The sequence below is a fragment of the Sulfitobacter sabulilitoris genome (genome assembly GCF_005887615.1).
GTDB lineage: Bacteria > Pseudomonadota > Alphaproteobacteria > Rhodobacterales > Rhodobacteraceae > Sulfitobacter_E > Sulfitobacter_E sabulilitoris.
Genome location: NZ_VANS01000003.1, coordinates 339,329 through 393,107 on the forward strand (window position 1 = coordinate 339,329; position 53,779 = coordinate 393,107).

Genomic DNA, 53,779 nt, shown 5'->3' on the forward strand with positions numbered 1-53,779 from the left:
GGCATGCAACTGACCGAATGGCCATCGCTCATGGCGGGCGATCACACGGTGCTGGAACCGGGCATGGTGCTGACGCTGGAGCCGGGTATCGCGGTGCCCGGCGGCACCCTGGTGCACGAGGAAAACATCGTCATCACCACTGGTGCAAGCCGCTTTCTGACCCCGCTGGCGAACCGCGAGATCCCGGTGATATGACCCGCTACCACTATACGCGCGATGCCGCCACCGGACCCGCGCTGGGCCTGATCGTGTTGCAGGTCGACGAAACCATTGAGACCGAATTCCGCCGGATGTTCCCGCCCGCCCAACGGCTCCATGTCAGCCGGGTGCCAAGCGGGGCCGAAGTGTCGCCCGACAGCCTGCAGGCGATGGCCGGACACCTGACGCAGGCCGCCGCGCTGTTCCCGCCCCCGGTAAGCTTTGCCGCCGTGGGCTATGGATGCACCTCCGGCACCGCGCAGATCGGGGCGGAGCAGGTCGCCGCGCTGGTCGGGCAGGGCGCGCGGACACAGGCGGTGACGCAGCCGGTCAGCGCGCTGATCGCTGCCTGTCGCGCATTGGGCCTGCGCCGGATCGGAATGCTGTCGCCCTATGTCGCGGCGGTCTCGGCGCGCCTGCGCGGCGTGCTGGATGCCGCGGGCGTCGCCACCCCTGTGTTCGGCAGTTTCGACGAGGCCGAGGAAGCCGCCGTCGCCCGGATCGATACAGGTTCAGTCGTCGCGGCGGCGCGCGATCTGGTCGGTCAGGGTGGGGTCGACGGGCTGTTCCTGTCTTGCACGAACCTGCGCACCCTGCCGCTGATCGACGGTCTCGAGGCCGAATTGGACCTGCCCGTGCTGTCAAGCAATCAGGTGCTGGCCTGGCACATGGCGCGGCTTGCGGATGTGCCCGTCTCAGGCCCCGGTCGTCTGTTCCAGACCCAGCCCTGAGACCGCGCGCAGCGCCTCCACGATCTCCTTTATCCCGGTGCCGTGCCGCAGGGCGGCAAAGAAGAACGGCAGCGCTCCGCGCATCTGCCGGGCATCGCGGGCCATCACCTCCAGCGACGCACCGACATGCGGCGCAAGGTCGGTCTTGTTGATGATCAGCAGGTCCGAGCGCGTGATCGCGGGGCCGCCCTTGCGGGGAATGTCCTCGCCCGCGGCCACGTCGATCACGTAAAGCGTCACATCGGCCAGTTCCGGGCTGAACGTGGCGCTCAGGTTGTCGCCGCCGCTCTCGATCAGGATCGCTTCGATCTCCGGATGGCGGGCGCGCATCTCGGCCACAGCGGCAAGGTTGATCGATGCATCCTCACGAATGGCAGTATGCGGGCAACCGCCGGTCTCGACCCCGATCACCCGGTCACGCGGCAGGATCTGCAACCGCATCAGCGCCTCGGCGTCTTCCTGGGTGTAGATGTCATTGGTGATCACGCCGATCGAATGATCGGGCGACAGTGCACGGGCCAGGGCAGCGGTCAGCGTTGTCTTGCCCGCGCCGACCGGGCCGCCGATCCCGATGCGCAGGGGGCCGTTCATCTGGGTCATGTGCGAAATACCTTCGAGCGTTGGGTTTCATGGCGCATCGCCGCGATATCGGCGGCAAAGCAAGCGGATGTCAGATCATCTAGCGGGGTGTCCATCGCCTCTGCGGCGGTCGTGCGGATCAGCGGTGCCAGGGCCGCCAGCAGGCGTTGCCCGTCGGTCTGGCCCAGCGGCACAAGGCGTACGGCGGCGGAAATCAGGTTGGCCGCAAAGGCATGAAGATACACCTCAACAGTGTCCGCCAGCGCAAGATCGCGGGCACGGGCGGCCCGGCCAACGGCCACCGGATAGGTCAGCCGCCCCAGATCGGTGCCCCAGATCGCATCGACCGTCCGGGCAAAGGCCTCGCCCTGTTGCGCGGTTTCCAGCAAGCGTTCCGACGACGCGGCAAATGCCCGCGCGCTGGCGTCGATCATCGGCACCGCGTCAGGTGCTGCGCGGAAGGCCGCGCAAAGCAGCACCGCATCGGCGCGCCCGCCGCCCTGCGCGATCAGGTCGGTCAGCCAAAGCCCCAGCGCATCGGCATCGCGCAGATCGCCCCGGTCGATGACCCATTCCAGCCCGTGCGAATACGCGAAGGCCCCGACCGGAAACCCCGGCGACAGCCACTGCATCAAGGTCAGCGTGTCAGTGGTCATGGTCATGCGCCGACGCGGGGCTGTGTACATGGCCATGATCGTGCCCCTGCGTCCGCCCGGGGCCATAGGCGCCACCTTCGGGCTTGAAGGGTTCTGTCACGCCCGTCACGTCGGCCCCCAGTTGGATCAGCATCTGTTCGATGACGCGATCGCGCTGGATCAGCAGGCGGTCGGCTTCGATCTGGCAAGGCGTATGCCGGTTGCCGATGTGCCACGCCAGCCGCACCAGATCGGATCCGCGCACCTGCGCCAACTGTTCGGGGGCGGCGACGATGGCGATCTCGGCCCCGTCTTCGGTGATCAGGACACCGCCATGATCCAGCGATGTCACCTGTGGCAGATCCACCAGGAGCCGGGCGCCATCTGGCAGCGTCAACACCTTGCGGCGCAGAAACCGCGCATCATAGCCAAGCGCGATTTCGGCCTGCGGCGCGCCATCTGCGTGCCCGTGATAGCGGCGCGCGGTCAACATGCGCGCACCGTCGCGGCGCGCGCTGCGGGGCCGGTTACGACCAGCGGCCGTTCACCATGATGTCGCGCGCGATATCGCGGCGCTTCATGCCGCGCGCGGACAGTTCCGCATCGCTGAGCCGCGCGACGGCCAGCGCCGGGGCAAGGTCGCGATGCGGCAAGAACGCCGACGCGATGCGGCGCAGAAAGGTGAACGTCGTTGCGGCCTGCGGCGTGTTTGTGGTGGTGGCACCCATGGGATCCCTCCGGGGCAATCGTTATCATTTCATTTCCTCCACTTAGGTAGTGCCGCGGTGCAGCGTCAGCCAGTATCGCAGGTGCATAACCGGGTTGCATCTGGCGCAAGGCGGGGCGGGCGGAAGCCATGGAAGCCACCCTCAAAACAGGAAATACCGCTGCGCCATCGGCAGCACGTCGGCGGGTTGGCAGGTCAGCAATTCACCGTCGGCGCGCACTTCGTAGGTTTCCGGGTCAACCTCGATCCGCGGCAGCGCGTCGTTCAGCACGAGATCGCGTTTGCCGATGCCGCGCGTGCCCTGCACGGCCACCACATCCTTGGCCAGTCCCAACTGCCCGCGGATGCCGTTGGCCTCCGCCGCCGCACTGACAAAGGTGACGGCCGACCGTTCGACCGCGCGCCCCATCGCCCCGAACATCGGGCGCGAATACACCGGCTGCGGCGTCGGGATCGATGCGTTGGGGTCGCCCATCTGCGCACAGACGATCATGCCGGCCATCAGAACCATGTCGGGCTTCACGCCGAAAAACGCCGGGGTCCAAAGCACAAGATCGGCGCGCTTGCCTTCCTCGACACTGCCGATCTCGCGGCTCATGCCATGTGCGATGGCAGGGTTGATGGTGTATTTCGCGATGTACCGGCGCACGCGGAAATTGTCGTTCTCGCCGGTCTCGTCGGGCAATCGCCCGCGCTGCTTGCGCATCTTGTCGGCGGTCTGCCACGTCCGGATCAGAACCTCGCCCACGCGGCCCATCGCCTGGCTGTCGCTGGCGATGATCGAAAACGCGCCCATGTCATGCAGGATATCCTCGGCGGCGATGGTCTCGCGCCGGATCCGGCTTTCGGCAAAGGCCACGTCCTCGGGTATGGATTTGTCGAGGTGATGGCAGACCATCAGCATGTCGAGATGCTCCTCGAGCGTATTGACCGTGAAGGGCCGCGTCGGGTTCGTCGAGGAGGGGATCACATGCGCCTCGCCGCAGATCCGGATGATGTCGGGCGCGTGACCGCCGCCGGCGCCTTCGGTATGAAAGGCATGGATCGTGCGGCCCTTCATGGCGGCGACCGTAGTCTCGACAAAACCGGATTCATTGAGCGTATCGGTGTGGATCATCACCTGCACGTCCATGTCGTCGGCCACCGACAGGCAGCAATCGATGGCACCGGGCGTGGTGCCCCAATCCTCGTGCAGCTTGAGCGCACAGGCCCCGCCATGCACCATCTCGATCAGCGCGCCGGGCTGCGACGCATTGCCCTTGCCCGACAGGCCGATGTTCATCGGCAACCCGTCGACCGCCTGCATCATGCGCGCGATATGCCAGGGGCCGGGCGTGCAGGTGGTGGCCAGCGTGCCATGCGCCGGTCCCGTGCCGCCGCCCAGCATGGTCGTGACGCCCGAATGCAGCGCGTCTTCCACCTGCTGCGGACAGATGAAGTGGATGTGACTGTCGAACCCGCCGGCGGTCAGGATGCGGCCCTCCCCGGCGATGGCCTCGGTGCCGGGGCCTATGATGATGTCCACGCCGGGCTGCGTGTCGGGGTTGCCCGCTTTGCCGATCTTGTGGATCCGCCCCGATCGCAGGCCCACATCCGCCTTGTAGATACCGCTGTGATCGACAATGAGCGCGTTGGTGATGACCGTATCGACCGCCCCCTCGGCGCGGGTGACCTGGGCCTGGCCCATGCCGTCGCGGATCACCTTGCCGCCGCCGAACTTCACTTCCTCACCATATACGGTCATGTCGCGTTCCACCTCGATGATCAAATCGGTATCGGCCAACCGCACGCGGTCGCCGGTGGTCGGGCCGAACATGGCGGCATAGTCTGGGCGGGATATTCGGGCGGCCATGGTCTAGCTCCTACGCGATCAAAACTGCATGTCCCGGCGGCGGCATCGCATCTGCCGCGCCGCTCTCGTCATCCGACGCCGAACCGGTTGTCCGCCCCCGTTCCGCAGTCTAAATGTCCGGGCGACAGCCACGCGCACCATCACAGATCCCCCATGACCTGCTGGTTGAAGCCGAACACGCGCCGCGCCCCGCCAAGCGCAATAAGCTGCACCTCGCGGCGCTGGCCCGGCTCGAACCGCACCGCCGTGCCCGCCGCAATATCAAGCCGCATCCCCCGCGCCGCCGCGCGATCGAAATCGAGCGCCGCGTTCGCCTCGCCGAAATGATAATGCGACCCGACCTGCACGGGCCGGTCGCCGGTGTTGGCGACCATCAGCGTGACCGCCTGTCTGCCCTCGTTCAGGATGATGTCACCCTCAGCCACAATTACCTCACCGGGGATCATCGCGCGTGGCTCCTGTCTTCTTTGGGTCAAAAATACTCAAGAAAACGACCGGACCGCCCCCGGCGCTACCGGATCGGGTCATGCACCGTCACCAGTTTCGTTCCATCGGGAAAGGTCGCCTCCACCTGCACGTCGCGGATCATCTCCGCCACGCCCTCCATGCACTGATCGCGGCGGATCACCTGTGCGCCCGCCTCCATCATTTCGGCCACGCTGCGCCCGTCGCGCGCACCTTCGACAACCGCGTCGGTGATCAGCGCGATCGCCTCGGGATGGTTGAGCTTCACGCCGCGCGCCAGCCTGCGGCGCGCCACGTCCGCGGCCATCGACACCAGCAGCTTGTCTTTTTCACGGGGGGTCAGTTGCATGACGTCAAAGTCTCCAGCAGCGGGGCAGGCGATGGGCGGTCAGACGGTCCAGCACGGGGAGCAGCGCGGCGCGCAGGTCGAACGCGTCGCGCGCCAGAAGGCGCAGAACCACAAGCGCTTCCTCCAGCAGGCTGACACCGCCCCGGTCGCCGATCAGGTCACGCAGCGCGCCGACATGCGCGCCCGCGTCCGGCGCGGCATAGACCAGGCTTGCCATCGCCCGCGCGCCATGCGCAACCGCCGGACGATCAAGCTCAGCACTCGCATCGCCCCGAAGGCGGATGCCATCGCGGTAAACCTCGCGCCCGGCGCGCGACACCGCGATCCGGTCGTCAAAGCGCAGATCGGCCAGGGTTTCGCCCATCGCCAGCCGCCCGAACACCACCGGCTCCACCATGACCAGCCGCGCCGTGGTGTGCAATTCGACCCGCAATCGCCGCGACAGCGCCGACCCGTCATACAGGATGGTTTCCTGCGGCAGCCAATGCAGGCAGGCGTCCGCACCGACCCGCAGCGTCGTGGTCAGATGCCCAGTCTGCCCCGGTTGCGCGCGGTACACGCGCTCGGCGGCCTGCGTGCTCAGGCTCAGGACACTGCCCGGCCCCGCGGTCGCGTCGATCCGAAAGCGATCGCCGCCGGTGATCCCGCCCGCGGTATTGATCACCGTGGCCTCCACCCGGTCCGCCGCGCGCGGGAACAAGAGCCTCAGCGCCCCCGCCTGGTGCAGCCCGTCCAGACGGGACGCGCCGCCGTGCAGCTTGCTCGACACTCGCGCGCGGCCAATGGCGCGGGGTTGGTCCAACGGGGTAGGCCGGGTCATCAGCATCGCGGTGCGGATCGCTTTCGCAGCAGGGAAATCTGTCGCTGTGATCGTTCCACGTCTGATCCCGCCTGACCAGATCGGAGCCGCCCCCGGACGGTGCAATGCCTGCCGGTTGCACAATTTTTGGGCGGCAGCGCAGGCCCGGGCGGTCGCGCAAGCCTAGGGGGGCGTCGACGCGCCGGGGCGGGGCCGGCGATACGGGCTGGCCTGCGGCCGCGCGGCCTTGTCCGCTTGCAGGGGGGGGGAGGCGATCTTCGAGCTTGACCCGAAATCCGCCATGCCATAATCACCAATCCGTCGAGCGGGCGTTGTGTAATGGTAAGACCTCAGCCTTCCAAGCTGATGATGCGGGTTCGATTCCCGCCGCCCGCTCCAGGCATTCCGCCCCGTTTCCTATCCCCGGTGACATCACGCCGCCGGCCTGTGCGGCAATGCAACGCTTGACCCTCGCCGCGCGGGGCGGCATGACACATTCCAGACATCGAAGGACCACGAATGGCCCGGCCCACGACGCCAGCGCCCACCGCACCGGGCAGCACCGAAGACCGCGAATCCTCCAGACAGATTGGAGCGTTGCGGGCGCTTTTGCCGTTCATGTGGCCGTACCGCCGCCTGATGGCCGCGGCGGTCCTGGCCTTGGTCAGTACCGCGATCATCTCGCTGGCGCTGCCGCTGGCCGTACGCCGGGTGGTGGATAACTTCGGCACCGAGAACGCCGCGATCCTGGATCAGTATTTTACCGCCGCCTTGGGCATCGCCGCGCTTCTGGCGATCGGCACCGGGCTGCGCTATGCGCTGGTCACGCGACTGGGCGAACGGGTGGTGGCCGACATCCGCAAGGCGGTCTTTGACCGGGTGATCGGCATGAGCCCGGCCTTCTACGAAACCATCATGACCGGAGAGGTGCTGAGCCGGATCACCACGGACACCACCCTGATCCTCAGTGTGATCGGATCGTCGGTGTCGATCGCGTTGCGCAACGTCCTGATCTTTCTTGGAGGGCTGGGGTTGATGCTGGTGACCTCGGCCAAGCTGACCGGGCTGGTGCTGCTGATCGTGCCCGCGGTGGTCGTGCCGATTCTCGTGCTGGGGCGGCGTTTGCGGGTGATCAGCCGTGAAAACCAAGACTGGATCGCGGCCAGTTCCGGCAATGCCTCTGAAAGCCTTGGCGCGGTGCAGACGGTGCAGGCCTTCACCCACGAGGCCGCCAGCCGCGCACAGTTCGCCCATGTGACCGAACTGTCGTTCGACGCGGCGCGCCGGCGTATCACCACGCGCGCCGCGATGACGGTGATCGTGATCTTCCTGGTGTTCACCGGCATCGTCGGCGTGCTGTGGATCGGGGCACGCGACGTGCGCGGCGGCGACATGAGCGCGGGCGCGCTGGTGCAATTCGTGATCTACGCGGTGATGGTCGCCGGCGCCGTGGCCGCCCTGTCGGAAATCTGGGGCGAATTGCAGCGCGCGGCGGGCGCCACCGAACGGCTTGTCGAGCTGTTGCAGACCCGCGACAGCGTTCGCGACCCCGACACCGAACGCGCCGCGGCCTTGCCCGATCCGGTCGTCGGGCGGATCTGTTTCGAGGATGTCAGTTTTTCCTATCCCTCGCGCCCGGCCGTACAGGCGCTGGATCACGTCGACCTGACGATCGAACCGGGCGAGACGGTGGCCTTTGTCGGCCCCTCGGGCGCCGGCAAGACGACGATCATCCAGTTGATCCTGAGGTTCTACGATCCCGCTTCGGGGCGGATCACGCTGGACGGTGTCGATCTGGCGGATCTGCACCGCGATGCGTTCCGCCGCGCGGTGGCGCTGGTCCCGCAGGACCCGGTGATCTTTGCCGCCAGCGCGCGCGACAACATCGGCTTTGGCCGCCCCGACGCCACGCTGGCCGAAATCGAGCAGGCCGCGCGCGCGGCGGCGGCGCATGAGTTCATCGCGGCGCTGCCCGATGGCTATGACAGCTACCTGGGCGAACGCGGCGTGATGCTGTCGGGCGGGCAAAAGCAGCGTATCGCGATCGCCCGCGCGATCCTGCGCAATGCGCCCGTGTTGCTGCTGGACGAGGCGACCAGCGCGCTGGATGCGGAAAGCGAACGCGCGGTGCAGGCGGCGGTGGACAGATTGAGCGCGGAACGCACGACGCTGATCGTGGCGCATCGGCTGGCCACCGTGAAAAAGGCGGACCGGATCGTGGTTCTGGACCAAGGCCGCATCGTCGCCACCGGGCCGCATGACCAGCTGGTCGCCGAAGGCGGGCTTTATGCGCGTCTGGCGCGGTTGCAGTTCACGGATGGCCTGGCCGCCGAATAGCGACCGGCCGCCGGGGCGCTGCCCCGGATCCCGAGGTATTTCGAACCAGAAAAAGCATGGCGGCAACGCGCTTTGGCTGCCGCTGCGTCATCGGCTCTGACGCAGCGTCGGAAGCCCGTGCTGCCGATCGTGCATCTTGCGCTGCGCGCCAATCCGCCGCATCCTGCCTGCCAAGGGAAAAACAGGCCCCAGAAGCGGGCGTTTGGGAGGACGACACATGACCTTTGCCGGTATGGATGACCGCAATGCAATCGAAGCGGAGATGCCGTGGGAGGAGCGTGACGTTCCCAAGACGCTCTACAGTCTGCTGACGGGCACCGCGACGAAGTTTCCCGGTCACAACGCGATCAGCTACCAGTTGTTTTCCGGCCCCAAGGACAAGGCCGAGACGCTGAGCTGGAAGCAGTTGCACGGCAAGGTCACGCAGACGGCCAACATGCTGCGCAGTCTGGGCGTCGGGCCGCAGGACGTGGTGGCCTATGTCCTGCCCAACTGCAACGAGACGGTCCTCACCCTGCTGGGCGGCGCCGTGGCGGGGATCGTGAACCCGATCAACCCGTTGCTGGAGGCCGAGCAGATCGGATCCATCCTGCGCGAGACCAAGGCCAAGGTCGTCGTCACCCTGCGCCCGTTTCCCAAGACGGACGTGGCCGACAAGACTGCCGAGGCGGTCAAGCTTGCCCCCAACGTGGAGACCGTTCTGGAGGTGGATCTGCTGCGCTACCTGACGCCGCCGAAGTCGTGGATCGTGCCGCTGGTGCGCCCCAAGCGCGCCGTGCAGAACCATGCCAAGTACTTGGATTTCAACACCGAGATCGCCAAGCACGCCACCAAGCTGGGGTTCGACGATCCGCAGGAAGACCGCGTCGCCTTCTATTTCCATACCGGCGGCACCACCGGCATGCCCAAGGTGGCGCAGCACAAGTATTCCGGAATGGTCTACAACGGCTGGATCGGTCATCGGCTGCTCTATACCGAAGACGACAACATCATGTGCCCGCTGCCACTGTTCCATGTCTTTGCGTGCCACGTGATCCTGATGGCCGCCGTGACCTCGGGCGCGCATGTGGTGTTTCCCACGCCGCAGGGCTATCGCGGCGAGGGCGTGTTCGACAATTTCTGGAAGCTGGTGGAGCGCTGGAAGATCACCTTCATCATCACGGTGCCCACGGCGATCTCGGCCAAGATGCAGCGGCCCATCGATGCCGATGTCAGCACGGTCAAGACCGCCTTTTCCGGCTCCGCTCCGCTGCCGCTCGAACTGTTCCGGCGGTTCGAGAAAGCCACCGGCGTCACGCTGGTCGAAGGCTACGGCCTGACCGAGGCGACCTGCCTCGTGTCGTGCAACCCGACCGATGGCGTCAAGAAGGTGGGCAGCATCGGCATTCCGTTCCCGCATACGTCGGTCAAGATCTACAAGGCCACCAACGACGGCCCGGTCGAGGCGGACGTGGACGAGGTCGGCGAGATCTGTATCTCGAACCCCGGCGTCTATGTCGGGCACACCTATACCGAGGCGGAGAAGAACAAGGATCTCTACTACGGCGACTACCTGCGCACAGGGGATCTGGGCCGGGTGGATGAGGACGGTTATCTGTGGATCACCGGCCGCGCCAAGGACCTGATCATTCGCGGCGGTCACAACATCGACCCCGCCGAGATCGAAGAGGCGCTGCTCCACCACGAGGCGGTGGCCTTTGCGGGCGCGATCGGCCAGCCGGACCGCCACGCGGGCGAGGTGCCCTGCGCCTTTGTCGAACTGGTCGAAGGGGCGAGCGTCACCGAAGAGGAGCTGCTGGAGTTCTGCAAGAGCCACGTTCAGGAACGCGCGGCCCAGCCCAAGCACATGACCATCATGGACGAGCTGCCCAAGACCGCCGTGGGCAAGATCTTCAAGCCCGACCTGCGCAAGCATGCCATCACCCGCGTCTATAACGCGACGCTGGAGGAGGCCGGGCTGGCCGCGCGCGTGGTGTCGGTGATCGACGACAAGAAACGCGGACTGGTGGCGCAGGTCGAATTGAACGGCGACAGCCAGGATCAGGTGGGCACCGTGTTGGGCGATTTCGTGCGACCCTGGGAAATCGCCAGCCAGGCTATCGCGGCGGAGTGATACCGGCCGACTACACACGGCTACTGGATGACGAAATGCAGGCCTATGTCGCCCGGTCGGAACGCTATTATCCGCCGGACGCCGTGGGCCTGTCGATCGCTGCACAACGCGACGTCTACGACGCCATGTGCGCGGCGTTCCGGCAAGAACGCCCGGCGGGCGTTCGGACCCGCGACGAGGACCACGGCGGCGTGCCCTGCCGCCGCTACGAGAGCGGTGGCGCCAGCGACGTGACGGTGATCTATTTCCACGGCGGTGGGTTTGTCGTCGGGGGCCTCGACAGCCACGACGATGTCTGCGCCGAAATCTGCGCCGCGACCGGCTACCGCGTGGTGGCCGTCGATTACGCTTTGGCGCCCGAGCATGTCTTTCCGGCCTGTTTCAACGATGCCTGGGCGGCTGCCGCGGCAATTGCGACCCATTGGCGCGACCGGATCGTGCTGGCGGGCGACAGCGCGGGCGGCAACCTCGCGGCGGCGGTGGCGCATCGCGCGCGGCGCGACATGCCGGGGCGGATCGCCGGACAGATGCTGATCTATCCCGGCCTGGGCGGCGATGACACGCGCGGCAGCTGCATCACCCACGCACAGGCCCCGCAACTGACGGTGGCCGATCTTGGCTTTTACAAGGCGATCCGCGCGGGCAGCAAGGATGCGCCCGATGGCGATCCGCGCTTTGCCCCGCTGCACGATGCCGATTTCACCGGCCTTCCGCCCAGCGTCGTGATCACCGCACAATGCGACCCGCTGTCCAGCGACGGGCAGGCGTACCGCGATGCGCTGCGTGCCGCGGGCGGGCAGGCGGCCTGGCTCGAGGAGCCGGGCCTGGTGCACGGCTACCTGCGGGCGCGGGTGATGTCTGCCCGGGCGCGCGACAGCTTCGACCGGATCGTTGCCGCGATCGCGGCGCTGGGGCGCGGCGACTGGCCCGCGCTGCCGGGCTGATCGCCGCGGCCTATCGCAGGAAAGCGGCGGCTTTCATCGTGTCCGGAACAGGCGCCCCAAGGCGTCCGAGGATGGTGGGTGCCAATTGCAGCTGGTCGATCACATCGTCCTGCCCCGGCCCTTCCGCCGGTCCGAAATAGTAAAGCGCAGCCTCCTGTTGCAGGGGGCTGCGCCCGCCGTGATGGCCGCGTTCGTCTTGACCATGATCCGCCGTCACGATCACCTCGTAACCCGCCGCCAGCCATTTCGGGATGAAGGGGGCAAGCATTTCGTCCATCACCGCGCAGGCATGGTCCATTTCCTGGCAATCATGGAAAAACCGGTGCCCCATGCTGTCCAACGTGCAGGTGTGCAGCATCCCGTAATTCAGCCCGAAGCGCTGGCACAGGTTGGTCAGCGAGGCAAAGAGATCCACGTCGGACGGCGTCATCTGGTTGATCAGCCCATAGCCCGTCATCGTGTGAAACCGTCCGTGGTTGATCGTCGCGCTGTCGGGCTCGTCATATTCGACATCGCGGACCAGGTCGAAAGGATGCCGGTTGAAGAATTCCGACCAGAAGGAATGCGCGACCGCCCCCGTCACGCCCCCGCCCGCGCGGACCTGGCTGAACACGTCGGGCTGGCTCAGGCGGAACACGTTGCCGTTGCCGGTGCAGCCATGCACCGCCGGCGCGACCCCTGTGTGGATCGAGGCATAGCACGAGGCCGAGATCGACGGCAGCACCGACCGGATCTTCCAGACCCGCGCGTCGCCGCTGTCCACCCAGCCCTCCAGGTTGCCGAACAGCCGCCGCCAGTTGCGCCAGGGAACGCCGTCGAGAATGATCAGCAGAAGTTTGCGGTCCATGTCCTGTCCTTTGTCTTCCAAATGGGAAAAATACCGCCGCCGGAGGCATTGAAGTTTTTCTGCCGTCCCTCCGGGCGATCCGGACAACGCCTGACGGGCCGCGGGCGGCGGTATTTTCCTTGATAGGGGCTAGTTGCCGGCGCTTTCCATGCGGCGGTGCTCGATCACCTCTTCCAGCCAGCCGAGTTTCATCTCGGGCACGGAACTGAGCAGCAGGTCGGTATAGGCGTCGAAGGGCGGCGAAAGGACCTGCGACTTGGTGCCATAGCGCACGACCTTGCCCTGGTACATCACCGCGATGCTGTCGGCGATGGCGCGCACCGTGGCAATGTCGTGGGTGATGAAAAGATAGGCCACGTCCTCGATCTTCTGCAGGTTGAGCAGCAGCTTGAGGATACCGTCCGCCACCAGCGGATCCAGCGCGCTCGTGACCTCGTCGCAGATGATCAGCTTGGGCTTGGCCGCCAGCGCGCGCGCGATGCACACACGTTGCTTCTGCCCCCCCGACAGCTCCGCCGGGTAGCGGTCCTGGAACCCGTCGCCCAGTTCGATCTCGTCCAGCAGCTCCTGGATGCGCTCCTGCTTGGCGCGGCCCCTCAGGCCGAAGTAGAATTCAAGCGGGCGGCCGATGATGGTGCCGACGGTCTGCCGGGGGTTCATCGCGGTGTCGGCCATCTGGTAGATCATCTGCAATTCGCGCAGATCGTCCAGCGGGCGCTTGGCCAGTTCGGGGTTCAACTCCCGCCCGTCGAAGGTGATCGTTCCGTCCGATTGCGGCAAGAGCCCGGTGATCACCCGCGCCAGCGTCGATTTGCCGGACCCGCTTTCGCCCACGATGGCCAGCGTCTGGCCGGGGTGCAGATCGACGTTCACATCGCTCAGCACGTCGAAATTGGTGCCGCGATAACGCGCGGTGATAGTCTCGACCCTGAGCATCGGCGTGTCGGTCGGCTTTTTCTCCTCGTGGCGGATCGACCGGACCGACACCAGCGCCTTGGTGTACTCTTGCTGCGGGGCATTGATGATCTGGTCGGTCGTGCCGTATTCCACCATCGACCCGCTTTGCAGCACCATGATGTGGTCGCTGACCTGTGCTACGACAGCCAGGTCATGCGTGATGTAAAGCGCGGCCACCCCGGTGTCGCGGATCGCGTCCTTGATCGCGGCCAGCACGTCGATCTGTGTGGTCACGTCCAGCGCTGTGGTGGGTTCGTCGAACACCACCAGATCGGGCTCCGGGCACAGCGCCAGCGCCGTCATGCAGCGTTGCAGCTGTCCGCCTGACACCTGGTGCGGATAGCGGCTTCCGATCGTCTCGGGATCGGGCAGGCCCAGCTTGCGAAACAGATCGACCGCGCGCTCCTCGGCTTGCCTGCGCGAAAACTTGCCCTGGAACACGGCGGCCTCCGTCACCTGCTCCATGATTTTCTTGGCGGGGTTGAAGGACGCCGCCGCCGACTGGCTGACATATGTCACCTCGGCCCCGCGCAGGCGGCGCTTGTCGCGCAGCGATGTTGAGATCACGTCGCGCCCGTTGACCCAGACCTCGCCGCCGGTGATCTCGACCCCGCCGCGGCCATAGGCCATCGCGGCCAGCCCGATGGTGGACTTGCCCGCGCCGGATTCCCCGATAAGGCCCAGCACCTTGCCTTTCTCCAGGTCGAAATCGACGCCATGCACGATCTCGATGTCATGCGGGCGCTCGCCCGGCGGGTACACGGTCGCCCCGATCTTGAGGCCTCTGACTTTCAGCAACGGCTCACTCATCCGCGGCCTCCTTTCAGGCTGGTCGTGCGCCCCAGCACCCAATCCGCCACCAGGTTGATCGAGATGCAGAGCGCGGCAATCGCATAGGCGGGGTAAAGCGCCGCCTGGATGCCGTAGTTGATGCCTTCCTTGTTCTCTTTCACAATGCCGCCCCAGTCGGCCTGCGGCGGTTGCACGCCAAGGCCAAGGAACGACAGGGTCGAGACGAACAGCACCATGAAGATGAACCGAAGGCCCATTTCCGCAACCAGCGGCGACAGGGCGTTGGGCAGGATTTCGCGAAAGATGATCCAGCCGATCTTTTCGCCGCGCAGGCGGGCCGCCTCGACATAGTCCATCACGGTCACATCGACGGCCACGGCGCGCGCCAGCCGGTAGACCCGCGTGCTGTCCAGCAGCCCCATAAGCAGGATCAGGATGGTGATCGTGGTGGGCATCACCGACAGCACCACCAGCGCAAAGATCAGCGAGGGGATCGACATCACCAGATCGACGAAGCGCGACAGCGTCTGGTCGATCCATCCGCCCGACACGGCGGCGAAAAAGCCCAGCACGGACCCGGTGACAAAGCTGATGACGGTGGCCACGGTTGCGATGAAGATGGTGGTGCGCCCGCCATAGATCATCCGGCTCAGCAGGTCGCGCCCGATACTGTCGGTGCCCAGCAGGTAGTCGTCCGAGGGCGGCTCCCACACGTCGCCCACGACCTCGGCCATGCCGTAGGGCGCGATCAGCGGGGCAAAGATCGCCATCAGGAAAAACACGGCCGTCAGGACCAGGCCGATCAGGGCGGCAATTGGGATATTCTTCATTTCGGATGCCTCAGCCGCGGATTGGCAAGGATCGACACGATATCCGCCACCAGATTGAGCCCGATGTAGACGGCCGCAAAGATCAGTCCGCAAGCCTGCACCACCGGCACGTCGCGTTTGGACACGTGATCGACGAGGTACTGGCCCATGCCCGGATAGGCAAAGACGACCTCGACCACGACGACGCCGACCACCAGGTAGGCGAGGTTCAGCATCACAACGTTGACGATGGGTGCGATGGCGTTGGGAAAGGCATGGCGAAAGATCACCGTCAGGCCCGACAGGCCCTTCAACTCGGCGGTTTCGATGTAGGAGGATTGCATCACGTTGAGGATCGCGGCCCGCGTCATGCGCATCATGTGCGCCAGCACCACAAGCACCAGCACCATGACCGGCAGCGCGATCGCGTCCAGCTTTTGCAGCAGGCTCATGTCGTCGTTGATGATCGCGACCGATGAGAACCAGCGCAGCTTGATCGCGATCCAGTACATCAGCAGATAGCCGATCATGAATTCCGGGATCGAGATCGAGGCGAGCGTCACCCCCGAGATCAGCTTGTCGGGCCAGCGGTCCTTGTAGCGGACGGCCAGAAGCCCGAGGAAAATGGCCAGCGGCACCGCGATGATCGCGGCCCAGAAGGCAAGGAAAAGCGTATTCTTCAGCCGGCCGCCAAGGCTTTCGGCGATGTCGCGGCCATTGGTCAGCGCCGTGCCCAGATCGCCCTGAACGATGCCGCCCAGCCAGGCGAAATACCGGGTTATCGCAGGATCGTTGAGCCCCAGCTCACGCCGCAGGTTGGCCAGTGCCTCTGGCGTCGCGGATTGACCGAGAATGGATTGGGCCACGTCGCCGGGCAGGATCGAAGTGCCCGCAAAGATCAGCGCCGACGCGGCAAGAAGCAGCAGGAAGCCCAGCGCAAGGCGCTGGGCAACCAGTATCAGGATGGGGTGCATGAACCTAAAGGACCCTTATGCGGTCTTCAGCCAGCACTTGATCGGTGCCTTGTTGTTCATCAGTTCCGAGTTGGGGTCTTCGGTCCAGCCGCCGACATCGGTGCTGACGCCATCGACGAAGTCGTTGAACATCGGCAGGATCAGGCCACCCTCGTCGCGCAGCATCCGGCCCATCTGGGAATAGATTTCCTTGCGTTTGGCGGTGTCCAGTTCGCCGCGCGCTTCCAGCAGCATCGCGTCGAATTCGGGCCGCTTCCAGCGCGTGTCGTTCCAGTCCGCGGTGGACAGATAGGCGGTGGAATACATCTGGTCCTGCACCGGACGCCCGCCCCAGTAGCTGGCGCAGAACGGCTGCTTGTTCCAGACCTCCGACCAGTAACCGTCGTTCGGCTCGCGCTTGATCTCGAGCGGGATACCGGCGGCCTGCGCGGACTGCTGGAACAGCGCCGCGGCATCGACCGCACCGGGAAACGCGCCGTCGGCGGTCCGCAGGATGATCGGGCTGCCGTCGTGACCGGACTTCTTGTAGTGCTCGGCGGCTTTTTCCACGTCGTAGGTGCGCTGCGGGATGCTGTCGTCGAACAGCGGATAGCTGGCGTTGATGGGCATGTCGTTGCCGATGCTGCCATAGCCGCGCAGGATCTTGTCGACCATTTCCTGACGGTTGATCGCATATTTCAGCGCCAGCCGCAGGTCGTTGTTGTCAAAGGGCGCCGTGTCGATGTGCATGATGAACACATAGTGACCCCGGCCCGACACGCTCTTGACCTCGATGTTGGGCGCGCGGCCCAGCAGGTCGGCGATCTTGGGATCGACGCGGTTGATCATGTGCACCTGGCCCGACTGCAACGCCGCGGTGCGCGCGGTGGCGTCGTTCAGCACGATCACCTCGTTGAATTCGGTGTGACCCCGGTTGCCCGCGTCCCAGAAGTTCTCGTTGCGCTTGAAGCCGTGGCGCACGCCCGGCTCGTCGAATTCCAGCGTATAGGGGCCGGTGCCGATGCCAGCGCCGGGGTTGTCCATGCCGCCGTCGGGCTGGATCATCAGGTGGTAGTCGGCCATCAGGTACGGCAGGTCGGCGTTGGGTGTGCTCAGCTCCACCACGAAATTGTCGCCATCGACCTTCATGCTCTCGATGCCGCGCATGATGCCCAGTGCGCCCGACTGGCTGTTCTCGTCCGAGTGGCGCTGCATGGTCTTGAGCACGTCTTCGGGGGTCATGGTCTTGCCGTTGTGGAATTCCACGCCCTTGCGGATCTTGAACATCCAGGTCTTCGCGTCCGCCGTCGCCTCGACGCTTTCGGCCATGCGGTTTTCCAGCGTCCCGTCGGGGGCCACTTCGACCAGCGTCTCGTACAGGTGGCGCAGGTTGTCCAACGGCACTTCGGAGGCGGTCAGCGCCGGGTCGAGCGTGTTGGTGCTTTCACCGCCCGAGGAGCCGATCTTGAGCGTGCCACCCTTGACCGGCGCCGCGTGTGCCGCGGCGCGTGCGGGCTGCGCCAGCATCGAGTTGGCGACAGCGGCGGTCACGCCAAGCGCGGCGGCCCGACCGACGAATTCGCGGCGTGTCATCGTGCCGGCGGTCACGCGGGCCTTAAGGTGGTTCAGTTGGTCGTTCATTGGTATCTCCCGGTTGGAATCATGCGTCTGGTGCGCAGTTTTTCTTGATTGATGAGTTAAGTTTGCGCATTTCCGCTTGTGTCGCAAGGGAAATACCCGGTTGACATGACAGACGCGTCACAGGTGATCGCGCGGAATTTCGTCCGACACATCGCGGGCATAGATCAACGTCCCGTTCTCCCAGGCTTCGATCCTCGCGCTCAGATAGAAGGTCGTCGCGTCCGACCACATGCCGCAGCGGGTTTCGGTGCACAGGGCGATGCCGTCGCGTTCAAGCGTGTCGGTCCAGTGGCACTGCCCGCGCGCGCTCAGCGGATCGTCGGGGTGAATGCTCCAGCGTTCGCGCGCGACGGACCCGCCGATCAGCCCGTGGTCGGCATCGCGGACCTTGCCGAAATCGTCCTCGATGATCAGGCTGACGGTCCCGGTGGTCAGATCGGTTTCCTGCCGCCGGGTGCTCGACCCCTCGCGCAGCGTCTCGACCGCCCAGGGCTCGGCGGTGGTGGGCGGCTCGAAAACGTGCTCCGGCCCGGTGGCGGTCTCGCGCAGCGGCAGATCGATCGCCCCCGCGCCTAGCGACACGCCCGCCGCCTCCGGCCCGGGCCAGATCAGCGGCCAATAGGCGGTGGAAATGGCGATGCGCAGGCGGTGCCCCCTGGGCACGCGATAGGCGACATGATCAAGCGCCAGCGCGATCTCCTCGCTCTGGCCCGGCGTCATCGGTTGCGGGTCGGCGGCGCTGCGGCGATGGCTGAGGTTCAGCACGCCATAGGTGATCCGGGTCGAGGCCCCATCGGGATGCACATGGCACAGCCGCACGGCGATCTGCGCCTGCGGGCGGTCGGCGGCCAGTGTCAGCGTCAGGCGCGGCGCGCCGACGATATCCATGTCCTGCGCCAGCGGCCCGGTGTCGAAGCAGGCCGACAGCGCATCGTCGCCGCGCTGGTCGCCGGGCATTTCCGGGCCCAGCCAGATCGCGCAGTATTCGCCCGCCGCCGCCCCGCAGTCCTGCGGCGAGGCCACGTGCCGCGCCAGCGGCCCGGACGTGTGGCCAAGCCCCGCATCCGTCAGATGCAGGCGTTGCGTCGGCAGGTGCGACGTGGCGCCCTGCATCTCCGCGATCCAGCGGCCGGGGCGCTGCGTGTACCAGGTGGCCGGGCGCACCCCGTCCATCAGGTAGGCGCGGTAATCGGGGTCGCGCTCTACGCCGGTATCAGCATCCTTGAGCCAGCGGTCCCACCAGCGCAGCGCCTCTTGCAGGAAACCGATGCGCGGTTCGGGCACGGCGAAATGCGGGTATTTGTGCACCCAGGGACCGACGATCCCCTTGGCGCCGGGCAGCGCCTCGACCAGTTGCGGCACCGCGTTCTTATAAGCATCGCCCCAGCCGCCGACGGCCAGCACCTTGGTCTTGATCGCGGAATAATCCTCGATCACCGAACCATGCCGCCAGTAGGCGTCGCGGCGCTGATGGCGCAGCCAGATCGAGGGCAGGAACGGCTCCGCGTCCAGCCGCTCCAGCCACATCTCGCGCCAGTCGTGCGGGCGCAGGGCGGGGTCGGGCGCACGGCTCGAGAAGCTCCACATCGTGGCGCCCCAGCCAAGGTTTTCGTTCAGCAGGCAGCCGCCCTTGTAGTGGATGTCGTCCGCGAACCTGTCCACGGTCGAGCACAGCGTGATCACCGCCTTCAGCGGATCGGGCGCCAGCGCCGCCACCTGCAGGCCGTTGAATCCGCCCCAGCTGATCCCCATCATGCCGACCCGGCCCGTGCACCACGGCTGCGCGGCCAGCCAGTCGATCACCTCGACCGCGTCGGACAGCTCTTGCGGGGTGTATTCGTCCTCCATCAGCCCTTCGCTGTCGCCGTTGCCGCGCATGTCGACGCGCACGCAGGCATAGCCGCGCGCGGCGAACCACGGATGGGTCAACGCGTCGCGCGCGCAGGTGCCGTCGCGTTTGCGGTAGGGCAGGTATTCCAGGATCACCGGCACCGGATCGTCGCCGGCGTCCGCGGGCTTCCAGACCCGCGCGGACAGGCGGCAGCCGTCGCCGAGAATGATGCCCATATCGGGGTCTTCGGTGATGTCGCGGAGCGTGTTCTGACCTGTGTTCATACGCGCGACGATCAAAGGCGCCGCGGCACTTGTCAACCGCCGCGATAGGCGATCAGCAGGTCCATGACATTGGTGCCCGTGGGCCCGCTGCGCAGCAGTGCGCCACGCGCGTCGAGCCAGGTGCCCGCGTCGGCCGCCGCCAGCGCCGCGTCGCCCGAGGTGTCCCACGTGCCGCCGTCGACGATGGCCCCCGCCGCATCGGTGGGCCCGTCGCTGCCATCCGTCCCCGCCACTAGGATCCGCAGATCGGACCGGCCCGCGATTTCACGCGCCAAAAGCAGCGCCAGCGCCTGGTTGCGCCCGCCGCGGCCGGGGCGATCCGGCAGGATCACTGTGGGCTCTCCGCCCAGCACCGTCAGGCCGGGGCCGCCCGTGATCAGGTCGGCGGCGATCCGGGGCGCAAGCGCGGTGATGTCGTCATAGAGCGTTTCAGCCGTGCGCGCGACATGCAGGCCCTGTGCCTGGCCCGCGGCGACGACCGCCTGCCGGGCAATGGCGTTGCTGGCCACGATGCGGGCGTCAAATGCGAACCGGGGCGCGTCGGGCGCGTCGCCCAGCCCCGAGCCGATGACGGCAAGGCTGTCGCCCTCGACATCCGAAATCGCGAGCGTGGTGACGCGCGCGCCGGCGAAGGCCGCCAGCAGCTTGCCGCCCTTGATACGGCTGAGGCCACGGCGCACGGTGTTCATGGTGGCGATGTCGGCCCCCGACCCCAGAAGCGCGCGGGTCCGCGCCGCCAGCGCGTCGAGCCCCATATCGTCCACCGGATATTCCGCCAGCGCAGAGGCGCCGCCCGACACCAGCATCAGCAGATGCGCGCTGCCACCGCCGCAGGCGCGCACGCGGTCGAGCAGGGCCCGCCCCGCGCGCAGGCTGGCTTCATCGGGCACCGGGTGGCCGGCCTCGATCACCTGCGCCTGCACCGGCGCGCCCGCCGCGTGGCCGTGTTTGGTCACGATCAGTGTGGGGGTCTCGGGAAACTCCGCGCAGGCAGCGCGCGCCATCGCGGTGGCGGCCTTGCCCACCGCCAGGATGAGATCGGGGCGCGGCACGGGGCGGACGCGCAGGGCGCGCGCCACGCTGGTCTCTCCCGAGACGGCATCGACGCCCGCCTGCCAGAGTGCGCGCAGATCCGGGTGCGCGGTCATCGCGCCGGGCCCCCGGCCTGGACAGGGTGGCAGGGGCGGGAGCCTCCGGCGGGGATATTTGGAAACAAGAGAAGCATCAGGGGTGCGCGCTGTCCAGCCAGATGGTGACGGGGCCGTCGTTGGTGAGCGTCACCGCCATGTCGGCGCCGAACCGGCCCTTGGCGGTGGGGATGCCGAGGGTCGAGAGATGATGGGCGAAGTGGTCGTAGAGCGCCTCGGCCCGGTCGGGTTTCGCAGCCCCCGAAAAGCCGGGGCGGTTGCCTCGCGCGGTGTCGGCGGCCAGGGTGAACTGGCTGACCACGAGGGCGCCGCCGCCGGTCTGGGCAAGGCTGAGGTTCATCTTGCCGCCCTCGTCCTTGAACAGGCGCAGCTTGGAGACCTTGAGGGCCAGCGCCTCTGCGGTGGCCTGCGTGTCGTCGGGCATGGCGCAGACCAGGATCAGCAGGCCGGGCCCGATCTGGCCCACCGTGTCGCCCCCGACCGCGACCTGGGCGTCGGTCACCCGTTGCAGCAGCGCGCGCATCAGGTGGCCCAGTCGATGATGTCGCCGGGGGCGGCGCGATCGGTGCGAAAGCCGTTGGCGGGATGGTCCGCATCGCCGTAGCCGAAGGAGATCGCGCAGAGCACCAGGCGATCATCGCCCAGACCGAAGTGGCGGCGCACGAGGTCGGAGTAGGAGGCCACCGCCGCCTGTGCCACCGTATCGACCCCGAGCGCCTTGGCCGCGAGGGTGAAAGCGGTGACGAAGCCGCCGCAATCCATCGCGCCGTAGGGGCCCAGTTCGGCCGGGCTGGTGACGATGGCGACATGCGGTGCGTCAAACAGCGCGAAGTTGCGCATCATCTGCGCGCCCGACCCCGCGCGGTCGCCTTTCTGCACGCCCACCGCATCGTAGAGCTGCCAGCCGCAGGCGCGCCGTCGCTCGGCATAGACGCCGGAGTAGCCGCTGGGGCCGTCGATGTCGAATTTCGGTGTCGCGGTCGCGACCTCGGCCTGAAGGGCGTCACGGAATCGGTCGGTGGCGGCGCCTTCGGTCACCGTGACCTGCCAGGGTTGCGCGTTGCACCACGACGGCACGTGCCGCGCGGTACGGACGATACGGTCTATCACATCGCGCGGCACGGGGTCGGGGCGAAAGGCGCGGCACGAATAGCGCGCCTTGAGGATGTCGGTCAGGGTGTCGATCTGGGTCATGGAAAGTGGGCCTTGGGGTTACTGGTTGAGAGCATAGACATAGCCGACCGCCGCCGCCAGCAGCCCGCCCAAAACGATGGCGATGGCGATCTTGACGGCGGACCAGGGGCGTTCGCCCTGCACCTTGCCGGTACGGCCGTTTACGACGAACCTGTATGTTTCGCCACGGTATTTGTACGCCGCCAGCCACACGGGCAACAGGATATGCTTGAACGTCACATCGCCCAGTTGCGTGTCGATTGCGTGCACGCGCTGGCGATCGCCGCCGATGTCAAATTTCACGTCCCGCTCGATCTGGCGGTCCATGATGTGGCGCGCCTCGACAAACCCCTCCTCGAGCGGCACGGCGTAGCCTTCGGCGCGAAACCCGGCGAGGTATTCCGGCGCGTAGGGTTCGAGTGCGGACAGATCCCACGGCTCGAGCGCGTCGGTGAACCGCTTGGGCAGGCTGCGCGAGGCCAGCACGAGCACGTCGTCGAAGAACCGCGCGACCCGGCCCGCTGCCGGTGTCCAGCGCACCTTGGCCACCCTTTGCAGCTGCGGCTTGCCGTCGCGCATCACGGTGCGGTTCTCGTAATAGACGATGCCGCGTTCACCCCTGTAGCGCGAGGTGGTATCGGCGTCGAAGGTCCAGTACGGGACGTAGATGCCCTGCATCCGCCGCCCCTTGCGGGCGTAGTCCTGCAAGCCGTTGGGCGCGAACCATAGACCGCCCAGCCAGTCGGTCATGGCGCTTCGGGCCTGTGTCTCGGACAGGGCAAAGGGCAGAACGCCGCGCGGCTTGATATGGCGGTGGGTGCCGGTATCGGCCACCACCGGGGTGGCGCAGAACGGGCATTCGGTGGCGTGCACGGCGGGATCGAATTCGACCTCTGCCGCGCAGTTGGGGCATCTGGAGACGCGGGTGACCTCCATCTCGGCCTGGGGCAGGGTGGCGTTCAGGGCCGCGTCGAAGTCAAGCTCTGTCAGCGGCGCGTGCCATGGGCCGGGTGTGGCCAGATCCTGGGTATTGCCGCAATGATCGCAGACCAGGCGCCCCTGGCCGGGGTCAAAGCGCAGGTCGGCGCCGCAGCTGTCGCAGGGAAAGCGGTGTTCGGTGCGCGGCGCGGGCGGGGGGGCGGTATCGGTCATCGCTCACGGCAGCCCATGCATCGCGCGCGGCGTCATCGCACCGCGCGCCGCGGCCAGTGCACACATCGCGGCACCGCACAGGCCAAACGCCAGCGCCACGCCGGTGCCTTGCACCCCGTCGGCCAGCAGCACCGCCAGCAGCACCGCGACCGACCAGTGCAGCGCGATCGTGGCGCGACGGCGGGTCATCGGAGCGGCAGGGACGGGCAGACGGCGCATGGGATCACAAAAACCGATGGAGCGCCTTGGGCGCCATGATCCGCAGCGCGTTGTCGCGCAGTTTCAGGTGTCGCCAGACGTGAAACCCGGCATGGGCGATGGCGATCACGCCCAGCAGGTAGAATTCATAAATATGCACAAGACCGATCAGGTCGTTGGCCTTTGGCATGTTGAGCGGCGGCGCCACCGGCACCACGCCGCCGGCCTTGAGCAGGCGCGCAGAGGTCAGGCCAAGCCCGAACCCGGTCAGCGCCACGCCGAACAGGCCCCAGATCAGCGCGACATGCAGCCAGCGATGCACCCGCCGCGCCCAGGGCGGCAGTTTCGGGCCGGGGCGGCTGGCCAATCCGCGGCGCATGTAATCGGCCGTCCACAGCAACGAAAACGTCACGAAGATCAGCCCGAGAACCGAATGAAACTGAAACGCGGCCGGCCCCAGCGGCACCACGTCCGAGGGGGTGACCAGCACAAACCAGATCAACAGCGGCACCATCGACCAATGCAATGCCTTGAGCGCGGTGCGGCGGCGTGGCAGGCGGTCGCGCAGCGAGGTTATCACGGTCTTCACGGGCATGGGCGCACGCTCCCTCAGACGCCGGGCGGAGGCGGGGGCGGCAGCACGGTGAAAAGCTGCGCCAGCTCCGCCACGTCCTCGGCCCGCATCCAGCCATCCTGACCCGGGGTCCAGACGAACGTGTCGCGGGTGATGTCGCCATCGGCGGCCATGCGGCCCAGCCGCGCCTTGGAAAAGGGGCCCGTCGTCGCGCCGTCCCTGGCGATGTGCCAGACGTGCTCGATGGGCGGGGGCGGGGGCGCGATCTGCGCCGGCGAAGGCGCGGGCGCCGTGGTCGCGGGGCGCGCGCCCCAGGGCCCCGATTGCGCCGCCGCGTGACCGATCTGCATGCCCAACCCCGCGCCCAGCCCGGCCTGGAGGGCCGCCGCACCGCCGCCGTCGCGGCCAAGCGCTTCGGCGGCCTGGAATTGCATGTACTCGCCAAGGTTCCCGATCACCCCCATCGACGATCGTTTGTCCAGCACCGCCTCGACCGCCGGCGGTAGCGAGATATTCTCGATGTAGAGTTCCGGCATGCTCAGTCCGTAGTCGGCCAGTTGCCCCGCGATTTCACCGCCGATGAGCTTGCCCAGCTCGCGGGTGTTTGCGGCCATGTCGAGCACCGGGATATTGGCCCGCGCCAGCGTGCGCGATACTTCCTGCACCAGGATGTTGCGGATCTGAAAGCTGATCTCGTCCATGGTGAATTCGCCGTCGGTGCCGACGATTTCGCGCAGGAATTTCGCCGGGTCGCTGACCCGGATGCTGTAGGTGCCGAAGGCACGCAGGCGCACCGGGCCGAATTCCGGGTCGCGCACGATGATGGGGTTCTTGGTGCCCCACTTGAGGTCGTTGAACCGGGTCGTGTTGACGAAATAGACCTCGGATTTGAAGGGACTTTTGAAACCGTGATCCCAGTGTTGCAGGGTCGTCATCACCGGCATGTTGTTGGTCTCGAGCATGTAGAGGCCCGGCGTGAACACATCGGCAAGCTGGCCTTCGTGCACAAAGACGGCGGCCTGCCCCTCGCGCACGGTCAGCTTGGCGCCGTACTTGATCTCGTGGCCCTCGCGCTCGAACCGCCAGACCATCGTGTCGCGGGTGTCGTCGGTCCAGTGGATGACGTCGATGAATTCGCCCGACAGGAAATCGAAAATGCCCATGTCAGTGGTCCTTTTTGTTGGGGTCCGGCCCGGTCACAGCGGGCCCGTGGTCAATTCGCGCGCCAGGATGCGGACGATCGGCGCGGCCTCCTGCGCGGTCATGCCGGGGCGCAGGCGCGGATCATACAGCATTTTCAGCAGCATTTCGTCATGTGTGGTCAGCAGCGCGAATTCGTCATCGTCATTGAAGATCGACGGCCGCGCGGCGGGGCTGTCATTGGCCAGCCCAAGGCCCTGCGCCAATTCCTCGTGAATGCAGCTGAGCCGCAGCAGATCGGGGTTTTCCGCGCGAATGACGGCGACGGCGGCGGTATAGGTGCTGGCGTCGGGCCCGGCGGCAAAGGCGGCCACGACGCAATAGGTGTCGCGGCGCAGGCTGCGCAGGGCGTTCAGGCTCTTGTCGCTGATCTCCGGGATCCGGCGCGGCACCTCTTCCAGGGCCGCGGCGCGATCGTCTTCGCCCGCGATGATGACCAGGAAATTCGGCTCTCCGGTGGTGGCGATCTGGTGACCGGTGGCGCGCGACAGGCGGTTGGCGTACTGGCGGACGTCGTAATCGTCGTTGTCGCGCTGCGAGGGGGGGATGCTGTCGCCGAAGATGATCTTCATCCGCACCGGCCCGGTCCAGCGGCGCAGCGGGCTTTGGCCGCCGCGCCCTTTGAAATCGCTGTCATATTCGTTGTAGAACACGATCTGTTCGAAATTCCGCGCCAGCATGTCGGCGGTAAAGGGCGTGTCGGGCCCGCCGCCGTCGCGCCGCAGCAGACCCTGCGACACCTGCGCGCGCTGGACCTCGTTGAGGTAGCTGCGCAACATCGCGCTCTTGATCGAGGTGGGCTGCGCGACCACCACCGGCTTGGCGATGCCCGCGGGCCGGGCCCGCGGCGTCAGCACCGGATCCACCGGCGGCAAGGCGCCGCAGGCCGCCAGTGTCGCGGCCGCGGCGCACAAGCCACCCAATACGCGGCCGCGTCTGATATTCGCTGTCAGGCGCCCCATGCCCGGATCAGCGCGGCACGGACGTGGCGGCGGTGTCGCCGGTCCCGGTCGCGCGCGCCTTGGCCGAGGCCAGCGTGTCGCGCAGCCTGGCTTCCATCTCGCGCAGTTCGGTCTCGGCGACGGCGCGTTTCGCCTTGCCCTCGTCCGCGATCTGCAGGCTTTCCTCGATCGTCCCGATCAGGTCCGCATTGGCCTGCTTGACCGCCTCTATGTCGAACACGCCGCGCTCCATCTCCTGGCGGATCATCTTGTTGCTGTCGCGCAGGTTCTTGGCGTTGGCGGTCAGCAACTCGTTGGTCAGGTCATTGGCCTCGCGCACCGCGCCCGCCGCTTCGGCCGAGCGTTGGATGGTCACGGCCTGCGCCAGTTGAGTCTCCCAAAGCGGGACGGTGTTGACCAGCGTCGAATTGATCTTGGTCACCAGCGACTTGTCGTTTTCCTGCACCAGGCGGATGGAGGGCAGCGACTGCATCGTGACCTGCCGGGTCAGCTTCAGGTCATGCACCCGACGCTCCAGATCGTCGCGCGCGGCGCGCAGGTCGCGCAACTGCTGGGCCACCATGACCTGCTTGTCCTCGGGGGCCTTCTCGACCTCGGCGGCCTTGGCGGGAATCGCCTTGGCATCGAGCTGCGCGAGCTTTTCCGTCCCGGCCGCGATATAAAGCGCCAGTTCGTCGTAGAATTGCAGCGTCTTTTCATAAAGCAGATCAAGCGACTTGATGTCCTTGAGCAGCGTATGTTCATGCCCCAGCAGATTGTCCGTGATCCGGTCGATCTGTCCCTGCACTTCCTCGAACTTGGCGGTGAACTTGGCAAAGGGCGCGGCGCGGCCCATCAGGCGTTCCCACCAGCTGCGTTCGCGGCGCACGTCCAGTTCGGACACCGAAAAGCCGCGGATCGTGGTCACGATGTCGCGCAGGCTGTCGCCGGCGGGGCCGACGTCCTTGTTGCGCACGTCCGCCAGCATGGCCTGGCTGATCTCCTGCAATTCGGCCTGGGCCGCGGATCCGAAGGACACGATGGAATTGGTGTCCTCCATGTCGATCTCGTCCATGCGGCGGGAAATCTCGGCCTTGAGCGGCGCGTCGGCGTCCTTGAGGGGCACGATGGCATTGGCATCCGCCGGTTCCGGCAGCAGCGTTCCTGTGACTTTCTCAACCTCTGCGAGGTCTTGTGCGGCTTGGGTGCGAACGGTGTCGGACATGGGTCAAGTTCCTTGGATGGCAATACGTGTCAAAGGCTGGGCGTCAGTCTAGGCGCACGCCCTCGCGCTGCAACCGGTCGCGCAGCACTTCTATCTCAATATTCAGGTCACTGCGATCGTCGAGCAGCAATTTCCGGGTGCGCGCGGTAAAGTTCCGGTCCAGATCGTCCAAAAGCGCGGCATAATCGCTTCGGGCCTGCGGGCTGCGGCTGCGGATATAGATGTCGGCGAACTTCACCGTCGCGTCACGCGCGCCCATCAGGTAGACGCCCAGGTACTTGCGCGCCGCCGTCAGGTCGCGGGGGTCTTCCTCCACCGTGCGGATCAGGTCGCGGGCGGTGGACTGGAACTGCGCCATGCGGGTGTCCAGCGCGCGATCGCCGACCGCCGCCAGCGCCTCGGACATGGCGGCGAGGTATTTCTCGGCGTCGTCGACAACCCGCGCCACGCGGTCGTGCTGAAAACCGTCGCGCCCCTCCATGCCCTTGCTGCGCAGGGGGTCGATGCCAAAGGCCGCAAGGTGCAGCGCCGCCGCCGCCACGCCATAGATCATCGGCGCGACCAGCCCCGGTTCCGTCTTGTAGGCGGCAATCGCGACCCCGACGCCGGTCAGCCCCGAGGCGATCATCTTGCGCGGCAGCGCGGGCCGGCGCGCGACCTTGCGCACGGCAAAGGCGGCTTCGGCCTGCAACCCGCCGCGCAGCAGCCAGGCGGCGCCCGTCAGCACCGCCGCCGATACAAGCCCCAAGGCCAGCCCGATCGCCCCATCGTCGAGTGAAGTCAGGGCCACGAGTGCTGCGGGAAGGAACAAGAGATTGGCCCGTGCGCCCACCGGATCGACCCGCGCGCCGGCAAAGGCACTGCGCCGCGGCGTGTCCTCGGGGGAGGAATCCGAGGGCGCGGCCCCATCGGGACTGTATTTCCCACCGTAGCGTTTGGCCATCGGCCTAGAGCCCCCCAAGCCAGCCGGTCGTCACACCCACCAACAGCAGCAAGAGCGCCAGATAGGCGATTTTCTGAAATCCCGTCGGCGTCATCGCTCCTCCCGTGCCGCTGGCAAAGATCGGACGCAGGGCCGCGCGCCCGGCATCATACGCGGTGACCCAGATTGATACCAGAACCGCGGAAATGGCAACGACCACGACCAGAAGCGCCAGAAATAGAAACAATCGCGTCATTCGCCCTCTCCCTGCGTGCAACATAGTTGCTCTGGGCGCGCTGTGCTAGGTCAGCGCGCCCAGATCGCCGCATCGGATCGGCCGGGCGGTGGCCGGCGATCAGCGCGCGCGGGGCGGCTTGCGCGGCCCGCGCGCCGGGGCGGGCCTGTCGCCCGGACCCGGTTTCGCCGGACGGGCGGAGGCCTTGGAGGAGGTGAAGGTCCTGGCGGGGGCCGCGCCTGTGCTCTCGGGGCGCTTGGGCGCGCCGGGTTTGCCCGCTTGCGATTTGGCCCCTCGCCGGGACCCGCTGTGCTTGACGCCGGCGGGTTTCTTCTTTTGCGCGGTGCCTTCGGGGTCGTCGCCCAGGCCAAGCTGGTCGCGCACCACCTTGCGGCGCAGTTCCTCGACCTCGCCGGGCTTGAGTTCGCCCAGTTGGAAAGGGCCATAGCTGATGCGGATCAGCCGGTTCACCGTCAACCCCACCTCGGCCAGCGCGCGGCGGATTTCGCGGTTCTTGCCTTCGCGCACGCCGATGGTCAGCCAGGCGTTGGCGCCCTGCTGGCGGTCCAGCGTCACGGTCATCGGCTGAAACGTCTCGCCATCCGCGACGACACCCCGGCGCAGCGGCTCCAGCATCTCGTCGGTGGGGCGGCCGTTGACGCGCACGCGGTAGCGCCGAAGCCATCCGGTGCTGGGCAGTTCCAGCCGCCGTTTCACGCCCCCGTCGTTGGTCAAAAGCAGCAACCCTTCGGAATTGATGTCGAGCCGGCCGATGCTCATCACGCGCGGCATGTCGTCGGGCAGGGCGTCGTAGATCGTGCCGCGTCCTTTTTCGTCGCGGTCCGTCGTCACCAGGTCCAGCGGCTTGTGATAGAGCCAGATGCGCGGCGGCTCCGGTTCGCCCACCTGCTTGCCATCGACCGTGATCCGGTCCGACGGCGTCACGTTGAGCGCGGGGCTGGTGATCTGCTTGCCGTTAACGCTGACGCGGCCGGCCTCGATCATGCGCTCGGCCTCGCGGCGGCTGGCGATGCCCGCGCGGCTGAGCACCTTGGCGATGCGGTCGCCGTCGGGGGTGTCGTTGGGCGTGCCGGTCGGAGTGTCGTTGGGTGTGTTGGCTGTCATGCGCCGCGTTTAGCCTGTTTCAATGGCTTGCGAAAGGGCACGCTTTGCCCGCATGTGGGGGCATGAATTTCCGATCCTACATGCAAGACGCGCTGGATGCCGCGCGCGCCGCCGGCAAGCGCGGCGAAGTGCCGGTGGGCGCGGTGGTGGTCGGCCCGGGCGGCGATGTCGTCGCCAAGGCAGGCAACCGCACCCGCGAGTTGAGCGATCCCACCGCCCATGCCGAGGTCCTGGCCATCCGCGCGGCCTGTGCGGCGCTGGGCAGCGAACGGTTGCCGGGCCATGATCTCTACGTGACGCTCGAGCCGTGCCCGATGTGCGCCGCGGTGATCTCCTTTGCGCGGATCGGGCGGCTGTATTATGGCGCGAGCGATCCGAAATCCGGCGGGGTCGCGCATGGCGCGCGGGTGTTTTCGCATCCGCAATGCCATCACGCGCCCGAAGTCTATGACGGTATCGCCGCCGCGGAGGGCGAGGCCCTGCTGCGGGGATTTTTCGCCTACAAGCGCGGCGGCGGCGGATCAGATCCCGAACAGTTCTGACGCGACCGCGGCGGGGGAGGAGGCGGAGGGCGCCTCGAGCCGGGCGATGGCGGGGGTCTGGCGCAGCCAGTCTTGGGTTTCGGCCAGCCGCACCATGAAATGCGCCAGATCCGCATGGCGGGTGCGGATCATGTCGCTGGGAATCACATCGGGCTGGACGACGTAATCGCCGGTTTCGACCCCCTCCATGAGCCATCCGGGCCGCACCGCCGTCCACAGGATCGCGGGATGATCGTGCAACTCGGCCTCCATCTCGGCCATCTGGTCGAACACCCGCGCGAGCCCCGCCATCGCGGGCAGCTTGAACCACAGGGGCCCGCGATTCGCCGTCGCGACGAAGCTTGCCGAGATGACGACTAGCCGGGCGACGCCCTCGGCCTCCATCGCCGCGCAGATCGCGCGGGTTCCCTGCGTGTAGAGCGGCGGTGGCGACAGCAGCGTCTTGGCGTCACGGCCCACGCCCAGACACGACAGGACGGCATCCGCACCCCTGACGTGGACACGCAGATCGTCGGTCAGCACATCGGCCGCGATACGGGTCACCTGCGGATCATCGGTGGGATAGGCGGGCAGGCTGTGATCCACGGCCCGCACCCTGTGGCCGCGCGCGCGGGCCTGCCGGACCGCCGCCTTGCCGGTGGCACCGGAGGCGCCGAAGATGACGAGCGTCAGCGGCTCGGGCGCGGGGGGGATGTCAGTGGTCACGGGCGCGGGCTCCTTTGCGGTGGTCCTGCCGGGTCAACGCAAGAGCCACGCGCCGTGTTCCGCCGCGACGACCGCGACCCTTGTCGCGCGCGCGCTTCAGAGGCTGATCGCTTTCATCACCTGCGGTTCGATCACATCGACGCCGGGCAGTCCGTCCACCAGCGTCTGCGCCGACTGTTCGAGCAGCGGAAAGGTCCGGTAATGGCAGGGGATCACGGTCTTGAAGTCGAAAAATCGCTTGGCGGCATAGACGGCCTCGGCCATGCCCATGGTGAAGTGGCCGCCCGCGCTGAGGATGCCGATGTCGGGTTTGTAGTAGTCCCCGATCCAGTCCATGTCGGCCATGATCCCGGTATCGCCCGAAACGTAGATGCAGTGCCCCTCGCCGCGCAGGATGAACCCGGTTTCCCGGCCAGCCGCGAGGTTGGGCGCCTGCTTGAGCGAATTGGAATGCATCGCGGGAACGATCGAGATCGCCAGCTTGCCCGCGCGGATCGTGCCGCCGATGTTGAAGCCCGTCGCCTCGAGCCCGTGTTCGTCGGCGAAATAGCCCATCAGTTCGACCATGCCCGCGACCGGTGCGCCGGTGGTCCTGGAGACGTGCACGATATCCGTGGCGTGATCGAAATGCCCATGCGTCAGCAGGATCTGCGTGGCGCCCGTCAACGCCGCGTCGTGCTGGTCCTCGGTCAGCATCGGGTTGCCGGTCAGCCAGGGGTCGATCAAGACCACCTGGTCTTCGATCTCGATCCGGAAACTGCCGTGTCCCAGCCAGATGATGTTCATTGTCCTTTTCCCCTGTTTTGGTCTTGTGATGTCCCAGACTAGCGCAGATCGCGCGCGTTGGAATGCCTCGGGCAGAGGTATTTTTCGCCAAAAGAAGCGGCAAGCCGGGGCAAAGCCGTCGGTTTGGCGGATTTGAGGAGGCGGGAGGCTTGCGAGCCACAGGCCGGAGCGGTAAACGGCGGGTCGAGGATACGAGGATATGCCCATGTCGATTGACGAAAGCACCGCCGCCCGGGTGGCGAAACTGGCCCGGATCAAGGTCGAGCCGCAGGCGCTGCCGGCGCTTGCCGCAGAGTTCAACACCATCCTCGGCTTTATCGAGCAGCTGTCGGAAGTGGATGTGGAGGGTGTGGAGCCGATGACCTCCGTGACGCCGCAGGTGTTGCGCCGACGCGCCGACGAGGTGACGGACGGCAACCAGCAAGACAAGATCCTGTCGAATGCGCCCGATGCGCGCGAAGGCTTTTTCGCGGTTCCGAAGGTGATGGAATGATGACCGATCTCAATTCGCTTGGCCTGTCGGGCGCGCGCGATGCGCTGCGCAAGGGCGACACGACCTCGAAGGAGCTGACCGAAGCCTGCCTGGCCGCGATCGAGGGGGCCGGTGCGCTCAATGCTTTCGTGCATCACACGCCGCAGATCGCGATGGACGCGGCGGCCGCGGCGGACGCGCGGATCGCGGGTGGCGATGCGCCCGCGATGTGCGGCCTGCCCATCGGCATCAAGGACCTGTTTTGCACAAGGGGCGTTCCCAGCCAGGCCGGCAGCCGGATCCTCGAGGGGTTCTTGCCCGAGTACGAATCAACGGTGAGCCAGAAGCTCGCCGATGCGGGCGCCGTGATGCTGGGCAAGCTCAACATGGACGAGTTCGCCATGGGCTCGTCGAACGAGACATCGGTTTACGGCAACGCGGTGAACCCCTGGCGACGCGGCAACGACGATGCGGCCCTGACCCCCGGCGGGTCGTCGGGCGGATCGGCGGCGGCCGTGGCGGCGGACCTGTGCCTTGCGGCCACGGGCACGGATACCGGCGGGTCGATCCGCCAGCCCGCGGCCTTTACCGGCACGGTGGGGATCAAGCCGACCTACGGGCGCTGTTCGCGCTGGGGCGTGGTGGCCTTTGCCTCCTCGCTCGACCAGGCGGGGCCGATGACCAAATCGGTGCGCGACGCGGCCATCATGCTTGAGGCGATGGCGGGGTTTGACCCCAAGGACAGCACCAGCGCCGAGCGCGCGGTGCCCGATTTCGAAGCGGCGATGACCGGTGACATCCGCGGCAAGACCATCGGCATTCCGCGGGAATACCGGATGGACGGGATGCCCGACGAGATCGAAGCGCTGTGGCAGGACGGCATCGCGATGATGAAGGACGCCGGCGCCAAGATCGTCGACATCAGCCTGCCGCACACCAAATACGCGCTGCCGGCCTATTACGTGATCGCGCCCGCCGAGGCCTCGTCGAACCTCGCGCGGTATGACGGTGTGCGCTATGGCCACCGCGCCAAGCTGCACCAGGGCGACGGCATCACCGAGATGTACGAAAAGACCCGCGCCGAGGGTTTCGGACCCGAGGTGCAGCGCCGGGTGATGATCGGCACCTACGTGTTGTCGGCGGGGTTCTACGACGCCTATTACAACCGCGCGCGCAAGGTGCGGACGCTGATCAAGCGCGATTTCGAGCAGGTGTTCGACCAGGGCATCGACGCGATCCTGACGCCCGCCACGCCCTCGGCGGCCTTCGGTCTGGGCGAGATGACGGATGCGGATCCGGTGGCGATGTATCTCAACGACGTGTTTACCGTGACGGTGAACCTTGCCGGTCTGCCGGGGATCTCGGTGCCCGCGGGGCTGGACAAGCAGGGGCTGCCGCTTGGCCTGCAACTGATCGGTCGCCCGTGGGAGGAAGCGGATCTGCTGTCTTCCGCTTATGCGCTGGAACAGGCGGCGGGCTTTGTGGCCAAACCGGGCAAATGGTGGTAGGCGCGCGGCACGATATGGATCCCAAGCACAGGCAGTTTGACCGATGATGACCCGTTTTGCCCTGACATTCTGCGCATTTGGCGTGCTCGCGGCCTGCCAGCCGGCCATCCCGGACAGCGGGGTGGGGTTTGACAATTCGGTGCTGGCGCAAAACCGCCGCGATGCCGCGCTGGGCGCCGGTGCGGCGATTCCGCAGGCGCCGTCGGTCGCCGAGAGCAGCCTTGCGTCCGCCGGGTTCGACGATGGCTCAGCCGAGGCGACGGCGGCGGAAACGGCGCGTGTTCTGGCCGCGACCCGGACGCCCGCCTCGGATACCGCGGCGGCCAATTCGGGGGTGGAGCCGGTGCAGGCCAGCCCCTCCAACCCGGCCCCACAGCAGTACGGCAGCGCCGGCATCTCGGACGAGAACAGCTTTGAGGCCGTTTCGGGCCGGGAGACCATCCAGAGCGACAAGGCCCGGATCGCCGCCAATCGGGCGCAATACGAGGTCATCGAGCCGGAGGCCCTGCCCAGCCGATCGGAGACGGGGCAGCCCAACATCGTGGCCTATGCCCTCAAAAGCCGTAATCCGCGCGGGCAGCAGATCTATCCGCGGCGCGGGTTCAACCTCGAATCCAAATCGGTGCGCAACTGCGCGCAGTTCGCCTCGCCCGATCAGGCGCAGATCGACTTTCTGGCGCGGGGCGGCCCTGAGCGGGACCGCAAGGCGCTCGATCCCGATGGCGACGGCTATGCCTGCGACTGGGATCCGACCCCCTTCCGGCGGGCGACCGAAGGCTGAGCGTCGTGCCGGCCGGCAGAGTGATCCGCCAGCGGCCCTCGCCGAATTTCGGTCCGCGCCGTGACGGGCTTTGCCCCAGCCTGATCGTGATCCACTACACCGCGATGGACAGTGCCGAGGCGGCCTGCGACCGGCTGTGCGATCCCGCGACGGAGGTCTCGGCGCATTACCTGGTCGCTGGCGACGGCGGTGTGACGCAGTTGGTGGATGAGGCGCAGCGCGCGTGGCACGCCGGGGCAGGGTCCTGGGCCGGGCAGGGCGACGTCAACTCGCGGTCCATCGGGATCGAGCTCGACAATCGCGGGACGCATCCCTTTGCCGCGCCCCAGATGGCCGCGCTCGAATGGCTTTTGCGGGGCATCATGGCGCGCTGGCGAATCCCGCCCGAGGGGGTGATCGGACATTCGGATATGGCGCCGGGCCGCAAGGCCGATCCCGGTCCGCGGTTCGATTGGGCGCGCCTTGCACGGCAGGGGCTTGCGGGCCACGCGGCCGGGCCAGCGGCCGCACCGGGCGAGATCACGGTCGATGCCTTTCACGCCGCTGCGCGCGACCTTGGCTTTCCCGCCGAAGTCGACACCCGGACGCTGCTAAGCGCCACGCGGCTGCGCTTTGCGCCCTGGCGCAGCGGGCCGTTGCAGCCTGCCGATTTCGCGCTCCACCACGGGCTGCGGCACGGCGCGCAGCCGGATACCGCCCCGTGACCGTCCGCCCCCGGCCCATTGGCGACAGACCCCCATTGACGTTGCGGCCATTAGGGCCCATTTGCATCGGTGCGCGGAAGGCTGGATGACCGCGGTCGCCGGGGCAACCCGAAGGTCGAGGAAAGTCCGGACTCCAGGAAGATACGGTGCCGGGTAACACCCGGGCGGGGCAACCCGACGGACAGCGCCACAGAAATGAAACCGCCGGTCGCGAAAGGTCGGGCAACCGAAACCACGCGGCAGGTAAGGGTGAAACGGTGGGGTAAGAGCCCACCGCGCCGCTGGCAACAGGGGCGGCACGGCAAGCCCCACCGGGAGCAATGCCAAATAGGGACCGCGCGCGCCGCCGCAAGGCGGGGCAGGGCCGCTTCTGCCCCAGCAGGTCCGGGTTGGCAGCTACAGCCGCGCAGGCAACTGCGCGGTCAGAGGAATGGTCATCGATGGGGGCAACCCCGGGACAGAATCCGGCTTACAGGCCTTCCGCGCGTTCATGGCCGTCCGGTGCGGTTTTCCTTCGAAGAAAACGGACCGGAATTTTCAGAAATTCCGGCTACAGGGGGCGAAGGCCGTCAAATTGCGGTTGACTCGGCACCACACATCACTAGAACCCAAAACTCAGGATTTCACGAGCCACCCCGGCGCGGGGTCATGCTTGTTTCAGGAGAAGTACCATGGCGAAGCCAACCACGATCAAGATCCGTCTGAACTCGTCCGCGGGCACAGGCCATTTCTACGTCACCAAAAAGAACGCGCGCACCATGACCGAAAAGATGGTCATCCGGAAATATGACCCCGTTGCGCGCAAGCATGTCGAATACAAGGAAGGCAAGATCAAGTAAGATCGCCTTCTGCCGCAGACACCGAAAGGCCGCGCATCACGCGCGGCCTTTTGCGTTTTGCCGCCACCCGAACACCCCGCGCAGGAGCAGACCCGCCCGATGCAGATACGCGCATCGACCCTTGCCGATCTGGCCGCCGTCGACGCCCTTCTGGCGCGGGTCTATCCGCGGCTGCTCAAGGCCGATTATCCGCCGTCGGTCCTGGTCACCGCACTGCCCCTCATCAGCCGCGCACAGCCCGCTTTGTTGCGCTGCGGCACCCACTACGTGGTCGAGGAGGAGGGCCGGATCCTTGGCGCAGGCGGCTGGACGCCAGACGCAGCGGACGGCGCCAGGGCGCATATCCGGCACCTTGTCGTGGATGACCGTGAGCAGCGCCGGGGCATTGCGCGCCGCATCGTCACGCGATGCGCCGCGCAGGCCCGCGCGGGGGGCGCTGCCGTGCTTGAATGCTGGTCCACCCGCACCGCCGTGCCCTTCTATGCCGCACTGGGATTCGAGACCTGCGGGCCCCTCAACGTGCCGTTGCGGGCGGGCATCGTCTTTCCCTCGGTGCGGATGATCCGTGCGCTCTGAACGGTGTCGGGTCGGCGGGCCACAAAAAAAACCGGCCCCCTTTCAGGAGCCGGCCACGAGACGTGTTGCGGGCTGTGCCGCTTATTCGCGATTGCCGAACAGTTGCAGCAGCATCATGAACATGTTGATGAAGTCCAGGTAGAGCCGCAGCGACCCCATGATCGCGGACTTGCCAAGCCACTCCGTGTCACCCTGACCGGCATGCGCCAGATACTCGTTCTTGATCTGCTGCGTGTCATAGGCGGTCAGACCGGCAAAGATCAGCACACCAAGAGCCGAGATCGCGAACATGATCGCGGGCGAGCCCAGGAAGATGTTGACGATCGATGCGACGATCAGGCCGACAACACCCATGATCAGGAAGCTGCCCCAGCCCGAGATGTCTTTTTTCGTGGTGTAGCCCCACAGCGACAGGCTGGCGAAGGCGATCGACGTGATCAGGAAGATCTGCGCGATCGAATAGCCGGTAAACACCAGGAAGATCGAGCTGATCGAGATGCCCATCACGGCTGCAAACACATAGAACAGCAACTGTGCGGTCGCCGCCGAAATGCGGTTGATGCCTGCACCAAGGCCGAACACGAAGGCCAGCGGCGCGAACATTACCACCCACTTGAGCGGCGACATATAAAGCGCCGCGCCAAGGCTGGTCAGGTATTTGTCGCTGCCGATCTGTGCCGCGGCCAGCGCGGGATCGGTCGTCACCGCAAGGCCGGAAATCGCCCAGGCGGCGGCAAAGGTGATCAGCATGCCCACGGACATCGTGCCGTAGACCTTGTTCATGTGGGCGCGCAGACCCTCGTCAATCTGGGCGGCGCGGGATCCGGCCGTTGTCCGGATTGTATTCACGTCTGCCATCTAGAACCTCCAATAGAAAACCAGTGCGCAGCAGACAAGCCTACTGCGCTCGAGTTGAATATCGGGGTCTCTCCGCGTCATTTCAAGGGTTTTCACTGCGCAAAGCGCCGCAGGCCGCCGAAAAGCGATTCCGGGCCCGTGCGCCGGACGCCAAAGCGGCGAAACGCTGCTGACAAATGCGTTTTTTGCAAACGATCACGCCGGTTTGCCACTGGCGGCGCGATGCCGCGCGGATCAGCGCGTCCAGGTCTGCGGCGCGTCCCAGAAGGGTCGGCTGGCTTCGGCCTTGGCCTGTGCGGCGGTCACGCCGATGTCATCGAGCGCCGTGGCGTCCAGACGGGCCAGCGCGCGGCGCGACCGCCACAGCGCCAGCCGCTGCGACAAGGACAGCGCAGGGACGGCAGGATGCACAAGGCGGGTGGGGCGGGCGAATAGGTCAAGCAGGGCCATGGGGCGTCTCCTATGGTGAGGTGTGATGCGTGATGCACTTTTCATCAAATTGCTTGATGTATATGGCGGTCTGTGATCTATTACAAAAACGAATATTTGTGACCTTTTACATTCCGGGTGGTGATATGCGAAATCTGGACGTGACGACGCTGCGCTCTTTCATGGCGGTTGCCGATTCCGGGGGCGTGACCCGCGCCGCCGGGTTCTTGCACCTGACGCAGTCGGCCGTGTCGATGCAACTCAAGCGGTTGGAGGAGACATTGGGCCTCGATCTGCTGGACCGGTCGGGGCGGGGCATCGCCCTGACTGCCAACGGCGAGCAGTTGCTGGTCTATGCCCGCCGTATGGTGGCCCTGAACGACGAGGTGATCGCCAAGTTGACCGATCAGGCCTACGAGGGCGAAATCACCCTCGGCGTGCCGCATGACATCGTCTATCCGTCGATTCCCCAGGTTCTCAAGCAATTCAACGCGGCGTTCCCGCGGGTGCGCGTGCATCTGGTGTCGTCCTACACACGGGCGCTGCGCGACCAGTTCGCGCGCGGCGAATGCGACCTGATCCTGACCACCGAAACCGACGCCGCCCCCGAGGCGGAAACACTGGCCCTGCGTCCGCTGTGCTGGATCGGCGCGCCGGGCGGCACCGCATGGCGGCAGCGTCCGTTGCGGCTGGCGTTTTGCCGCTATTGCACGTTCCGGCCCAAGGTGGTCGAGGCGCTGGAGGCCGCCGGAATCTCGTGGGACATGGCGGTCGAGACGGAATCAGACCGCACCGTCGAGGCCACGGTCAGCGCGGATCTGGCCGTGCACACGATGATCGAAGGCACCGAACCGCCACACCTTGAGCGGATCGACCACAACGGCGCCTTGCCGGATCTGCCGCTTCAGCACATCAACCTCTACGGCGCGCAGACCTCGCGCGGGGTGGTGACCGACACGTTGGCGGATTTCCTGCGCCGCGCCTTTGCGGGTGCCGGGGTCAGCCGGCTCAAGGCGGGCTGAGCACGCCGGCGTGGCGCGCGCAGGAGTCCCGCAATGCGTGCATTTTCACAAAGTTGACCAGGCCCCGCTCCGTATCGGCGGCAATTGGCCGACCGATGTCTTGCCGTGCCGCAGACGGGGATCATCGCGCGGGGTCGGGGTGCGCTACCGGACCCGGTCAGAGAATCACACGACCCCGCGCCCGGCGGCGCGCGGAGACCAACGCATTGAAAAACAATCCTAAGTTGATTCCGGTCCGGAAATGTGCGATCATCTAGAAATTGGTAAACGGACTCTCTGGATTGGTCGAACATGACACCGCCCGTTGATTTCATGGTTCTGTGATGACCTGCCTTCGCGCATGTCGCCCTGAGGTTGAAGCGCTTTGTTTTATTAGCGGTTGATCGATTCCATGGTTCCCGTACATTGGTCTTGGCCGCAAATTTCAGGGCTACAAAGAATTATCTGGCCGACCGATGACGCGTAATTTCACGCTGGCCATCACGGCACGACAAAAAGGAAACCGTATCATGGCCCATGAGGTGGATGTTCATGTTGGACAGCGCATTCGTCAGCGTCGATGGCTGATCGGCATGACCCAGCAAAAGCTTGCTGAGATGGTCGGGATCAAGTTCCAGCAGATTCAGAAGTACGAAACCGGGGCGAACCGGGTCAGCGCGTCGCGTCTTTGGGATATTGCCGATGCGCTTTCGGTGGATGTGGCGTTCTTTTTCGAGGGGTTGAAAGCCGAAGGCAAGGGGCCCGCGCCGTCGTCGGACCTGCCGATGGACACGATGGCCGACAAGGAGGCGATGGACCTCGTGCGGTCGTACTATGCCATTCCCGAACATCAGCGCCGACGCCTGTTCGAATTGGCCCGCGTTCTGAGCGACGTCGCCTAAAGACGCGGCGGTGCTCCCCGGCGTCGGCACCACTGCCGCGATGTGACTTGCGACGTTGTGCCGAACATGGCATGCGTCGTTATGTCCAGTCTCACACGACAATTTCCCCCCGATATCGACCGCGTGGCGCAGGCGATGGCCGATGCTGCCCGCGAGGCGATCCTGCCGTGGTTTCGCCACGCCACGCTTGCCGCCGACAACAAGCTCGACACCGGGTACGACCCCGTCACCCAAGCGGATCGCGCGGGTGAAAAAGCCATGCGCGCCGTGCTGGCGCGGTATCGGCCCGACGACGCGATCGTGGGCGAGGAATTCGGCCACAGCCCCGGCACCAGCGGCTACACCTGGGTGCTGGACCCGATCGACGGGACACGCGGCTTTGTGTCCGGCACACCGACGTGGGGGGTGCTGATCGCGTTGTCGGATGCGTCCGGGCCGGTCTATGGCATGATCGATCAGCCCTATATCGGCGAACGGTTCGTCGGGCATTCGGGGGCCGCGCATCTGACCGGCCCGCGCGGCCACGGCCCGATCACGACCCGCGCCGCCCGCGATCTGGGCGACGCGACCCTCTTCACCACATTCCCCGAGGTCGGCACGGCGGAGGATGGCCGCGCCTTTCACGCCGTCGCCGCCCGGGCGCGGCTGACCCGCTATGGCATGGATTGCTACGCCTATGCGCTGCTGGCGTCCGGCCAGATCGACCTGGTGATCGAGGCGGGACTGAACGCCTACGACATCCAGGCGCCCATCGCCCTGATCGAGGCCGCGGGCGGGATCGTGACGGATTGGCAGGGCGGCCCGGCGCATGAGGGCGGTCGCGCTATCGCCGCGGCAAACCGCCAGATCCATGCGCAGGCGCTGGCGTTGCTGCAATCCAGCCTGACATGACCGAAACCCTGATCCGCGGCGCGGACACCCTGCTGACGATGGACGACAGCCGCCGCGAACTGGCGGGCGCCGACGTGCTGATCCGCGATGGCGCGATCGCGGGCGTGGGCGCTGGGCTTGCCACCACCGGCGACGTGATCGACGCGGCGGGCTGCATCGTCACGCCGGGGCTGGTCAACACCCATCACCACCTCTTTCAATCGCTCACGCGCGCGGTGCCCGGCGGGCAGGACGCGCTCTTGTTCGGGTGGCTCAAGGCGCTCTACCCGATCTGGGCGCGGTTCACGCCCGATCATGTGCACACCTCGGCGCAGGTGGGATTGGCGGAACTCGCGTTGTCGGGGTGCAGCCTCAGCGCCGATCACCTCTATCTCTATCCCGGCGCTGTCCGGCTCGAGGACACGATTCACGCCGCCGCCGAACTGGGCCTGCGATTCCATCCGACGCGTGGCGCGATGAGCATCGGTGTCTCGAACGGCGGCCTGCCCCCGGATGCGCTCGTCGAATCCGAAACCGCGATCCTCGACGACTGCCTGCGCGTGATCGACGCGTTTCACGATCCCGCCGAGGGGGCGATGTGCCGCGTGGGTGTGGCACCCTGTTCGCCCTTTTCGGTCAGCCCCGATCTGATGCGCGACTCCGCCCTGCTGGCGCGGGACAAGGGGGTGATGATGCACACCCACTTGGCCGAAAACGACGAGGACGTCGCCTATTCGCTGGCGCAATTCGGCTGCCGTCCGGGGCAATACGCCGAAAGCCTGGGCTGGGTCGGGCGCGATGTCTGGCATGCCCATTGCGTCAAGCTGGCTCCGGATGAAATCGCGCTGTTTGCGGCGACGGGAACCGGCGTCGCGCATTGTCCCTGCTCCAACTGCCGCCTGGGCAGCGGGATTGCCCCGGTGCAGGCGATGCAGCGTGCTGGCGTGCGCGTCGGCCTTGGGGTCGATGGATCGGCCAGCAACGACGCGGGCAACCTGATGGCAGAGGCGCGCCAGGCGATGCTGCTGCAGCGCGTGGCGCTGGGGGCCGACGCGATGGGCGCGCGCGCCGCCCTCGAGCTTGCGACGCGGGGCGGGGCGGACCTGCTGGGGCGGCCCGACTGCGGCCGGATCAGCATCGGCGCACGCGGCGACATCGCGATCTGGGATGTGCGCGGCATCGAAAGCGCGGGCAGCTGGGATCCCGCGGCGCTGCTTCTGGCGGGCCCGACGACGGTGCGCGATCTGCTGGTGGAGGGACGGCGGATTGTCGCGGACGGACAGGTGGCCACCGTTGACATGGCCGCCCTGATTGCCCGACAAAATGCCATGGCGCGCGACCTTCGAACCACCCTGTGACCCGTCTTGCCCTGGCCTTGGCGCTCTGGGCCTGCCTGCCGGCGATGGCCGTGGCCGATCGCGCCGCCCTGTCCGCGGTGAACGGCTACCGTGCACAGCAGGGGCGCGCGCCGCTGTCCTATTCCACGGCGCTGGACCGTGCCGCACAGGCCCATGCCGACGACATGGCGCGGCGCGGGTATTTTTCGCATGACGGTGCGGACGGTTCGACCGTGGGCAGCCGTGTTGCGGCGCAGGGTTACGGCTGGTGCGTGGTGGCCGAAAACATCGCCAAGGGCCAGCGCGACCTTGCCGCTGTGATGCAGGCCTGGATCGCGTCGCCCGGCCATCGCCGCAACCTGCGCAACCGGGATGTCACGCAATTCGCGCTAGCCCAAGGGGCGGGGCGGGTTTGGGTCATGATCCTGGCGGCGCCGGGATGCTGAACGCGCCCCATACTCCGGGCCGGGTGCATCGCTGATCAGTCGGCGGCGTCCGCAGGCGTGTAGGTCACGATGGGCCATTCTTCCTGCCGCAACGCCGTCATGGCCAGCCACACGGTGCCGTCACCGAACCGCGCGCGGCACCATGGCCCGTCGGATGTGGACAGGCACTGGTTCACACGCACGTTGGTTCCGGCGGCGATGCTGCCAAGGATCGGGGCGTCGCGCCGCGGTTGCGCGCGGGCGTTCAACGTCGCCAGCGTCGTGACCTCGGCAAAGCCCGCGTCGGCGTCGATCTCGGGCAGGCCAAGATCGGATTGATCCGCGCAGTCCTGCGTGAAGCCAAGATAGAAACACCGATGCTTGCGCAATGCCGCCGCGATCTTGACGCTGTTGCCGTCGCCCTGCGCACGCTCGACCACAAGGCTGTCGCCGCTCTGACTGAAATCACCGGTCACGCGGAACTGGTTGCCGCCCAACACGGCGATCTCGCCACCCTCGGCGGCCAGAATGATGCGCCCTTCGTCGATCGACCACGTCGAAACGGTATCAAGCGGCATGGCGCAGCCGGCGGTGCTGGCGGTGGGGGCGCTGTCGGTCGCATCCGCGTTCAGGTTCAGTTTGCAGGTCTGGCTGCCATCGCGCATCGCGGCGTCAAAGACGTACCATTCGCCCGAAAACGCCTCGATGAAATCGCTTTCCGACTGGGCGAACGCAGGGGTGGAAACCGCGATCCCGGCACATAGAAACGCAAGCGCGCGCAATGATTTAGTCATGAATGTCGTCCTGTCTTGAAGTCAAAGAATTATTTCGTCGCGGGCATGACCGTGGTGCTTGCCGATCCGATTTCGACGCCCTGCGACACCAGCGTCAAGGTGACCGTCAGCGACAGATCCGGTTGTGCGGACAGTGTGGTGGTGGCGACGATATCCTCGCTGCCCGCAGTGACGGAAATATCGCGGCTCTGGCTGGTTCTTGTGCGCCCGGCGCTGTCGGATTTGTCGATTTCCAGTCTGGCCGTGACCTTGCCGGCGTCCATCCCCCGCACCCGGCCCGAGATTTCCAGCGCGCCGCCGGCGGGACGGATGTCGATATCTGCAAGGGCCAGGGGCGCCGCATCGGCAGGCGTGGCCGCCCCAAGGGCCGCCGCGGCAAACAGGCCGAGGATCGCGGAACGCGTCATCGGGCGGTCCTTCAGTTGCTGAACTGGTTGATAATCACAGTGCCGCCGTTCGATGCGACCGTCGGGGCGGCGGTGATGTTGCTGCCGGTCTGCGTCAGCGTGACATTCGTGTTGGCCCCGGTGACGACAAGGCCGGTGTTGTTGTTGTTCCCGGTCTGCACAAGGCGTCCGAACGCATCGGTGCCCGAAACCTCGACCGATCCGACGTTTCCGTTGCCGGTCTGTTCGAGAAGACCAGAGGCCCGGAGGCCATCGACGGTGATGCCGCCGCTGTTGGAAATTCCGGTCTGCGTGATGACCCCCGTCGCCAGCAAGCCACCCAGATCGACGTTGGCGCTGTTGCCGTTCTGGGGCAGGTACACCGAGGACGTCTGGTTCAGGGCGACCTGACCCTGAGACCCGCTGATCCGGATATCGGCGGCGTTGCCGGGCCCGGTCTGGGTTGCGGAGGTCGATGTCGACCCAAGGGCACCGGACACGATCGATCCGTCGGCGCGGGACTGGTCCACGAAAAGCGTGTTGCCGACCGCCCCGGCAAGGCTGCTGTCTTGCGTGATGAACAGTTTGTTTCCGTCCGCGAAACTGGCGCCGGCCATCAAAAGAACCGCTGCGCTGGCAAGAAACGTGAGACCGGATCGCTGAAGCATGTGACTATCCAAAATTGCTAAAATATTGGCGATTTTGTATCACATGCTCTGGCTTATGACTATCATATTGTTCTGGCCGGTCTGGCTGAACACGGCACGGTTGCCGTGGCCCGCCTGCGCCACGCTGGCTTGGTTGGACGTGCCGGTGATGCGGCCTTGCGCGATGTTCATCGACCCTGACTGGCGCACTGCAAACAGGTTGTCATTGCCAAAGACCGCGAGCGACACGGTCTGCGCGCGGCCCGATTGTTCGATCCGGCCGGGCGTCAGCGGGCCGAACCAATCGGTTGCCGACAGGGGCGCCTCGCGCAGGCCGCCATTGCGGTTGCCGGCGATGGTGATCGTGGCCACATGGCCCTGATCCGGCGTCTGCAGGATCGACAGAAGGTTATCCGTGCCGGTATCGACGATGCTGAGCAGGTTGGCGGGGTTGATCGCCGATGACGGGGCCACCGGCTCGGCCAGCGCCATTGGCGATGCCAGCGCCACCGCCAGCGTCATGGCCCATTTGGCCGCCTGAAGGGATTTGGGAAAATGATTGGTCATAAATGCCTCATTGGTCTTGCTCGGTCGTCATTGCGACAGATGAACAGTGACCCATGAAACAGGCGTATTGATGATGGCTTTGTGGCCATTCGCACCGGAACGCGGCACGATTGTGGCAACACGCCCTGCGGCGCGCATGAAAAAGGCGGCCCGCGGCCGCCTTCTGGTCAGGTGATCGTCAGGGCTGCTGTGCGTGGGTTAACCGACGGTTTCGCCGGTCACCGGCCCGACGGGCGGCAGCGGCGGCGCGGCTGGCTGCGGCGCGGACTGGCGCGGCGCCAACTGACGTTCCTGCACCGTCGACCGCGCGGCGCTGGACCGGCGAATCGGGCGCGTGTCAACCGTGCGGGCCGGGTTGGCGGTGTCGGGGCGCGGGATCGACCGGGCCGTGCTCGGGATGTTGCCCTGATATTTCTGCAACCGGTAGTTGGAGACATACTGGCTTCCGGCGGACGTGTTCTCGAACGACCAGATGCCAAGCTCGGTGCCTTCGGCGATCAGCGCCATCACCGCTTTTTCGATGGCCTGCTCCACCGCGACCTGGCGCGGCTCGTTGGTGGCGATACCGGCTTCGGCCTCAAGCAGTTCATCCAGCGCCACATAGCGGAAGATCGATCCGCGGTCGGCCACCGATGCGATGGGCTTGCGCACCACGACGCTGGCCAGCACCTCGCCGGAATCGGTGGAGATCGCGCGCAGCGACACGGTCACCATGTCCAGTTTCCACTTGCGATCGCCGCCGATGCCAAGGTAGCGCGCCCCGAAGCCGCCGGTCACGGTGTTGCTGTCATAGCCGATGATCCCGCCCTGCAAAATGATGCCCGAATGGTCCAGCGGCGCCAGCGCGTTGGGGTTCACATCCTGTTCGCCGCGATAGATCCGGCGCATTTCGGTGACGATCTGGCGTTCGCGGATCAACGATTCGAGGTTGGAGCGGTCAAGAACCGAAAACCACCGCCGCTCGCCCGCGTCCTGAAGCGCCTTGATCAGCATTGGCGCGCCACCCTGTGTGACCGCCCGCGACAACGACTGCACGTTGGTCGGCTCCTCGTACTGGCCGGTGAGGTCGGGGAAATCATAGACCGACACCGTCACGCGGCGCTGCGGCGCGGGAACCTCGCGCAGGGCGCGGTTTTGCGATGTGATCATGCTGAATTCGGCGCGATACTGGCTTTCGGTCAGATCGTTGATGTCGGCGCATGCACCCAGGCCCAGCATCAGGCTGCCTGCGGTGAACATTTTTAGAATACGGCCACTGAACATTTCTTACGTCCTTACAAATTCACGAAAATACCTGTCGTCACGATGCGGCGGCACTACGACCCTGTCGTGACCAATTGCGGCACGATGATTTCCGTGACCGTTCCGTCAAGCGAGTCGGTGATGAGCAACGTGATGCTTTCGAGGGTGCGGTTGAACTGCACCGTGGTGGTGCCGAACGTCACCAGCCCGGCCTCCTGCGGGGAGTTGCCAAAGATCGCGTCGGTGACCTGTCCTGCCAAGGCGGAGAGGAGCCGCCCTTCGAGCTGGCGCACGAAGAGGTCCGCGTCGGACGTGCCGGTCGCTTCGTCCTCGCCGCCGAAAAGCCCGCCGCCCGTGCCGTCGTTGGCATCGCGCGCGGTCGCGTCACGTTGTGCGTTGGCGATCGACAAAAGATGGCCGGAATTTAGCGGGTTGCCGCCAAAGGACGGATTGATGGGCGTATAGACGAGATCCTGCGCTCCGACGGGTCCGCTCAATACAAGGCACAACATCGCTCCGCCAAAATGCCTTGTTTTCAGGCCTGTGTAAAAATCAAACATATCATCCTCATCTGTGCCAGTCGCGTTTTCGCCCGTGAACTGTCGGCTTAAATTAGGTCCGTCTACAATGGATCGGGCCGCGAAAAATGCCGCAGCCGCCCGTCGGATAACATCAATTCCTTGAAACGCAAACGTCGGTAATCATTGAATAATGACCTGTTGCCCCTGCGCCACGCAGCCTTGTCGCCGGGTCAAACCCGGTCATTGTTTCCGATCCCGGCGTGAAAGCGGCTGAAATGTGAGCATCGTTTCACGCGTGAATTGAAACAAGGCTAAAATGTGGCAAAATCCGGCAAAACATTTGCCACCTGCGAATTGAATCAGTACCAGTCTAAGTGGGGGACTGTTTATTTCGGAATAATTACTCAGACATATCAAGATCGTAGTGATCCCCGGAATTGGGCGGTCGCACGGATGTCCCGGACGCGCGGTGTGCCCATCGCGTCGGGCGCGATTTACGTCGGACGACCATTCTGCCCTCGGGACCAAGATTTTCGGTCCGGTGATTTGAAATTGAATAATGAGGTCGATCATGTTTTTTCGCTCCATTGCACTGTCGTGCGCCGTTATCACAGCCTGTGGCGGCGCCGCGTCCATGGCGGCTGCGCAAAGTAGCATCGACAACGATGTCGTCATCGACCAGATCGGCCTCGACAACTCCGCCGTGCTGACCCAAAGCGGCCAGCGCAACTTTGCCGGTTCCGACGCGCTGCCGTTGGTCCAGGACGGAATCTACAACGACCTCGAAATCACGCAGCGCGGGCGCGACAACACGGTCGGTGTCACCGGGACGGGGCTGTTTCAATTCGGTCGCCTGAACAACCGCGACACCTTCAACACGATCGTCATCCTGCAGCAGTCCGACGAGAACCGGATCGGTTCGGTGCGGCAATCGTCGCTGGGGTCGGTCGTCAACGGGGCCAATTCCCTGTCGATCACGCAACAGTCCGGCGACCGCAACAGCGTCCGGTCGGTGCGCCAGATCCAGGAGGCCGGGCAGGCGCCGCAGCAGATTTCGGTGGTGCAGACCGGGCGCGACAACGTCATCGACAGGATCGAGCAACGGTCCAACAGCGTCGGGCGCGACGGGTCCAATTTCATCGATGTGTCCATTCTCGGCGCGGGAAACGGCGGTATCCGCCTGTCCGGCTTCGCCAGCGAGCCGAACGTCGCGGACAGCTCGATCCTGCAAGAGGCCGACACGGTCGATCCCGGCATCTATGGCAACAAGATCGTGCTCAGCATCATTGGCGACGACAACCGCTTCGGCCTGCGGCAGGGCGGGCGGATGAACGACATGGGGCGTCTGGCGATCACCGGAAACCAGAACCAGCTTGGCCTGCGACAGGACGGAACCGAGAACAACATCCAGATGTCCGTGATCGAAGGCGACGGCAACGAGATCGGCATCGACCAGATCGTGACCAACATCGCCGAGGTGAACCTGATCGGCGACAGCGACGACAACCGCGTCTATGCCTTTCAGCAGGGCACCAACACGCTGCTGGCCAGGATCGAGGGCGACACCAACACACTGCGCGTGCGGCAGGATTACCTGAGCGGGCTGGGCGGCGAGAACACGGCGGCGCTGACGGTTCTGGGCGACGACAACTTTGCCGACCTCGAACAGGTCGGCAGCAATGACTTCGTGCTCGGCATCACCGGCGACCGCAACAACGCCGGCGGCCCGTTTACCGGTGTCGCGGCGCGCGGCGGTCTGACGCCCGGCGTCTTTCGCCAGACCGGTTTCCGCAACGACATGGCCATCGCGGTGACGGGCAACGACAACCTGACCGCCGCAACGCAGGCCGGGGTGGCGAACGTGATCGTCGCGGTGATCAGCGGCAATGCCAACCAGGCGGCGATCGTGCAGTCGAGCAACGCAAACATCGCCAACCTGGTCCAGAGCGGCTCTGACAACCGCGCGGGCATCTACCAGAACTGACGCCGCGCTAATCGAAGGAGCGGGCGTAGATCGCCTCCGCCACCTCGTCGGCGGTCTTGAGGGTGCGCACGACCAGCGGCACCAGCACCGCCGAGAGGTTGCGATCCAGGCCGCGCGCCTGCTGCGCCTGCCGGATCTCGGCCAGGACGGACCGCACCAGCGGGATGAACCGCAGGCACAGCGAAATCGCCAGCGCGATGCGCCGTTTTGGCACCCAGCGGGGGGCAAAGTGCAATGCGGCAAGAATGCCATCGACCAGCTCGCTGCTGCGGGTGGTCAGCGTGACCAATGCGGCGGCCAGGATCAGCACGCCAAAGCGCCCCACGACGAATCCGGCGGCGGCGGGGCCCGCGATCCAGACCTGCGCCGCAAAGATCGCCGCCAGCACCCACAGGGCAGGGCGCAGCGCAGCCCAGGCATGGCGCGCCGCCAGCCCGGCCAGCGCGTAACCCGCCAGCACAACTGCGCCAAGGGCGCCCACCAGCCAGCCTGCGTCGACAAGAAACACGCCCGTGCACAGCCCCATCAGGCCCAGGATCTTGGCCAGCGGCCGCACCCGGTGCAGCGGGCTGTCGCCCGGAACATGCAGATCCGTCAGCATTGCGAGCGTGCGATGTAGTCGTCGATCACCGCGCCGGCCGAACCATCCCCGACGATCGCGCCGTCTTCGACATGCACGACACGGTCGAACCCGCGCAGCAGGTCAAGGTCGTGCGACACGACGACCACCCGGTGCGCCAGCGCGTCGATGGCGGCCATGAACGCGCGTTTGTTCCACAGATCCAGCAGCGTGGTCGGCTCGTCCAGCACGATCATGCGCGGATCCATCACCAGCACCCCGGCCAGCGCGATCATCTGCTTTTCGCCGCCGCTCAGCTGATGGGTCAGGCAGGTGCGCAACGGCGTCAGGGCAAAGCGCTCCAGCACCGCGTCGATGCGCGCCGCGATCTCGGCCTTGGGCAGCCCGAGGTTCTTGAGACCGAAGGCAAGGTCCTCCTCCACGATGGGATAGACGATCTGGTTGTCGGGGTTCTGAAACACAAAGCCCACGGCCCGGCGCAGCGCCTTGCGGTCGCATGCCCCGTCCAGTTCGACCGTGCCGCGGGTCGGCGTCTCGATCCCGTTCAGCAGTCGCGCGAGCGTGCTTTTGCCCGATCCGTTGCGCCCGATGATGCCGATCCGGTGCTGGGTCAGGTCAAGGTCGATGCCCCGCAGGATCGGCACGCCGTCCTTTTCGACGTGAACATCGCGCAGCCGGATCATCGCGCGGCGCGATCAGCGCTGCGCGATGATCGGGTAGGACCGCTTGGCCATCACGATCACCCCGGCGGCGATGGCGCATTTCACGAGGTCCCCCGGCACGAAAGGCAGCGACCCTGTCAGCGCCGTGCCCAGCGGAATATCCGCGACCGCCGCCACCCAGGGCACGCCGATGGCATAAAGCACCACCACGCCGCCGACAAAGCAGATCGCAAAGGCCACGGCAAAATTCAGCCGGGTCCAGAACCGTTCGGTCAGGTCGCCGATGACAAAGGCCGCCACGATCCAGCCCAGCAAGAAGCCGCCCGTCGGCCCCAGGAACACGCCGAATCCGCCGCGCCCGCCGGGCAGAAGCGGCAGCCCAATGGCCACCAGCCCCAGAAAGAGCACCAGCGCCAGCGCGCCGCGCCGCGCCCCAAGAACGCCCCCCGCCAGCATGACGCCCAGCGACTGTGCGGTGATCGGCACCGCAATCACCGGCAATGTGATCGGCGGAAACACGGCAAGTGCGGCGACGATCGCGGCAAAAAGGGCAATGAAAACGGTGTCGCGGGTGTCCATGGGGGAAACTCCTTGGGGGGAAGGGGATGGCGTTGGGTTGCGCGGGTTCTATCCACAAACCCCGCCGGGCCGCAAGACGCCGCAGCGCAGCACCCTCAACCGCGCCCAAACGCCTGCGACATCTGCGGCGCGGCAAAGCTTTGCAGGAAATAGTCATGGATCACCTGCATCGGCGCGCTGAATACGCTGGCCTTGCGCCACGCAAGACCCACGTCCATCGTCGGCGGTTCGATGTCGGTGCTGACGGTCTCCAGCCGTTTGCCCTCGAGCGACCAGGGACGATAGACCATGTCCGACAGGATCGTCACACCCTGTCCGTTCGCCACCATCGACCGTACCGCCTCGACCGATGTGGTCCGCAGGATGACATCGGGGCGATAGACCGTCTGGCTCCAGTATTTCATCGTCGTATGCGCGGCCTCGTCCACGGTCAGCATGATATAGGGCTCCTGCGCGATGGCCCCGAACCGCGCCTTGCCCCCCTTGGACAGCGCATGCCCCGTCGGCACCCATAGCCGCCGGGGCGAGCGAAACAGCGTCTCGGTCTCGATATCGGGATTGGCGAGGTTCGAGGTCAGCACCAGCGCCATGTCGAACCGGTCCGACAGCAGCCCTTCTTCGATGCTTTCGCGGTTCAGTTCGTGCAGCCGGATGTCGAGGCCGGGAAACCGCTGTGCGATCCGGTCGAGATGCGACGGCAGGAAATACCCCATCACCGTATAGGTCGCCGCGATGGAGATCCTGCCCTGCACTTCGGCCTGCCGATGCGTCAGCTTGCCCGCCGCATCGACCTTTTCGAGGATCTCCTGCGCGGCGGCCAGCAGCTTGCGCCCCGGCTCGGTCAGCTCCATCCCCTGGGAGGAGCGGTGAAACAGCTCCGCGTCCAGTTCATGTTCAAGATCCTTGATCGCACCCGTCACGGAGGATTGCGAGATCGACAGCACGTTGGCGGCGCGACTCACCTGGCCGGTCTCGGCCGTTGCAATGAAATACTTCAACTGTCGCAGGTTCATCATGCGGGCGACCTTTCCCCTTGTTTTGACTGATCTTTGCGTTCGTAAACTGCCGGAAATTCACGCATAACGAGAATTATCTCGGCGCAACAATCTGAAAAGCTTATATAATATTTTATCCCTCGCCGTATCGGAAAAACCGATAATGCTTCTGCGGAAATAAGAAATATCAATCTGCATATATCTTTGTGATCCTCTGGCCAAGCTTTGGACGGGCCAACTGCGGGGATGAAGCAATGCTGGAAAAAGTCGATCTGAACTGTGACATGGGCGAAGGGTTCGGCCAGTGGACGCTGAGCGAGGCACCCGACGACGAGATCATGGCGCTGATCACCTCGGCCAATGTCGCGACCGGTTTCCATGCGGGCGATCCGATGACGATGGACCGGGTCGTGCGGCTGGCGCAGGAACACGGCGTCGGCCTCGGGGCGCATCCCGCCTACCGCGACCTGCAAGGGTTCGGGCGTCGCTTCATGAAGATGAACGCCGACGAACTGGTCAACGACATCATCTACCAGGTCGGCGCACTGCGCGAATTCGGCCGCCTGCACGGGATCGGCCTGCAACACGTCAAACCCCACGGCGCCCTCTACATGGAGGCGGCGGTCAACGAGGAACTCTCGCAGCTTCTGGTTGACACGATGGCCAGGTCGAGCCCCGACACGATCCTGTTCTGCATGGGCGTCTCGAAAACCTACGAGGTCGCCCGGCGCAGCGGTCATCCGGTGGTGCGCGAATTCTACGCCGACCGGGACTATGACAAGAGCGGCTCCATCGTGTTCGCGCGCAAGGTGGCCCGCCCCAGCGCCGAGGCCATCGCCGAGAAATGCGTGCGCGCCTGCACCCAAGGCAAGGTCAGCACCGTGGACGGCGTCGATATCGACATCGCGTTCGAATCCATCTGCTTTCACTCCGACACGCCCGGCGCGCTGGAGATCGGCAAATCCATCCGCAACGGCCTAACGGAGGCGGGGATCACGATAGCCCCCGCCGCGACCGTCATCGGCACCTGACCCCATTTCACCGAACGGAGGCCAACATGGCTCAGATACTCTCTTCCCTTCCCGGCACATTCTACATGAAACCCGCGCCCGACCAGGACCCCTACAAGGTCAAGGGCGACAGCGTCGAGGTGGGCGACACCATCGCGCTGGTCGAGGTGATGAAAACCTTCGTCGAGATCAAGGCCGAGAGCGCAGGCACCTTTGCGCGTTACGTGGCCGAGGATGGCAAGCCGGTGACCGCCGGCGCCGTCCTGGCGGAGCTGGAGGACTGATCGCGTGAATATCGACCGCCTTTTCATCGCCAACCGGGGCGAAATCGCCGTGCGCATCGTGAAGGCCGCCAAGGCGCTTGGCGTGACCAGCATCCAGGCCTATTCCGAGGCGGATGCCGACATGCTGGCGGTGCGCGAGGCGGACGAGGCTGTCTGCGTCGGCCCGGCGGCGGCGCGCGAAAGCTATCTCGACATCGACGGCATCGTCGCCGCGGCCAAGGCGGCCAAGGCCGACGCCGTGCACCCCGGCTATGGCTTTCTGGCCGAAAGCGCCAGCTTCGCGCGCGCCGTGACAGAGGCGGGGATGATCTTTGTCGGGCCAAGCGCCGGCACGATCGAACGGATGGGCGACAAGGTCGCGGCCCGCGAGGCGGCGATCGCGGCAGGCGTGCCCGTGGTGCCCGGATCGAAGGGCCGCATCGACAGCATCGATGCCGCGGCAGAGGTCGCGAACGAGATCGGCTATCCGGTGATGATCAAGGCCGCCGCCGGGGGCGGGGGCAAGGGTATCCGCATCGCGGACACCGAGGCGGAGTTCCGCAAGCTGGCCCCGCAGGCCAGGGCCGAGGCCGAAGCCGCCTTTGGCGATGGCGGCCTGTATCTGGAGCGCGCGGTGCAAAAGCCACGCCATATCGAGGTGCAGATCATGGGTGACGGCACGCGCGCCGTGCATTTCTTCGAACGCGAATGTTCGCTGCAACGCCGCCGGCAAAAGGTCTGGGAGGAGGCGGGCGCCACCTGCCTTGACGACGCCACCCGCGACAAGCTGTGCGACAGCGCCGTGGCGCTGGCGCGTGCGGTGGACTACTGCGGCGCGGGCACGCTGGAATACCTCTACGACAGCGCCCGCAACGAATTCTACTTCATCGAGATGAACACCCGCATCCAGGTCGAACACCCGGTGACGGAGATGATCACCGGCTTCGATCTGGTGCAGGAAATGATCCGGGTCTGCGGCGGCGACGCCCTGAGCGTGACGCAGGACCAGATCACCCGCAGCGGCCACGCCATCGAAGTGCGGCTGAACGCCGAGGATCCGATGATGCAGTTCATGCCC

At 66.1% G+C, this 53,779-nt stretch carries 61 protein-coding genes, 1 tRNA gene and 1 other RNA gene (2 of these 63 cut by a window edge); 23 read left to right on the forward strand and 40 right to left on the reverse strand.

The features are described 5' to 3' along the window. Positions 1 to 195, forward strand: the 3' portion of a protein-coding gene (locus FDT80_RS13820) for a M24 family metallopeptidase (RefSeq protein ID WP_138662889.1). The gene continues 948 nt to the left of window position 1, outside the view; the window shows 195 of its 1,143 coding nt (coding positions 949–1,143); its start codon lies off the left edge, out of view; it ends in the stop codon at positions 193 to 195. Beyond that, entirely contained in the window at positions 192 to 929 is a 738-nt protein-coding gene (locus FDT80_RS13825) for a maleate cis-trans isomerase family protein (protein WP_138662890.1), read from the forward strand. Before FDT80_RS13820 ends, FDT80_RS13825 begins: the two co-directional genes overlap by 4 nt. Here the strand turns inward: FDT80_RS13825 and ureG are convergent. The 8 genes from ureG to FDT80_RS13865 all read right to left on the reverse strand — a co-directional run bounded on the left by ureG (position 894) and on the right by FDT80_RS13865 (position 6,356). Next, positions 894 to 1,529, reverse strand: coding sequence for an urease accessory protein UreG (gene ureG, locus FDT80_RS13830; RefSeq protein WP_138662891.1), 636 nt, complete (start codon positions 1,527 to 1,529; stop codon positions 894 to 896). The genes FDT80_RS13825 and ureG overlap by 36 nt on opposite strands. After that, the gene (locus FDT80_RS13835; protein WP_138662984.1) at positions 1,526 to 2,164 is read right to left on the reverse strand and encodes an urease accessory protein UreF; all 639 of its coding nucleotides are present in this window, start codon (positions 2,162 to 2,164) and stop codon (positions 1,526 to 1,528) included. Before FDT80_RS13835 ends, ureG begins: the two co-directional genes overlap by 4 nt. Continuing rightward, entirely contained in the window at positions 2,154 to 2,636 is a 483-nt protein-coding gene (locus tag FDT80_RS13840) for an urease accessory protein UreE (RefSeq protein ID WP_138662892.1), read from the reverse strand. Before FDT80_RS13840 ends, FDT80_RS13835 begins: the two co-directional genes overlap by 11 nt. A gap of 34 nt (positions 2,637 to 2,670) precedes the next feature. Further along, positions 2,671 to 2,871: a hypothetical protein gene (locus FDT80_RS13845; protein ID WP_138662893.1), complete on the reverse strand. Its 201-nt coding sequence runs from the start codon at positions 2,869 to 2,871 to the stop codon at positions 2,671 to 2,673. Positions 2,872 to 3,012: 141 nt separating this feature from the next. Beyond that, positions 3,013 to 4,722: an urease subunit alpha gene (gene ureC, locus FDT80_RS13850; protein WP_138662894.1), complete on the reverse strand. Its 1,710-nt coding sequence runs from the start codon at positions 4,720 to 4,722 to the stop codon at positions 3,013 to 3,015. 140 nt (positions 4,723 to 4,862) lie between these two features. Then, positions 4,863 to 5,168, reverse strand: coding sequence for an urease subunit beta (locus FDT80_RS13855; protein WP_138662895.1), 306 nt, complete (start codon positions 5,166 to 5,168; stop codon positions 4,863 to 4,865). A 65-nt stretch (positions 5,169 to 5,233) separates the two neighbouring features. Further along, positions 5,234 to 5,536, reverse strand: a complete 303-nt coding sequence (locus tag FDT80_RS13860) for an urease subunit gamma (protein WP_138662896.1) — start codon at positions 5,534 to 5,536, stop codon at positions 5,234 to 5,236. Between the two features lie 4 nt (positions 5,537 to 5,540). After that, positions 5,541 to 6,356, reverse strand: coding sequence for an urease accessory protein UreD (locus tag FDT80_RS13865; RefSeq protein ID WP_342777654.1), 816 nt, complete (start codon positions 6,354 to 6,356; stop codon positions 5,541 to 5,543). Positions 6,357 to 6,660: 304 nt separating this feature from the next. On the opposite strand from FDT80_RS13865, the gene FDT80_RS13870 reads away from it, so the two are divergent. The 4 genes from FDT80_RS13870 (at position 6,661) to FDT80_RS13885 (ending at position 11,729) form a co-directional block, all read left to right on the forward strand. Then, a tRNA-Gly gene (locus tag FDT80_RS13870) sits at positions 6,661 to 6,734 on the forward strand. A 120-nt stretch (positions 6,735 to 6,854) separates the two neighbouring features. Continuing rightward, on the forward strand, positions 6,855 to 8,672 hold the full coding sequence (locus tag FDT80_RS13875; protein WP_138662898.1) for an ABC transporter transmembrane domain-containing protein: 1,818 nt from the start codon (positions 6,855 to 6,857) through the stop codon (positions 8,670 to 8,672). A gap of 217 nt (positions 8,673 to 8,889) precedes the next feature. Then, on the forward strand, positions 8,890 to 10,785 hold the full coding sequence (locus FDT80_RS13880) for an acyl-CoA synthetase (RefSeq protein WP_138662899.1): 1,896 nt from the start codon (positions 8,890 to 8,892) through the stop codon (positions 10,783 to 10,785). Then, positions 10,782 to 11,729, forward strand: coding sequence for an alpha/beta hydrolase fold domain-containing protein (locus tag FDT80_RS13885; RefSeq protein ID WP_246039957.1), 948 nt, complete (start codon positions 10,782 to 10,784; stop codon positions 11,727 to 11,729). Before FDT80_RS13880 ends, FDT80_RS13885 begins: the two co-directional genes overlap by 4 nt. A gap of 10 nt (positions 11,730 to 11,739) precedes the next feature. Here the strand turns inward: FDT80_RS13885 and FDT80_RS13890 are convergent, their stop codons facing one another. The 18 genes from FDT80_RS13890 to FDT80_RS13975 form a co-directional block, all read right to left on the reverse strand. Further along, a complete protein-coding gene (locus tag FDT80_RS13890) occupies positions 11,740 to 12,576 on the reverse strand; it encodes an alkaline phosphatase family protein (RefSeq protein ID WP_138662900.1) in 837 nt (278 codons plus the stop codon). Between the two features lie 129 nt (positions 12,577 to 12,705). Then, complete coding sequence (locus FDT80_RS13895; RefSeq protein ID WP_138662901.1) at positions 12,706 to 14,343, reverse strand: ABC transporter ATP-binding protein; 1,638 nt, start codon at positions 14,341 to 14,343, stop codon at positions 12,706 to 12,708. Then, positions 14,340 to 15,155: an ABC transporter permease gene (locus FDT80_RS13900; protein WP_138662902.1), complete on the reverse strand. Its 816-nt coding sequence runs from the start codon at positions 15,153 to 15,155 to the stop codon at positions 14,340 to 14,342. The genes FDT80_RS13895 and FDT80_RS13900 overlap by 4 nt, the downstream gene beginning before the upstream one ends. Continuing rightward, positions 15,152 to 16,108 carry an ABC transporter permease gene (locus FDT80_RS13905; protein WP_138662903.1) on the reverse strand — a complete coding sequence of 319 codons (957 nt, stop codon included), beginning with the start codon at positions 16,106 to 16,108 and terminating at the stop codon, positions 15,152 to 15,154. The genes FDT80_RS13900 and FDT80_RS13905 overlap by 4 nt, the downstream gene beginning before the upstream one ends. Positions 16,109 to 16,123: 15 nt before the next feature. Then, a complete protein-coding gene (locus FDT80_RS13910; RefSeq protein ID WP_138662904.1) occupies positions 16,124 to 17,728 on the reverse strand; it encodes an ABC transporter substrate-binding protein in 1,605 nt (534 codons plus the stop codon). Positions 17,729 to 17,845: 117 nt separating this feature from the next. Next, on the reverse strand, positions 17,846 to 19,843 hold the full coding sequence (locus FDT80_RS13915; RefSeq protein WP_138662905.1) for a CocE/NonD family hydrolase: 1,998 nt from the start codon (positions 19,841 to 19,843) through the stop codon (positions 17,846 to 17,848). A gap of 32 nt (positions 19,844 to 19,875) precedes the next feature. Next, complete coding sequence (locus FDT80_RS13920; RefSeq protein ID WP_138662906.1) at positions 19,876 to 20,991, reverse strand: DUF4147 domain-containing protein; 1,116 nt, start codon at positions 20,989 to 20,991, stop codon at positions 19,876 to 19,878. Positions 20,992 to 21,067: 76 nt separating this feature from the next. Beyond that, positions 21,068 to 21,514, reverse strand: a complete 447-nt coding sequence (gene dtd, locus FDT80_RS13925) for a D-aminoacyl-tRNA deacylase (RefSeq protein WP_138662907.1) — start codon at positions 21,512 to 21,514, stop codon at positions 21,068 to 21,070. After that, on the reverse strand, positions 21,514 to 22,185 hold the full coding sequence (locus FDT80_RS13930) for a nitroreductase (protein WP_138662908.1): 672 nt from the start codon (positions 22,183 to 22,185) through the stop codon (positions 21,514 to 21,516). The genes dtd and FDT80_RS13930 overlap by 1 nt, the downstream gene beginning before the upstream one ends. 18 nt (positions 22,186 to 22,203) lie before the next feature. Beyond that, positions 22,204 to 23,316, reverse strand: a complete 1,113-nt coding sequence (locus FDT80_RS13935) for a TFIIB-type zinc ribbon-containing protein (protein WP_138662909.1) — start codon at positions 23,314 to 23,316, stop codon at positions 22,204 to 22,206. Between the two features lie 3 nt (positions 23,317 to 23,319). After that, positions 23,320 to 23,505, reverse strand: coding sequence for a hypothetical protein (locus tag FDT80_RS13940; RefSeq protein ID WP_138662910.1), 186 nt, complete (start codon positions 23,503 to 23,505; stop codon positions 23,320 to 23,322). A 34-nt stretch (positions 23,506 to 23,539) separates the two neighbouring features. After that, positions 23,540 to 24,109, reverse strand: coding sequence for a cytochrome b (locus FDT80_RS13945; protein ID WP_138662911.1), 570 nt, complete (start codon positions 24,107 to 24,109; stop codon positions 23,540 to 23,542). A 14-nt stretch (positions 24,110 to 24,123) separates the two neighbouring features. Then, positions 24,124 to 25,251, reverse strand: coding sequence for an SPFH domain-containing protein (locus FDT80_RS13950; RefSeq protein ID WP_138662912.1), 1,128 nt, complete (start codon positions 25,249 to 25,251; stop codon positions 24,124 to 24,126). 33 nt (positions 25,252 to 25,284) lie between these two features. Further along, complete coding sequence (locus FDT80_RS13955) at positions 25,285 to 26,250, reverse strand: DUF2927 domain-containing protein (protein WP_138662913.1); 966 nt, start codon at positions 26,248 to 26,250, stop codon at positions 25,285 to 25,287. Between the two features lie 7 nt (positions 26,251 to 26,257). Continuing rightward, on the reverse strand, positions 26,258 to 27,454 hold the full coding sequence (locus FDT80_RS13960; protein ID WP_138662914.1) for a toxic anion resistance protein: 1,197 nt from the start codon (positions 27,452 to 27,454) through the stop codon (positions 26,258 to 26,260). A 43-nt stretch (positions 27,455 to 27,497) separates the two neighbouring features. Then, a complete protein-coding gene (locus FDT80_RS13965; protein ID WP_138662915.1) occupies positions 27,498 to 28,397 on the reverse strand; it encodes a 5-bromo-4-chloroindolyl phosphate hydrolysis family protein in 900 nt (299 codons plus the stop codon). Positions 28,398 to 28,401: 4 nt separating this feature from the next. Beyond that, entirely contained in the window at positions 28,402 to 28,632 is a 231-nt protein-coding gene (locus FDT80_RS13970; RefSeq protein ID WP_138662916.1) for a hypothetical protein, read from the reverse strand. 99 nt (positions 28,633 to 28,731) lie between these two features. Beyond that, positions 28,732 to 29,736, reverse strand: coding sequence for a pseudouridine synthase (locus FDT80_RS13975; RefSeq protein ID WP_138662917.1), 1,005 nt, complete (start codon positions 29,734 to 29,736; stop codon positions 28,732 to 28,734). Positions 29,737 to 29,798: 62 nt separating this feature from the next. Between FDT80_RS13975 and FDT80_RS13980 the strand changes: the two genes are divergently transcribed. Next, positions 29,799 to 30,278 (forward strand): nucleoside deaminase, encoded by a 480-nt coding sequence (locus FDT80_RS13980; RefSeq protein ID WP_138662918.1) that lies wholly within the window; start codon positions 29,799 to 29,801, stop codon positions 30,276 to 30,278. On the opposite strand, the gene FDT80_RS13985 is transcribed toward FDT80_RS13980, so the two are convergent. Together FDT80_RS13985 and FDT80_RS13990 are read right to left on the reverse strand one after the other, a co-directional pair. Continuing rightward, the gene (locus FDT80_RS13985; protein WP_246039958.1) at positions 30,258 to 30,983 is read right to left on the reverse strand and encodes an NAD(P)-dependent oxidoreductase; all 726 of its coding nucleotides are present in this window, start codon (positions 30,981 to 30,983) and stop codon (positions 30,258 to 30,260) included. The two genes, FDT80_RS13980 and FDT80_RS13985, sit on opposite strands and share 21 nt — an antisense overlap. A gap of 96 nt (positions 30,984 to 31,079) precedes the next feature. Beyond that, the gene (locus FDT80_RS13990; RefSeq protein WP_138662919.1) at positions 31,080 to 31,769 is read right to left on the reverse strand and encodes a metal-dependent hydrolase; all 690 of its coding nucleotides are present in this window, start codon (positions 31,767 to 31,769) and stop codon (positions 31,080 to 31,082) included. Positions 31,770 to 31,974: 205 nt separating this feature from the next. On the opposite strand from FDT80_RS13990, the gene gatC reads away from it, so the two are divergent. The 7 genes from gatC to FDT80_RS14025 all read left to right on the forward strand — a co-directional run bounded on the left by gatC (position 31,975) and on the right by FDT80_RS14025 (position 36,649). Next, positions 31,975 to 32,262: an Asp-tRNA(Asn)/Glu-tRNA(Gln) amidotransferase subunit GatC gene (gatC, locus tag FDT80_RS13995; RefSeq protein ID WP_138662920.1), complete on the forward strand. Its 288-nt coding sequence runs from the start codon at positions 31,975 to 31,977 to the stop codon at positions 32,260 to 32,262. Further along, on the forward strand, positions 32,262 to 33,749 hold the full coding sequence (gene gatA, locus FDT80_RS14000) for an Asp-tRNA(Asn)/Glu-tRNA(Gln) amidotransferase subunit GatA (protein ID WP_138662987.1): 1,488 nt from the start codon (positions 32,262 to 32,264) through the stop codon (positions 33,747 to 33,749). The genes gatC and gatA overlap by 1 nt, the downstream gene beginning before the upstream one ends. 43 nt (positions 33,750 to 33,792) lie before the next feature. Beyond that, positions 33,793 to 34,530, forward strand: coding sequence for an excalibur calcium-binding domain-containing protein (locus FDT80_RS14005; protein ID WP_138662921.1), 738 nt, complete (start codon positions 33,793 to 33,795; stop codon positions 34,528 to 34,530). Between the two features lie 5 nt (positions 34,531 to 34,535). After that, on the forward strand, positions 34,536 to 35,234 hold the full coding sequence (locus tag FDT80_RS14010) for an N-acetylmuramoyl-L-alanine amidase (protein ID WP_246039959.1): 699 nt from the start codon (positions 34,536 to 34,538) through the stop codon (positions 35,232 to 35,234). A gap of 73 nt (positions 35,235 to 35,307) precedes the next feature. Next, positions 35,308 to 35,722: RNase P RNA component class A (gene rnpB / locus FDT80_RS14015), an RNA gene on the forward strand. 183 nt (positions 35,723 to 35,905) lie between these two features. Beyond that, positions 35,906 to 36,073, forward strand: a complete 168-nt coding sequence (rpmG, locus tag FDT80_RS14020; protein WP_013961079.1) for a 50S ribosomal protein L33 — start codon at positions 35,906 to 35,908, stop codon at positions 36,071 to 36,073. 99 nt (positions 36,074 to 36,172) lie between these two features. Beyond that, complete coding sequence (locus tag FDT80_RS14025) at positions 36,173 to 36,649, forward strand: GNAT family N-acetyltransferase (protein ID WP_138662922.1); 477 nt, start codon at positions 36,173 to 36,175, stop codon at positions 36,647 to 36,649. Between the two features lie 81 nt (positions 36,650 to 36,730). On the opposite strand, the gene FDT80_RS14030 is transcribed toward FDT80_RS14025, so the two are convergent. Together FDT80_RS14030 and FDT80_RS14035 are read right to left on the reverse strand one after the other, a co-directional pair. After that, complete coding sequence (locus tag FDT80_RS14030; protein ID WP_138662923.1) at positions 36,731 to 37,507, reverse strand: Bax inhibitor-1/YccA family protein; 777 nt, start codon at positions 37,505 to 37,507, stop codon at positions 36,731 to 36,733. A 234-nt stretch (positions 37,508 to 37,741) separates the two neighbouring features. Then, positions 37,742 to 37,957: a DUF1127 domain-containing protein gene (locus FDT80_RS14035; protein WP_138662924.1), complete on the reverse strand. Its 216-nt coding sequence runs from the start codon at positions 37,955 to 37,957 to the stop codon at positions 37,742 to 37,744. Between the two features lie 125 nt (positions 37,958 to 38,082). Between FDT80_RS14035 and FDT80_RS14040 the strand changes: the two genes are divergently transcribed. The 5 genes from FDT80_RS14040 to FDT80_RS14060 all read left to right on the forward strand — a co-directional run bounded on the left by FDT80_RS14040 (position 38,083) and on the right by FDT80_RS14060 (position 42,492). Beyond that, positions 38,083 to 38,958 carry a LysR family transcriptional regulator gene (locus FDT80_RS14040; protein WP_138662925.1) on the forward strand — a complete coding sequence of 292 codons (876 nt, stop codon included), beginning with the start codon at positions 38,083 to 38,085 and terminating at the stop codon, positions 38,956 to 38,958. A gap of 509 nt (positions 38,959 to 39,467) precedes the next feature. Beyond that, a complete protein-coding gene (locus tag FDT80_RS14045) occupies positions 39,468 to 39,839 on the forward strand; it encodes a helix-turn-helix domain-containing protein (RefSeq protein ID WP_138662926.1) in 372 nt (123 codons plus the stop codon). An 81-nt stretch (positions 39,840 to 39,920) separates the two neighbouring features. Continuing rightward, positions 39,921 to 40,730, forward strand: coding sequence for a histidinol-phosphatase (gene hisN, locus FDT80_RS14050; RefSeq protein WP_138662927.1), 810 nt, complete (start codon positions 39,921 to 39,923; stop codon positions 40,728 to 40,730). Beyond that, positions 40,727 to 42,067: an 8-oxoguanine deaminase gene (locus FDT80_RS14055; RefSeq protein WP_138662928.1), complete on the forward strand. Its 1,341-nt coding sequence runs from the start codon at positions 40,727 to 40,729 to the stop codon at positions 42,065 to 42,067. The genes hisN and FDT80_RS14055 overlap by 4 nt, the downstream gene beginning before the upstream one ends. Further along, on the forward strand, positions 42,064 to 42,492 hold the full coding sequence (locus tag FDT80_RS14060) for a CAP domain-containing protein (protein ID WP_246039960.1): 429 nt from the start codon (positions 42,064 to 42,066) through the stop codon (positions 42,490 to 42,492). Before FDT80_RS14055 ends, FDT80_RS14060 begins: the two co-directional genes overlap by 4 nt. Before the next feature lie 35 nt (positions 42,493 to 42,527). Here FDT80_RS14060 and FDT80_RS14065 read toward each other — a convergent pair whose 3' ends face one another. The 6 genes from FDT80_RS14065 to FDT80_RS14090 form a co-directional block, all read right to left on the reverse strand. Next, positions 42,528 to 43,265, reverse strand: a complete 738-nt coding sequence (locus FDT80_RS14065) for an SH3 domain-containing protein (RefSeq protein WP_138662929.1) — start codon at positions 43,263 to 43,265, stop codon at positions 42,528 to 42,530. 29 nt (positions 43,266 to 43,294) lie between these two features. Beyond that, a complete protein-coding gene (gene csgH / locus FDT80_RS14070; RefSeq protein ID WP_138662930.1) occupies positions 43,295 to 43,672 on the reverse strand; it encodes a curli-like amyloid fiber formation chaperone CsgH in 378 nt (125 codons plus the stop codon). Positions 43,673 to 43,683: 11 nt separating this feature from the next. Then, a complete protein-coding gene (locus FDT80_RS14075; protein ID WP_138662931.1) occupies positions 43,684 to 44,319 on the reverse strand; it encodes a type 2 periplasmic-binding domain-containing protein in 636 nt (211 codons plus the stop codon). 39 nt (positions 44,320 to 44,358) lie between these two features. Then, on the reverse strand, positions 44,359 to 44,865 hold the full coding sequence (locus FDT80_RS14080) for a hypothetical protein (RefSeq protein ID WP_138662932.1): 507 nt from the start codon (positions 44,863 to 44,865) through the stop codon (positions 44,359 to 44,361). A gap of 198 nt (positions 44,866 to 45,063) precedes the next feature. Next, complete coding sequence (locus FDT80_RS14085; RefSeq protein ID WP_138662933.1) at positions 45,064 to 46,128, reverse strand: CsgG/HfaB family protein; 1,065 nt, start codon at positions 46,126 to 46,128, stop codon at positions 45,064 to 45,066. A 53-nt stretch (positions 46,129 to 46,181) separates the two neighbouring features. Further along, positions 46,182 to 46,667 carry a curli assembly protein CsgF gene (locus FDT80_RS14090; protein ID WP_212733859.1) on the reverse strand — a complete coding sequence of 162 codons (486 nt, stop codon included), beginning with the start codon at positions 46,665 to 46,667 and terminating at the stop codon, positions 46,182 to 46,184. Between the two features lie 532 nt (positions 46,668 to 47,199). Here FDT80_RS14090 and FDT80_RS14095 point away from each other — a divergent pair. Continuing rightward, positions 47,200 to 48,612, forward strand: coding sequence for a hypothetical protein (locus tag FDT80_RS14095; RefSeq protein WP_138662934.1), 1,413 nt, complete (start codon positions 47,200 to 47,202; stop codon positions 48,610 to 48,612). Between the two features lie 7 nt (positions 48,613 to 48,619). On the opposite strand, the gene FDT80_RS14100 is transcribed toward FDT80_RS14095, so the two are convergent. From FDT80_RS14100 to FDT80_RS14115, 4 genes are all read right to left on the reverse strand, one after another. Further along, a complete protein-coding gene (locus FDT80_RS14100) occupies positions 48,620 to 49,213 on the reverse strand; it encodes an energy-coupling factor transporter transmembrane component T family protein (protein WP_138662935.1) in 594 nt (197 codons plus the stop codon). Beyond that, positions 49,207 to 49,875: an energy-coupling factor ABC transporter ATP-binding protein gene (locus FDT80_RS14105; protein ID WP_138662936.1), complete on the reverse strand. Its 669-nt coding sequence runs from the start codon at positions 49,873 to 49,875 to the stop codon at positions 49,207 to 49,209. The genes FDT80_RS14100 and FDT80_RS14105 overlap by 7 nt, the downstream gene beginning before the upstream one ends. Positions 49,876 to 49,887: 12 nt before the next feature. After that, on the reverse strand, positions 49,888 to 50,433 hold the full coding sequence (locus FDT80_RS14110; protein ID WP_138662937.1) for a biotin transporter BioY: 546 nt from the start codon (positions 50,431 to 50,433) through the stop codon (positions 49,888 to 49,890). 95 nt (positions 50,434 to 50,528) lie between these two features. Then, positions 50,529 to 51,449, reverse strand: coding sequence for a LysR family transcriptional regulator (locus tag FDT80_RS14115; protein WP_246039961.1), 921 nt, complete (start codon positions 51,447 to 51,449; stop codon positions 50,529 to 50,531). Positions 51,450 to 51,682: 233 nt separating this feature from the next. On the opposite strand from FDT80_RS14115, the gene FDT80_RS14120 reads away from it, so the two are divergent. The 3 genes in view from FDT80_RS14120 to FDT80_RS14130 are tightly spaced (at most 26 nt apart) and all read left to right on the forward strand, a layout consistent with a single transcriptional unit that may run on beyond the window. Next, positions 51,683 to 52,459 (forward strand): 5-oxoprolinase subunit PxpA, encoded by a 777-nt coding sequence (locus FDT80_RS14120; protein WP_138662938.1) that lies wholly within the window; start codon positions 51,683 to 51,685, stop codon positions 52,457 to 52,459. A gap of 26 nt (positions 52,460 to 52,485) precedes the next feature. Then, entirely contained in the window at positions 52,486 to 52,722 is a 237-nt protein-coding gene (locus FDT80_RS14125) for an acetyl-CoA carboxylase (RefSeq protein WP_138662939.1), read from the forward strand. 4 nt (positions 52,723 to 52,726) lie between these two features. Next, on the forward strand, positions 52,727 to 53,779 hold the 5' portion of the coding sequence (locus tag FDT80_RS14130; protein ID WP_138662940.1) for an acetyl-CoA carboxylase biotin carboxylase subunit. 324 nt of this gene lie beyond the right edge of the window; only the first 1,053 of its 1,377 coding nucleotides appear in the window; the start codon lies at positions 52,727 to 52,729; the stop codon falls past the right edge of the window.

What these genes read in the sequence shown, in the direction of transcription:
- FDT80_RS13825 (WP_138662890.1), top strand. Translation starts at nt 192, where the DNA reads ATGACCCGCTACCACTATACGCGCGATGCCGCCACCGGACCCGCGCTG.
- ureG (WP_138662891.1), bottom strand. Translation starts at nt 1,529, where the DNA reads ATGACCCAGATGAACGGCCCCCTGCGCATCGGGATCGGCGGCCCGGTC.
- FDT80_RS13835 (WP_138662984.1), bottom strand. Translation starts at nt 2,164, where the DNA reads ATGACCACTGACACGCTGACCTTGATGCAGTGGCTGTCGCCGGGGTTT.
- FDT80_RS13840 (WP_138662892.1), bottom strand. Translation starts at nt 2,636, where the DNA reads ATGTTGACCGCGCGCCGCTATCACGGGCACGCAGATGGCGCGCCGCAG.
- FDT80_RS13845 (WP_138662893.1), bottom strand. Translation starts at nt 2,871, where the DNA reads ATGGGTGCCACCACCACAAACACGCCGCAGGCCGCAACGACGTTCACC.
- ureC (WP_138662894.1), bottom strand. Translation starts at nt 4,722, where the DNA reads ATGGCCGCCCGAATATCCCGCCCAGACTATGCCGCCATGTTCGGCCCG.
- FDT80_RS13855 (WP_138662895.1), bottom strand. Translation starts at nt 5,168, where the DNA reads ATGATCCCCGGTGAGGTAATTGTGGCTGAGGGTGACATCATCCTGAAC.
- FDT80_RS13860 (WP_138662896.1), bottom strand. Translation starts at nt 5,536, where the DNA reads ATGCAACTGACCCCCCGTGAAAAAGACAAGCTGCTGGTGTCGATGGCC.
- FDT80_RS13865 (WP_342777654.1), bottom strand. Translation starts at nt 6,356, where the DNA reads ATGACCCGGCCTACCCCGTTGGACCAACCCCGCGCCATTGGCCGCGCG.
- FDT80_RS13875 (WP_138662898.1), top strand. Translation starts at nt 6,855, where the DNA reads ATGGCCCGGCCCACGACGCCAGCGCCCACCGCACCGGGCAGCACCGAA.
- FDT80_RS13880 (WP_138662899.1), top strand. Translation starts at nt 8,890, where the DNA reads ATGACCTTTGCCGGTATGGATGACCGCAATGCAATCGAAGCGGAGATG.
- FDT80_RS13890 (WP_138662900.1), bottom strand. Translation starts at nt 12,576, where the DNA reads ATGGACCGCAAACTTCTGCTGATCATTCTCGACGGCGTTCCCTGGCGC.
- FDT80_RS13895 (WP_138662901.1), bottom strand. Translation starts at nt 14,343, where the DNA reads ATGAGTGAGCCGTTGCTGAAAGTCAGAGGCCTCAAGATCGGGGCGACC.
- FDT80_RS13900 (WP_138662902.1), bottom strand. Translation starts at nt 15,155, where the DNA reads ATGAAGAATATCCCAATTGCCGCCCTGATCGGCCTGGTCCTGACGGCC.
- FDT80_RS13905 (WP_138662903.1), bottom strand. Translation starts at nt 16,108, where the DNA reads ATGCACCCCATCCTGATACTGGTTGCCCAGCGCCTTGCGCTGGGCTTC.
- FDT80_RS13910 (WP_138662904.1), bottom strand. Translation starts at nt 17,728, where the DNA reads ATGAACGACCAACTGAACCACCTTAAGGCCCGCGTGACCGCCGGCACG.
- FDT80_RS13915 (WP_138662905.1), bottom strand. Translation starts at nt 19,843, where the DNA reads ATGAACACAGGTCAGAACACGCTCCGCGACATCACCGAAGACCCCGAT.
- FDT80_RS13920 (WP_138662906.1), bottom strand. Translation starts at nt 20,991, where the DNA reads ATGACCGCGCACCCGGATCTGCGCGCACTCTGGCAGGCGGGCGTCGAT.
- dtd (WP_138662907.1), bottom strand. Translation starts at nt 21,514, where the DNA reads ATGCGCGCGCTGCTGCAACGGGTGACCGACGCCCAGGTCGCGGTCGGG.
- FDT80_RS13930 (WP_138662908.1), bottom strand. Translation starts at nt 22,185, where the DNA reads ATGACCCAGATCGACACCCTGACCGACATCCTCAAGGCGCGCTATTCG.
- FDT80_RS13935 (WP_138662909.1), bottom strand. Translation starts at nt 23,316, where the DNA reads ATGACCGATACCGCCCCCCCGCCCGCGCCGCGCACCGAACACCGCTTT.
- FDT80_RS13940 (WP_138662910.1), bottom strand. Translation starts at nt 23,505, where the DNA reads ATGACCCGCCGTCGCGCCACGATCGCGCTGCACTGGTCGGTCGCGGTG.
- FDT80_RS13945 (WP_138662911.1), bottom strand. Translation starts at nt 24,109, where the DNA reads ATGCCCGTGAAGACCGTGATAACCTCGCTGCGCGACCGCCTGCCACGC.
- FDT80_RS13950 (WP_138662912.1), bottom strand. Translation starts at nt 25,251, where the DNA reads ATGGGCATTTTCGATTTCCTGTCGGGCGAATTCATCGACGTCATCCAC.
- FDT80_RS13955 (WP_138662913.1), bottom strand. Translation starts at nt 26,250, where the DNA reads ATGGGGCGCCTGACAGCGAATATCAGACGCGGCCGCGTATTGGGTGGC.
- FDT80_RS13960 (WP_138662914.1), bottom strand. Translation starts at nt 27,454, where the DNA reads ATGTCCGACACCGTTCGCACCCAAGCCGCACAAGACCTCGCAGAGGTT.
- FDT80_RS13965 (WP_138662915.1), bottom strand. Translation starts at nt 28,397, where the DNA reads ATGGCCAAACGCTACGGTGGGAAATACAGTCCCGATGGGGCCGCGCCC.
- FDT80_RS13970 (WP_138662916.1), bottom strand. Translation starts at nt 28,632, where the DNA reads ATGACGCGATTGTTTCTATTTCTGGCGCTTCTGGTCGTGGTCGTTGCC.
- FDT80_RS13975 (WP_138662917.1), bottom strand. Translation starts at nt 29,736, where the DNA reads ATGACAGCCAACACACCCAACGACACTCCGACCGGCACGCCCAACGAC.
- FDT80_RS13980 (WP_138662918.1), top strand. Translation starts at nt 29,799, where the DNA reads ATGAATTTCCGATCCTACATGCAAGACGCGCTGGATGCCGCGCGCGCC.
- FDT80_RS13990 (WP_138662919.1), bottom strand. Translation starts at nt 31,769, where the DNA reads ATGAACATCATCTGGCTGGGACACGGCAGTTTCCGGATCGAGATCGAA.
- gatC (WP_138662920.1), top strand. Translation starts at nt 31,975, where the DNA reads ATGTCGATTGACGAAAGCACCGCCGCCCGGGTGGCGAAACTGGCCCGG.
- gatA (WP_138662987.1), top strand. Translation starts at nt 32,262, where the DNA reads ATGACCGATCTCAATTCGCTTGGCCTGTCGGGCGCGCGCGATGCGCTG.
- FDT80_RS14005 (WP_138662921.1), top strand. Translation starts at nt 33,793, where the DNA reads ATGATGACCCGTTTTGCCCTGACATTCTGCGCATTTGGCGTGCTCGCG.
- rpmG (WP_013961079.1), top strand. Translation starts at nt 35,906, where the DNA reads ATGGCGAAGCCAACCACGATCAAGATCCGTCTGAACTCGTCCGCGGGC.
- FDT80_RS14025 (WP_138662922.1), top strand. Translation starts at nt 36,173, where the DNA reads ATGCAGATACGCGCATCGACCCTTGCCGATCTGGCCGCCGTCGACGCC.
- FDT80_RS14030 (WP_138662923.1), bottom strand. Translation starts at nt 37,507, where the DNA reads ATGGCAGACGTGAATACAATCCGGACAACGGCCGGATCCCGCGCCGCC.
- FDT80_RS14035 (WP_138662924.1), bottom strand. Translation starts at nt 37,957, where the DNA reads ATGGCCCTGCTTGACCTATTCGCCCGCCCCACCCGCCTTGTGCATCCT.
- FDT80_RS14040 (WP_138662925.1), top strand. Translation starts at nt 38,083, where the DNA reads ATGCGAAATCTGGACGTGACGACGCTGCGCTCTTTCATGGCGGTTGCC.
- FDT80_RS14045 (WP_138662926.1), top strand. Translation starts at nt 39,468, where the DNA reads ATGGCCCATGAGGTGGATGTTCATGTTGGACAGCGCATTCGTCAGCGT.
- hisN (WP_138662927.1), top strand. Translation starts at nt 39,921, where the DNA reads ATGTCCAGTCTCACACGACAATTTCCCCCCGATATCGACCGCGTGGCG.
- FDT80_RS14055 (WP_138662928.1), top strand. Translation starts at nt 40,727, where the DNA reads ATGACCGAAACCCTGATCCGCGGCGCGGACACCCTGCTGACGATGGAC.
- FDT80_RS14065 (WP_138662929.1), bottom strand. Translation starts at nt 43,265, where the DNA reads ATGACTAAATCATTGCGCGCGCTTGCGTTTCTATGTGCCGGGATCGCG.
- csgH (WP_138662930.1), bottom strand. Translation starts at nt 43,672, where the DNA reads ATGACGCGTTCCGCGATCCTCGGCCTGTTTGCCGCGGCGGCCCTTGGG.
- FDT80_RS14075 (WP_138662931.1), bottom strand. Translation starts at nt 44,319, where the DNA reads ATGCTTCAGCGATCCGGTCTCACGTTTCTTGCCAGCGCAGCGGTTCTT.
- FDT80_RS14080 (WP_138662932.1), bottom strand. Translation starts at nt 44,865, where the DNA reads ATGACCAATCATTTTCCCAAATCCCTTCAGGCGGCCAAATGGGCCATG.
- FDT80_RS14085 (WP_138662933.1), bottom strand. Translation starts at nt 46,128, where the DNA reads ATGTTCAGTGGCCGTATTCTAAAAATGTTCACCGCAGGCAGCCTGATG.
- FDT80_RS14090 (WP_212733859.1), bottom strand. Translation starts at nt 46,667, where the DNA reads ATGTTTGATTTTTACACAGGCCTGAAAACAAGGCATTTTGGCGGAGCG.
- FDT80_RS14095 (WP_138662934.1), top strand. Translation starts at nt 47,200, where the DNA reads ATGTTTTTTCGCTCCATTGCACTGTCGTGCGCCGTTATCACAGCCTGT.
- FDT80_RS14100 (WP_138662935.1), bottom strand. Translation starts at nt 49,213, where the DNA reads ATGCTGACGGATCTGCATGTTCCGGGCGACAGCCCGCTGCACCGGGTG.
- FDT80_RS14105 (WP_138662936.1), bottom strand. Translation starts at nt 49,875, where the DNA reads ATGATCCGGCTGCGCGATGTTCACGTCGAAAAGGACGGCGTGCCGATC.
- FDT80_RS14110 (WP_138662937.1), bottom strand. Translation starts at nt 50,433, where the DNA reads ATGGACACCCGCGACACCGTTTTCATTGCCCTTTTTGCCGCGATCGTC.
- FDT80_RS14115 (WP_246039961.1), bottom strand. Translation starts at nt 51,449, where the DNA reads ATGATGAACCTGCGACAGTTGAAGTATTTCATTGCAACGGCCGAGACC.
- FDT80_RS14120 (WP_138662938.1), top strand. Translation starts at nt 51,683, where the DNA reads ATGCTGGAAAAAGTCGATCTGAACTGTGACATGGGCGAAGGGTTCGGC.
- FDT80_RS14125 (WP_138662939.1), top strand. Translation starts at nt 52,486, where the DNA reads ATGGCTCAGATACTCTCTTCCCTTCCCGGCACATTCTACATGAAACCC.